Annotated in this window: 49 protein-coding genes, 1 pseudogene and 1 riboswitch (1 of these 51 running past the window's edge); of the genes and pseudogenes, 28 read left to right on the top strand and 22 right to left on the bottom strand. The window is 68.8% G+C overall.

The genetic code is table 11. The features are described 5' to 3' along the window. Positions 1–2650: the 3' portion of an efflux RND transporter permease subunit gene (locus MUU77_RS16250; protein ID WP_245088971.1), read on the top strand. Its footprint begins 527 nt before the window's first position; 2650 of the gene's 3177 nt are visible here — the last part of the coding sequence; the start codon falls outside the window, past its left edge; its stop codon occupies positions 2648–2650. Positions 2651–2734: 84 nt separating this feature from the next. Then, positions 2735–5701 (top strand): ligand-binding sensor domain-containing diguanylate cyclase, encoded by a 2967-nt coding sequence (locus MUU77_RS16245; protein WP_245088968.1) that lies wholly within the window; start codon positions 2735–2737, stop codon positions 5699–5701. A gap of 21 nt (positions 5702–5722) precedes the next feature. Here the strand turns inward: MUU77_RS16245 and leuB are convergent, their stop codons facing one another. From leuB to ilvC, 8 genes are all read right to left on the bottom strand, one after another. After that, entirely contained in the window at positions 5723–6811 is a 1089-nt protein-coding gene (leuB, locus tag MUU77_RS16240; RefSeq protein ID WP_245088965.1) for a 3-isopropylmalate dehydrogenase, read from the bottom strand. Further along, positions 6801–7382: a 3-isopropylmalate dehydratase small subunit gene (gene leuD, locus MUU77_RS16235; protein ID WP_245088962.1), complete on the bottom strand. Its 582-nt coding sequence runs from the start codon at positions 7380–7382 to the stop codon at positions 6801–6803. The genes leuB and leuD overlap by 11 nt, the downstream gene beginning before the upstream one ends. Continuing rightward, positions 7382–8803 carry a 3-isopropylmalate dehydratase large subunit gene (leuC, locus tag MUU77_RS16230; RefSeq protein WP_245088959.1) on the bottom strand — a complete coding sequence of 474 codons (1422 nt, stop codon included), beginning with the start codon at positions 8801–8803 and terminating at the stop codon, positions 7382–7384. The genes leuD and leuC overlap by 1 nt, the downstream gene beginning before the upstream one ends. 132 nt (positions 8804–8935) lie before the next feature. Continuing rightward, positions 8936–10489 (bottom strand): 2-isopropylmalate synthase, encoded by a 1554-nt coding sequence (locus MUU77_RS16225; protein WP_245088956.1) that lies wholly within the window; start codon positions 10487–10489, stop codon positions 8936–8938. Beyond that, positions 10486–11619, bottom strand: a complete 1134-nt coding sequence (locus MUU77_RS16220) for a threonine dehydratase (RefSeq protein WP_245088953.1) — start codon at positions 11617–11619, stop codon at positions 10486–10488. The genes MUU77_RS16225 and MUU77_RS16220 overlap by 4 nt, the downstream gene beginning before the upstream one ends. A 72-nt stretch (positions 11620–11691) precedes the next feature. Next, a complete protein-coding gene (locus MUU77_RS16215; RefSeq protein ID WP_245088950.1) occupies positions 11692–11964 on the bottom strand; it encodes an ACT domain-containing protein in 273 nt (90 codons plus the stop codon). Beyond that, complete coding sequence (gene ilvG, locus MUU77_RS16210) at positions 11948–13696, bottom strand: acetolactate synthase 2 catalytic subunit (protein WP_245088947.1); 1749 nt, start codon at positions 13694–13696, stop codon at positions 11948–11950. Before ilvG ends, MUU77_RS16215 begins: the two co-directional genes overlap by 17 nt. Further along, positions 13693–14700, bottom strand: a complete 1008-nt coding sequence (gene ilvC / locus MUU77_RS16205; protein WP_245088944.1) for a ketol-acid reductoisomerase — start codon at positions 14698–14700, stop codon at positions 13693–13695. Before ilvC ends, ilvG begins: the two co-directional genes overlap by 4 nt. A 367-nt stretch (positions 14701–15067) precedes the next feature. Between ilvC and ilvD the strand changes: the two genes are divergently transcribed. The 8 genes from ilvD (at position 15068) to MUU77_RS16165 (ending at position 25361) form a co-directional block, all read left to right on the top strand. Continuing rightward, the gene (ilvD, locus tag MUU77_RS16200; RefSeq protein ID WP_245088941.1) at positions 15068–16909 is read left to right on the top strand and encodes a dihydroxy-acid dehydratase; all 1842 of its coding nucleotides are present in this window, start codon (positions 15068–15070) and stop codon (positions 16907–16909) included. Positions 16910–16916: 7 nt separating this feature from the next. Then, positions 16917–17765, top strand: coding sequence for a PhnD/SsuA/transferrin family substrate-binding protein (locus tag MUU77_RS16195; RefSeq protein ID WP_245088939.1), 849 nt, complete (start codon positions 16917–16919; stop codon positions 17763–17765). A gap of 73 nt (positions 17766–17838) precedes the next feature. Continuing rightward, positions 17839–19680: a methyl-accepting chemotaxis protein gene (locus tag MUU77_RS16190; RefSeq protein ID WP_245088937.1), complete on the top strand. Its 1842-nt coding sequence runs from the start codon at positions 17839–17841 to the stop codon at positions 19678–19680. Positions 19681–19711: 31 nt separating this feature from the next. Beyond that, positions 19712–19812, top strand: a riboswitch (TPP riboswitch). A 151-nt stretch (positions 19813–19963) separates the two neighbouring features. After that, positions 19964–21850 (top strand): phosphomethylpyrimidine synthase ThiC, encoded by a 1887-nt coding sequence (thiC, locus tag MUU77_RS16185; protein ID WP_245088935.1) that lies wholly within the window; start codon positions 19964–19966, stop codon positions 21848–21850. Between the two features lie 100 nt (positions 21851–21950). Next, complete coding sequence (locus tag MUU77_RS16180) at positions 21951–22550, top strand: DUF4136 domain-containing protein (protein WP_245088933.1); 600 nt, start codon at positions 21951–21953, stop codon at positions 22548–22550. Then, positions 22547–22714, top strand: coding sequence for a hypothetical protein (locus tag MUU77_RS16175; RefSeq protein ID WP_175502053.1), 168 nt, complete (start codon positions 22547–22549; stop codon positions 22712–22714). Before MUU77_RS16180 ends, MUU77_RS16175 begins: the two co-directional genes overlap by 4 nt. A 16-nt stretch (positions 22715–22730) precedes the next feature. Next, complete coding sequence (locus MUU77_RS16170) at positions 22731–23420, top strand: ion channel (RefSeq protein WP_245094591.1); 690 nt, start codon at positions 22731–22733, stop codon at positions 23418–23420. A 60-nt stretch (positions 23421–23480) separates the two neighbouring features. Then, positions 23481–25361: a sulfotransferase gene (locus MUU77_RS16165; protein WP_245088931.1), complete on the top strand. Its 1881-nt coding sequence runs from the start codon at positions 23481–23483 to the stop codon at positions 25359–25361. A gap of 52 nt (positions 25362–25413) precedes the next feature. Here the strand turns inward: MUU77_RS16165 and ppa are convergent, their stop codons facing one another. Then, on the bottom strand, positions 25414–25968 hold the full coding sequence (gene ppa, locus MUU77_RS16160) for an inorganic diphosphatase (protein WP_245088929.1): 555 nt from the start codon (positions 25966–25968) through the stop codon (positions 25414–25416). A 154-nt stretch (positions 25969–26122) separates the two neighbouring features. Here ppa and MUU77_RS16155 point away from each other — a divergent pair, with 154 nt between their 5' ends. Together MUU77_RS16155 and MUU77_RS16150 are read left to right on the top strand one after the other, a co-directional pair. Further along, positions 26123–26908, top strand: a complete 786-nt coding sequence (locus MUU77_RS16155) for a lytic transglycosylase domain-containing protein (protein ID WP_245088927.1) — start codon at positions 26123–26125, stop codon at positions 26906–26908. 104 nt (positions 26909–27012) lie between these two features. Then, positions 27013–27519, top strand: coding sequence for a hypothetical protein (locus MUU77_RS16150; protein ID WP_245088925.1), 507 nt, complete (start codon positions 27013–27015; stop codon positions 27517–27519). A 110-nt stretch (positions 27520–27629) separates the two neighbouring features. On the opposite strand, the gene MUU77_RS16145 is transcribed toward MUU77_RS16150, so the two are convergent. Beyond that, complete coding sequence (locus MUU77_RS16145) at positions 27630–28265, bottom strand: NAD(P)H-binding protein (protein ID WP_245088922.1); 636 nt, start codon at positions 28263–28265, stop codon at positions 27630–27632. A gap of 145 nt (positions 28266–28410) precedes the next feature. Between MUU77_RS16145 and MUU77_RS16140 the strand changes: the two genes are divergently transcribed. From MUU77_RS16140 to MUU77_RS16120, 5 genes are all read left to right on the top strand, one after another. After that, on the top strand, positions 28411–28806 hold the full coding sequence (locus MUU77_RS16140; RefSeq protein WP_245088919.1) for a hypothetical protein: 396 nt from the start codon (positions 28411–28413) through the stop codon (positions 28804–28806). A 205-nt stretch (positions 28807–29011) separates the two neighbouring features. Next, complete coding sequence (locus MUU77_RS16135) at positions 29012–29389, top strand: EF-hand domain-containing protein (protein ID WP_245088916.1); 378 nt, start codon at positions 29012–29014, stop codon at positions 29387–29389. 136 nt (positions 29390–29525) lie between these two features. Continuing rightward, positions 29526–29837, top strand: coding sequence for an EF-hand domain-containing protein (locus MUU77_RS16130; RefSeq protein ID WP_245088914.1), 312 nt, complete (start codon positions 29526–29528; stop codon positions 29835–29837). Between the two features lie 21 nt (positions 29838–29858). Further along, complete coding sequence (locus MUU77_RS16125; protein ID WP_245088912.1) at positions 29859–30164, top strand: hypothetical protein; 306 nt, start codon at positions 29859–29861, stop codon at positions 30162–30164. A gap of 125 nt (positions 30165–30289) precedes the next feature. Further along, positions 30290–31012, top strand: coding sequence for an HAD family hydrolase (locus tag MUU77_RS16120; RefSeq protein ID WP_245088910.1), 723 nt, complete (start codon positions 30290–30292; stop codon positions 31010–31012). A 225-nt stretch (positions 31013–31237) separates the two neighbouring features. Here the strand turns inward: MUU77_RS16120 and MUU77_RS16115 are convergent, their stop codons facing one another. Further along, entirely contained in the window at positions 31238–32092 is an 855-nt protein-coding gene (locus MUU77_RS16115; protein ID WP_245088908.1) for an IclR family transcriptional regulator C-terminal domain-containing protein, read from the bottom strand. Between the two features lie 71 nt (positions 32093–32163). Here MUU77_RS16115 and pobA point away from each other — a divergent pair, with 71 nt between their 5' ends. The 10 genes from pobA to MUU77_RS16065 all read left to right on the top strand — a co-directional run bounded on the left by pobA (position 32164) and on the right by MUU77_RS16065 (position 41255). After that, positions 32164–33345 carry a 4-hydroxybenzoate 3-monooxygenase gene (pobA, locus tag MUU77_RS16110; RefSeq protein WP_245088906.1) on the top strand — a complete coding sequence of 394 codons (1182 nt, stop codon included), beginning with the start codon at positions 32164–32166 and terminating at the stop codon, positions 33343–33345. 11 nt (positions 33346–33356) lie between these two features. Beyond that, on the top strand, positions 33357–34055 hold the full coding sequence (locus MUU77_RS16105; protein ID WP_245088904.1) for a substrate-binding domain-containing protein: 699 nt from the start codon (positions 33357–33359) through the stop codon (positions 34053–34055). An 8-nt stretch (positions 34056–34063) separates the two neighbouring features. Then, positions 34064–35089 carry an amidohydrolase family protein gene (locus MUU77_RS16100; RefSeq protein ID WP_245094589.1) on the top strand — a complete coding sequence of 342 codons (1026 nt, stop codon included), beginning with the start codon at positions 34064–34066 and terminating at the stop codon, positions 35087–35089. Position 35090: 1 nt separating this feature from the next. After that, entirely contained in the window at positions 35091–35786 is a 696-nt protein-coding gene (gene ligK / locus MUU77_RS16095; protein WP_245088902.1) for a 4-carboxy-4-hydroxy-2-oxoadipate aldolase/oxaloacetate decarboxylase, read from the top strand. A 2-nt stretch (positions 35787–35788) separates the two neighbouring features. After that, positions 35789–36742: an amidohydrolase family protein gene (locus tag MUU77_RS16090; RefSeq protein ID WP_245088899.1), complete on the top strand. Its 954-nt coding sequence runs from the start codon at positions 35789–35791 to the stop codon at positions 36740–36742. After that, a complete protein-coding gene (gene ligA, locus MUU77_RS16085; RefSeq protein ID WP_245088897.1) occupies positions 36729–37169 on the top strand; it encodes a protocatechuate 4,5-dioxygenase subunit alpha in 441 nt (146 codons plus the stop codon). The genes MUU77_RS16090 and ligA overlap by 14 nt, the downstream gene beginning before the upstream one ends. 4 nt (positions 37170–37173) lie before the next feature. Then, complete coding sequence (locus MUU77_RS16080; RefSeq protein WP_245088895.1) at positions 37174–38028, top strand: class III extradiol dioxygenase subunit beta; 855 nt, start codon at positions 37174–37176, stop codon at positions 38026–38028. Further along, positions 38025–38984: a Gfo/Idh/MocA family oxidoreductase gene (locus MUU77_RS16075; protein WP_245088893.1), complete on the top strand. Its 960-nt coding sequence runs from the start codon at positions 38025–38027 to the stop codon at positions 38982–38984. The genes MUU77_RS16080 and MUU77_RS16075 overlap by 4 nt, the downstream gene beginning before the upstream one ends. Next, positions 38917–40548, top strand: coding sequence for an aldehyde dehydrogenase (locus tag MUU77_RS16070; protein WP_245088891.1), 1632 nt, complete (start codon positions 38917–38919; stop codon positions 40546–40548). Before MUU77_RS16075 ends, MUU77_RS16070 begins: the two co-directional genes overlap by 68 nt. Before the next feature lie 140 nt (positions 40549–40688). Then, positions 40689–41255, top strand: a complete 567-nt coding sequence (locus MUU77_RS16065; RefSeq protein ID WP_245088889.1) for a hypothetical protein — start codon at positions 40689–40691, stop codon at positions 41253–41255. Between the two features lie 66 nt (positions 41256–41321). On the opposite strand, the gene MUU77_RS16060 is transcribed toward MUU77_RS16065, so the two are convergent. The 10 genes and pseudogenes from MUU77_RS16060 to MUU77_RS16015 form a co-directional block, all read right to left on the bottom strand. Then, positions 41322–42443, bottom strand: a complete 1122-nt coding sequence (locus tag MUU77_RS16060; protein ID WP_245088886.1) for a cupin domain-containing protein — start codon at positions 42441–42443, stop codon at positions 41322–41324. A 114-nt stretch (positions 42444–42557) separates the two neighbouring features. Next, on the bottom strand, positions 42558–43316 hold the full coding sequence (gene kduD / locus MUU77_RS16055; RefSeq protein WP_245088883.1) for a 2-dehydro-3-deoxy-D-gluconate 5-dehydrogenase KduD: 759 nt from the start codon (positions 43314–43316) through the stop codon (positions 42558–42560). A gap of 116 nt (positions 43317–43432) precedes the next feature. Beyond that, positions 43433–44281, bottom strand: a complete 849-nt coding sequence (kduI, locus tag MUU77_RS16050; protein ID WP_245088880.1) for a 5-dehydro-4-deoxy-D-glucuronate isomerase — start codon at positions 44279–44281, stop codon at positions 43433–43435. Positions 44282–44409: 128 nt separating this feature from the next. Beyond that, entirely contained in the window at positions 44410–45465 is a 1056-nt protein-coding gene (locus MUU77_RS16045; protein ID WP_245088877.1) for a LacI family DNA-binding transcriptional regulator, read from the bottom strand. Between the two features lie 50 nt (positions 45466–45515). Further along, positions 45516–47105, bottom strand: a complete 1590-nt coding sequence (locus MUU77_RS16040) for a family 43 glycosylhydrolase (protein WP_245088874.1) — start codon at positions 47103–47105, stop codon at positions 45516–45518. A gap of 10 nt (positions 47106–47115) precedes the next feature. After that, positions 47116–48249: a pectate lyase gene (gene pelA, locus MUU77_RS16035; RefSeq protein WP_245088871.1), complete on the bottom strand. Its 1134-nt coding sequence runs from the start codon at positions 48247–48249 to the stop codon at positions 47116–47118. Continuing rightward, the gene (locus tag MUU77_RS16030; RefSeq protein ID WP_245088869.1) at positions 48249–49532 is read right to left on the bottom strand and encodes a TRAP transporter large permease; all 1284 of its coding nucleotides are present in this window, start codon (positions 49530–49532) and stop codon (positions 48249–48251) included. The genes pelA and MUU77_RS16030 overlap by 1 nt, the downstream gene beginning before the upstream one ends. A gap of 3 nt (positions 49533–49535) precedes the next feature. Next, positions 49536–50054 (bottom strand): TRAP transporter small permease, encoded by a 519-nt coding sequence (locus MUU77_RS16025; RefSeq protein WP_245088867.1) that lies wholly within the window; start codon positions 50052–50054, stop codon positions 49536–49538. Positions 50055–50063: 9 nt separating this feature from the next. Further along, positions 50064–51058, bottom strand: a pseudogene (locus tag MUU77_RS16020) (TRAP transporter substrate-binding protein). Then, positions 51055–51912: a 2-keto-4-pentenoate hydratase gene (locus MUU77_RS16015; protein WP_245088865.1), complete on the bottom strand. Its 858-nt coding sequence runs from the start codon at positions 51910–51912 to the stop codon at positions 51055–51057. Before MUU77_RS16015 ends, MUU77_RS16020 begins: the two are co-directional and overlap by 4 nt. A gap of 151 nt (positions 51913–52063) precedes the next feature. Between MUU77_RS16015 and MUU77_RS16010 the strand changes: the two genes are divergently transcribed. Further along, positions 52064–53422, top strand: coding sequence for a hypothetical protein (locus tag MUU77_RS16010; RefSeq protein ID WP_245088863.1), 1359 nt, complete (start codon positions 52064–52066; stop codon positions 53420–53422). 878 nt (positions 53423–54300) lie between these two features. Here MUU77_RS16010 and MUU77_RS16005 read toward each other — a convergent pair. Then, positions 54301–57081, bottom strand: coding sequence for a TonB-dependent receptor (locus MUU77_RS16005; protein WP_245088861.1), 2781 nt, complete (start codon positions 57079–57081; stop codon positions 54301–54303). Between the last annotated feature and the right edge of the window lie 33 nt (positions 57082–57114).

Here is a 57114-nt window from a genome sequence, read left to right as displayed (position 1 = left end):
CAAGGTGGAACTGGTCGGCCTGCAGGACGAGAAGATCTGGATCGAGCTGTCCAACACCAAGCTGGCCACGCTGGGCATTCCGTTGAGCGCGGTGCAGCAGGCGCTGGAGGAGCAGAACGCGGTGACCCCGGCCGGCTTCTTCGAGACCGCCAGCGACCGCGTGCAACTGCGGGTGAGCGGCGAGTTCACCTCGGTCGACGAGATCCGCGAATTCCCGATCCGTGCCGGTGGGCGCACGGTCAAGCTGGGCGATGTCGCCCGGATCACGCGCGGCTTCGCCGACCCGGCCGCGCCCCGCATGCGCTTCATGGGCCAGCCCGGCATCGGCATCGCGGTGGCGATGAAGGAGGGCGGCGACATCCTCAAGCTGGGGGCGACGCTGGAGGCGGAGTTCCACCGGCTGCAGAAGACCCTGCCGCTGGGCATGGAGCTGCGCAAGGTGTCCGACCAGCCCGCGGCGGTGGAGGCCTCGGTGGGCGAGTTCGTGCGCGTGCTGGCCGAAGCCGTGGTCATCGTGCTGCTGGTCAGCTTCTTCTCGCTGGGCCTGCGCACGGGACTGGTGGTGGCGGTGTCGATCCCGCTGGTGCTGGCGATGACGTTCGCGGTGATGCACTACTTCGGCATCGGCCTGCACAAGATATCGCTGGGCGCGCTGGTGCTGGCGCTGGGCCTGCTGGTCGACGACGCGATCATCGCGGTGGAGATGATGGCCATCAAGATGGAGCAGGGCTTCGACCGCTTGAAGGCGGCCAGTTTCGCCTACGAATCGACGGCGTTCCCCATGCTCACCGGCACGCTGGTGACGGCGGCGGGTTTCCTGCCGATCGCGACGGCCGCCTCCAGCACCGGCGAGTACACGCGGTCGCTGTTCCAGGTGGTGACCATCGCGCTGGTGGTGTCGTGGATCGCGGCGGTGCTTTTCATTCCGTACCTGGGCGACAAGATGCTGCCCGACCTGGGCAACCCGCAACCGCCGAGAGCGGGATCGCTCGCCGCGCGCTGGCACGCCGTCCGCGCCCGGCTGGCGGATCGTTGGCCGCAGTACGCCGGCATGCTCGCACCCAAGGCGCACGACGCGCACGACCACAATCCCTACCACACGCCGTTCTACAACCGCTTCCGCCGCTGGCTGGCGTTCTGCCTGCGGCGTCGCTGGCTGGTGATCGGCGTGACCGCGGCCGCCTTCGTCGCCTCGATCGCGCTGTTCCGCTTCGTGCCGCAGCAGTTCTTCCCGGACTCGGTGCGCCCGGAGCTGATGGTGGACCTGGAGCTGGCCGAAGGCAGTTCGCTGAAGTCCACCGATGCACAGGCGCGCAGGCTGGAGAAACTGCTGGCCACGCGCGAAGGCATCCAGAACTACGTGGCCTACATCGGCACCGGCTCGCCGCGGTTCTACCTGCCGCTGGACCAGCAGCTGCCGCAAGCGCACTTCTCGCAGTTCGTGGTGCTGACCGACGACACCCGGGCGCGCGAGGCCACCCGCCGCTGGCTGATCGAGGAAGTCGCGCCGCAGTTCCCCGAACTGCAGTTCCGCGTGACCCGGCTGGAGAACGGGCCGCCGGTCGGCTACCCGCTGCAGTTCCGCGTGTCCGGCGAGCACACCGACCGGGTACAGGCGATCGCGCGGCAGATGGCGGAAAAGGTGCGCGCCAATCCGCATGTCGCCAACGTCAACCTGGACTGGAGCGAGCCCAGCAAGATCGTGCGCCTGCAGATCGACCAGGACCGTGCGCGTGCGCTCGGCGTCAGCACGGCGCAGGTGTCGCACTTCCTGTCCGGCTCGCTGTCCGGCCTGAGCGTCAGCACCTACCGCGAGGGCAACGAACTGGTGGAGATCCTGTTGCGGGGGCCGGAGGAGGAACGCACGCGACTGGACCTGCTGGGCAGCCTGGCGGTACCCACCAGCAGCGGCGGCAGCGTGCCGCTGTCGCAGATCGCGGACCTGGAGTACGCCTTCGAGGATGGCATCATCTGGCACCGCGACCGCCTGCCGACGGTGACGGTGCGCGCCGACCTCAACAGCGACGAAGTGACCGCGCCGACGGTGGTGGCGCAGATCCTGCCCACCCTGGAGGAGATCCGCTCCGCGCTGCCGCAGGGGTACCTGCTGGAGACGGGCGGTACCGTGGAAGATTCGGCGCGTGGCCAGAAGTCCATCGCCGCCGGCATGCCGCTGTTCCTGCTGGCCGTGACCACGCTGCTGATGCTGCAGCTGCGCAGCTTCTCGCGGATGGCGCTGGTGCTGCTGACCGCGCCGCTGGGGTTGATCGGGGTGACGCTGGCGTTGCTGGTGTTCCGGGTGCCGTTCGGCTTCGTCGCCATGCTGGGCACCATCGCGCTGGCCGGCATGATCATGCGCAATTCGGTGATCCTGGTGGACCAGATCGACCAGGACATCCGGGCCGGCCACGACCGCTGGCACGCCATCATCGATGCGACCGTGCGGCGCTTCCGTCCCATCGTGCTGACCGCGCTCGCCGCCGTGCTGGCGATGATCCCGCTGTCGCGCAGCGCGTTCTTCGGGCCCATGGCCGTCGCCATCATGGGCGGCCTGACGGTGGCCACGGTGCTGACCCTGTTCTTCCTGCCGGCGCTGTATGCGGCCTGGTTCAAGGTCAGGCCGGAGCCGGACGCAAGCGCCCGCGGCTAGTCCCGGCATGCGACGGGGGATTCAAGAAGGCCCCCGCCGCAGCCGATACTGGGAGGGTTGAAGCCCTCCGGACTCCGTGCCCTCGTGCGCCGCCTGTCGATCCCCGGCCTTTGCCTGCTGGCGCTGCTTGCCGCGGTGCCCGCGTGGGCGCTCGACCCTGCGCGCAGGGTGGACGAGTACACGCTCGCGCACTGGACGATGGAGGACGGGCTGCCCCACAACCTGGTGCATACGATCAGCCAGGACGCCGAGGGCTACCTGTGGGCGGGGACCTGGGAAGGCGCCGCGCGTTTCGATGGCCGCCGCTTCACGCCGTACGACGCCGGCACCGTGCAGGGACTGGAGGTGGAAGGCGTGCGCGCCATCGTGCCCGACCCGCGCGGCGGCATGGTGCTGAGCCTGGGCCGGATCGGGCCGGGCCTGGTGCGCGTCCATCAAGGCCGCTGGGAACGCCTGCCCGGCCAGGCCGGCACGCTGCCGGACGTGTCCGTGCTGAGGTTCGGGCCGGACGGTACGTTGTGGATCGGCACGGACCACTCGCTCTTCAGCCTGCAGCGCGATGGCCGCCTGCGCGACGTCGGCGGCACCCATGCCGGGCTGGCGAACGAACGCGTGCAGGCCATCCTGCCGCTGCCGGACGGGCAGGCCCTGGTGGGCAACCGGCATGGCCTGTTCCGGATCGCCGGTGGCCGCGTGCAGGACTGGGGACGCGCGCAGGGCCTGCCGGATACGTCCGTGCTGGCGATCCAGGCCTCGCGCTGGGGCGGTGTGCTGGTGGGCGGCAGCGCCGGCGTGTGGCGGCTGGCGCAGGGACGCGCGCGGCAGATCACCGCCGAACGTGCCGAAGCCATGCTGGAAGACCGCAACGGCAACCTGTGGATCTCCACCCTGGACGGCCTGCGCCGGTACTTCCAGGGGCGTTACGAGACGCTGGGCGAACGCAACGGTCTGATGGGGCGCCTGGCGCCGGCGCTGTTCGAGGATCGCGACGGCCTGTTGTGGGTGGGAACCACCAACGGCCTGTTCCGGCTGTCGGACGGTCCCGTGTTCGGGCTGGGCCGCAGCAGTGGCCTGCGCGACATCTACGTGCGCAGCATCATCGAACGGCCGGGACAGGGGGTCTGGATCGGCCATCCCATGGGGGTCGATGTCTGGGATGGCGGAACGGCCAGGGCGGTGTCGCTGGCGTTCGATGGCAAGTCCGACCCCTCGGTGCTGTCGCTGGCCAATGCGCGCGATGGCGGCCTGTGGGTGGGGACGTACGACCAGGGCGTGATCCACCTGCCGGCTGCGACCGGCACGGTGCACGGCGTTCCCTGGCGCATCGACGAGGCGCGCGGCCTGCCCTCCAACCATGTGCGGGCCCTGCTGGAACGTGCGGACGGTTCCCTGTGGATCGGCAGCAACGAAGGCGTCACCGTCTATCGGGACGGCCGCATCGCACGTCATTACGCCGCGGGCCAGGCGCTGCCGGACGGCAATGTGTACGTGCTCCACGAAAGCGGCATCGGCGAGCTGTGGATCGGCACCAGCAATGGCATGGCGGTGATGCGCCGGGACGGGACGGTGCGGACGTGGAAGCCGAAGACGGGATTCCCGGCGGTGGCGGCGTTCGATTTCCTGTCCGACCCGGACGGCAGCCTGTGGATCGCCACCGATCGCGGCCTGCTGCACTGGCGCGATGGGCGCTTCGTGCAGTTCGACCACCGCCAGGGTTTGCCGAACAATCGCCTGTTCCGGCTGCTGGAGGACGAAAACGGCGACTTCTGGGCGTCCAGCAACCGTGGCGTGTTCCGCGTCTCGCGGCCGGCGCTGACCGCGGTGGAGAACGGCCACCTGGCGCGATTGCCGGTGGAGGCCTTCACCCAGGCCGACGGCCTGCCCAGCAGCCAGGCCAACGGGGCCAGCGCGCCGGCCGGCTGGCGCATGCGCGATGGCAAGCTGTGGTTCGCCACCGCCAACGGCGTGGGCGTGATCGATCCGGACGACGCCCGCCGCCAGCGCGCCAAGGGCATCACCCTGGTGGTGGAGGCCGTCGAGGCCGATGGCCGCGTGCTGGCCGCGCAGCCGCACCACGCCCTGCCCGCCGACACGCGGCGCGTGGTGATCCGGTTCACCGGCCTCAACCAGCGCGCGCCCGAGCGCCTGCGCTACCGCTACCGCATGGTGGGCTTCGACCGCGACTGGATCGAGACCGACAACGGCATCGCCCACGACGCGGTGTACACCAACCTGCCCGCGGGCCAGCTGCGCTTCGAGGTGCAGGCGATGAACGCCCCCGCGGACTGGACGCGCAAGGAGGGCGTGGCGATGCAGACGGTGACCTTCGACAAGGCCGCACCGTGGTGGATGCGCGCCTGGGCGATGGCCGCCTATCTGTTGCTGCTCGGGCTGGCGGGATGGGGCGTGCTGGCGCTGCTGACGCGCCGCCAGCGCCAACGCCAGCGCCGGCTGGAAGCGCTGGTGGAGGCCCGCACGTCCGAACTGAGCGAGAAGAACGCACAACTGGAGCAGGCCGGCCAGGCGCACGCGCACCTGCTGGAGCAACTGGCCTACCAGGCGCGCCACGATCCGCTCACCCGCCTGGCGAACCGCCGCGCCGGCGATGCGTTCCTGGCCGAAGCGCGCGAGGCCAGCCTTCGCGAAGGCCGCCCGCTGTGCGTGGCGCTGCTGGACATCGACCACTTCAAGTCGGTCAACGACCGCTACGGCCATGCCTTCGGCGATGAGGTGCTGTCGCAGGTGGCGGCCGTGGCCGAACGGCTGGCCGGCGGCCACGACGGCGTGCTGATCGCGCGCTACGGCGGTGAGGAATTCCTGGTATGCCAGCAGCTGCCATGGGGCGTCGCGCGTGCGCGGCTGGAAGTGCTGCGCGAGGGCATCGCGCAGGCCGCCATCGACGCGCCCGATGGCAGCCAGCTGCACTGCACCGTCAGCATCGGCATGGCCGACCTGCAGCCCGGACAGACCCTGCGCGACCTGCTGCGCGAGGCCGATGAGCGCCTGTACCGCGCCAAGCAGCAGGGACGCAACCGGATGGTGTCGAACTGAGCACGCCTCCGCGGCGGGGGATCAGTCGCGCAGCTCGGCCACGTAGCAGTGCGCCTGCATCTGCTCGATCACCGCCTGGGCGGCGACCTGCGTGGACACGCCGCGGCCGCCGGTGGCCAGGTCGTTGGTGAACACCTGTGCGTTCAGTGCGGCGTCCACCGCGCGTTCGATGCAGTCGGCCTCTTCGTGCAGGCCCAGCGAATGGCGCAGCAGCAAGGCGCAGCTGAGAATGGTGGCGTACGGGTTGGCGATGCCCTTGCCGGCGATGTCGGGCGCGGAACCGTGGATGGGTTCGTACAGGCCGACCTTGCCGTCGCCCAGCGAGGCCGACGGCAGCAGGCCCAGCGAGCCGGCCAGCATCGAGGCCTCGTCGGTGAGGATGTCGCCGAACATGTTCTCGGTGACGATCACGTCGTACTCCCGCGGCTTGGCCAGCAGGTGCATCGCCATCGAGTCGACCAGCTGGTGCTCCAGCTTCACGTCGGGGAATTCCTCGCGGCCGATGCGCGAGGCCACGTCGCGCCACAGGCGCGAGGTCTCCAGCACGTTCGCCTTGTCCACCGACACCAGGTAGCTGCGGCGTTGGCGGGCCAGCCTGAAGGCGCTGCGCACCACGCGCTCGATCTCGCCGACCGAATAGCTGCACAGGTCGCTGGCGCCGCGCGCATCGCGGGTCTTCTCGCCGAAGTAGATGCCGCCGGTCAGCTCGCGCACCACCACGATGTCCACGCCGGTCAGCAGGTGCGGCTTGATGGGCGAGGCGTTCAGCGCGGCCGGGTGCGGACGCACGGGGCGCAGGTTGGCGAACAGCCCCAGGCCCTTGCGCAGCGCCAGCAGGCCCTGCTCGGGGCGCACCTTCGCGTTGGGGTCGGACCATTTCGGCCCGCCGACCGCGCCCAGCAGCACGGCATCGGCCTGCTGGCAGCCCTGCAGCGTGGCCTGTGGCAGCGGCTCGCCGTGCCGGTCGATGGCGATGCCGCCGATGTCGTATTCGCGGAAGTCGAAGCTGTGGCCGTGGCGGCGCGCCAGCGTGCGCAGCACGGCGACGGCGGCGGCGGTGACTTCGGGACCGATGCCGTCCCCGGGCAGTACGGCGATGTCAGCGTGCATGGCGGGTAGCCTCGTAGGTTTCGATGTCGGTGTGGCGGGCCAGCAGGTAGCCCAGTTCGTCCACGCCTTCCAGCAGGCAGGTCTGCGCGAAGGCGTCCAGCGGGAAGCCGAAGACGGAACCGTCGGGCGCCCGCAGTTCGCGTGCGGCGACGTCGATGGTCAGTTCGTCGTCCGGCCGTTCCATCAACGACTGCACGATCTCCTCCGGCAGCACGATGGGCAGCAGGCCGTTCTTCAGGCTATTGTTGCGGAAGATGTCGGCGATCTCGCTGCTGACGATGGCGCGCAGGCCCAGGTCGGTCAGCGCCCAGGGCGCATGCTCGCGCGAGGAGCCGCAGCCGAAGTTGCGGCCGGCCAGCAGGATGCTGCGGCCCTGGTTCTCCGGCTGGTTGAACGGGAACGCCGGGTTCGGCGACCCGTCGGCCTGCCAGCGCCAGTCGTTGAAGGCGCTGCGACCCAGGCCCGCGCGTTCGGTCGTGGACAGGAAGCGCGCGGGGATGATCTGGTCGGTGTCGATGTTGGTCTGCGCCAACACCACGCTCTTCGAGCGCAGTTCGCGGAACCCGGCCATCACGCCACCTCCTTCTGCGCGCGGAACAGTTCGCGCGGATCGCTGACGTGGCCGTTCACCGCGGCCCACGCTGCCGTCAGCGGCGACGCCAGCAGCGTACGGGCGCCGGGTCCCTGGCGGCCTTCGAAGTTGCGGTTGCTGGTGCTCACGGCCAGTTGGCCGGGCGCGACCAGGTCGCCGTTCATCGCGATGCACATGGAACAGCCCGGTTCACGCCACTCGGCGCCGGCTTCGCGCACGATGCGGTCGATGCCCTCGGCCTCGGCCTGGCGCTTGACGATCTCCGAACCGGGCACCACCAGCATGCGCACGCCCGCGGCGACCCTGCGCCCATCCAGGACCTGCGCCACTTCGCGCATGTCGCGCAGGCGGCCGTTGGTGCACGATCCCACGAACACCACGTCCACCGGCGTCCCCGCCACCGCATGGCCGGCGCTCAGGCGCATGTAGTCCAGGCCCTTCTGGTCGGCGGCATTGGCAGGTGCGGGAATCGGCGCATCCACCGCGATCGCGGTGCCCGGGTGCGTGCCCCAGGTCAGGGTGGGGCGGATGTCGGCGGCATCTACGCGCACTTCCGCGTCGAACACCGCGCCCTCGTCGCTGCGCAGCGTCTTCCAGTAGGCGACGGCGGTGTCAAACGCCTCGCCCTTGGGCCCGCGCGGCGTCTTCGCCACCCAGTCGAACGTGGTCTGGTCCGGCGCCACCATGCCGGCGCGCGCGCCGGCTTCGATGGACATGTTGCACAGGGTCATGCGCTGCTCCATGTCCAGCGCCTCGATGGCGCTGCCGCGGAACTCGAGCACGTGGCCGGTGCCGCCGTTGACGCCGATCACGCCGATCACGTGCAGCACGATGTCCTTGGCGCCCACGCCGGGGGCGAGCACGCCATCGACGGTGATGGCCATCGTCCTGGGACGGCGCTGCAGCAGGCACTGCGTGGCCAGCACGTGGCCGACCTCGCTGGTGCCGATGCCGAACGCCAGCGACCCGAACGCGCCGTGCGTGCTGGTGTGGCTGTCGCCGCAGACGATGGTCATGCCCGGCAGGGTGAAGCCCTGCTCGGGCGCGATGACGTGGACGATGCCGCGGTTCGGCGAGGCCATGTCGAACAGCTCGATGCCGTACTCGGCGCAGTTGCGCGCCAGCGTGTCGACCTGCGTCTCCGCGGCCTGCGTGTAGTACGGCAGCCTGCCGTCGGGCCCGGCGGGCAAGGTGGGCGTGGAATGGTCCATCGTCGCCTTGGTGCGGTCCGGGCGCCGCGGCGCCAGGCCGCGCGCCCTCAGCTCGGTGAAGGCCTGCGGCGAGGTGACCTCGTGGATCAGGTGCAGATCGATGTACAGCACGGCGGGGGCCGCGTCGGTCTCGGGGACCACGACGTGGGCGTCCCACAGTTTGTCGAAGAGTGTGCGTGGCGCGGTCATGCGGGGTTCCGGTGGTGCATCGGGGATGGAGAAGTGAGGGGTGAGTGGAGAGGAGTGAGGAGTGAGTGGTGAGGAGTGAGGGAGGGCAGTGCTTCTACTCACTCCTCACTCCTCTCCACTCACTCCTGCCTCTCAAGCCGCAGCCGCTTCCTGCTTCTCGGCGCGACGCTGCCGCAGCAGGCGGTTGGCGACATCCAGCCATGCCAGCGCGCTGGCCTCGATGATGTCCTTGCTGGTCCCGGTGCCCTCGTAGTCCTCGCCATCGCAGCGCACCGACAGGCTGGCTTCGCCGCGCGCGTCCGCACCGATGCCGACGCTGTGCACCTGGTAGCTCTCCAGCTGCAGTTGCACGCCGGTGGCGGCGGCCAGCGCGCTGAACAATGCATCGACCGGCCCGTTGCCCTGCGCCGTTTCCGACACGCGGTTGCCGTCCGGATCCGACAGTTCCACCAGCGCATTGGCGCGGCTGCCGACATCGCTGATGGTCATCGACGCCAGGCGGTAGCCGTCGCTGACCGCCGCGTCCTGCATCAGCGCCTGCAGGTCGGCATCGCCGACCACACGCTGCTTCTCGCACAGCGCCTTGAACTGTTCGAACACCAGCTTCAGCTCGTCCTCTTCCAGCCAGTAGCCCAGCGCGCGCAGGCGCTGCTCCACCGCGGCGCGGCCGCTGTGGCGGCCCAGCACCATCTGCGACGACGGCCAGCCCACGTCCTGCGGCTGCATGATCTCGTAGGTGCCGCGGTGGCGCAGCATGCCGTGCTGGTGGATGCCGGATTCGTGGGCGAACGCGTTGGCGCCGACGATCGCCTTGTTGCGCTGGACGGGCATGCCGACCAGGCGCGACAGCAGCTGCGAGGTCGGCACGATCCGGCGCGTGTCGATGCGCGTGTCCAGGTTGTAGAAGGCGTTGCGTACCTTCAGCGCCATCACCAGTTCCTCGATGGCGCAGTTGCCGGCGCGCTCGCCGATGCCGTTGATCGAGCCTTCCACCTGGCGCGCGCCGCCTTCGATGGCGGCCAGCGAATTGGCCACCGCCAGGCCCAGGTCGTTGTGGCAGTGCGCGCTGAATATCACCTTGTCGGCGCCCGCCACATTGGCGATCGCGCGCTCGAACATGCCGCGGATCTCTTCCGGCGTGGTGAAGCCCACCGTGTCCGGCAGGTTGATGGTGGTCGCGCCGGCCGCGATGGCGGCGGCGATCGCCTGATGCAGGAAATCCTCCTCGGTGCGGGTGGCGTCCTCGGCGGAGAACTCGATCTCGTCGATGTGGCCCCGGGCCAGGCGTACGTGCCTGTCGATGGACTCCAGCACCTGCTCGCGGCTCATGCGCAGCTTGTGTTCGCGGTGCAGCGGGCTGGTGGACAGGAACAGGTGCAGGCGCGGCTTCGCAGCGGCGGCCACGGTGCGCAGCGAGGTCTCGATGTCCGCCGCCAGGCAGCGCGACAGCACCACCAGCGTGGTCTCGCGCAGCTCGCGCGCGATCATCGCGTGCGCTTCGCGGTCGGACTGCGAACTGGCCGGGAAGCCGGTTTCGATGGCATCCACGCCCAGCTCGGCCAGGCCCCGCGCCATGACCAGCTTCTGTTGCGGCGTCATGCTGCAGCCGGGGGATTGCTCGCCATCGCGCAGGGTGGTGTCGAAGATGCGGATATGCGTGGGGGACGGATGGGTGGGCGTGTTCACCAGATGGGTTCCTCGTGTACTTCTGTTTCCATGGCGGGGGCCTCGTATCGGCGCGCACCGGTCTTTGCGGGGGATGGGTGGACGGCCGCGCGCGGTGCGCGGCCGCGGGCAAGCGAGGGCTCGCCCTCGGCGTTGCGGCGGCGTGGCTTGCGCGGCGGACGCGGGCGCACGTCGGACAGCAGCTGCGCCAGCACGGTGGCGTCGATGTTGCCGCCGGACACCACCGCGCACTTGCGCCTGCCGGCCACGCGGCGACCCGCCGCCAGCGCCAGCGCACCGGCGCCCTCGGCGATCAGGTGTTCTTCCAGCGCCAGCCGCACCAGGGTCTCGCGCAGTTCGGCTTCGCGCACGGTCACCACGTCGTCCAGCAGCTGCGTGCACAGGCGCCGGGTGATGAAGCCGGGCACCTTCACCCGTACGCCGTCGGCCAGCGAAGCCACCGGGTTGACCGGCGTGAGGTCGCCCTTCATCGCGCGGATCATCGAATCCACGCCCTCGACCTGGGCCCCGACCACGCGCACGCCCTGCGACTTCAGCGCCAGCGCCACGCCGGAGGCCAGGCCGCCGCCGCCGATGGGCACGATGACGACATCGGGCGTGTAGGGAGCGATCTCGATGCCCACCGTGCCCTGGCCGGCGATCACGTCCGGATCGTCGAAGGCGGACAGGAAGCGGTAGCCGTTCTGTTCGGCCAGTTCCCTGGCGAAGGCGAAGGCTTCGTCGTAGCTGTCGCCGTGCTGGCGCACGGTGGCACCCCAGTGCGCCACCCCGGCGATCTTGGTCGCCGGTGCGCCGTGCGGCATCACGGTGATGGCCTGCACGCCCAGCCGGTAAGCGGCCCAGGCCAGGCCCTGCGCATGGTTGCCCGCCGATGCCGCGATCACCGGGCGGCGGTCGCCGCGCTCGCGCGCGGCCAGCAATGCATTCAGCGCGCCCCGCACCTTGTACGAACCGGTGCGCTGCAGGTTTTCCAGTTTCAGCATCACGCCGAAGCGTTCGGCGTGATGCATCGGGGTGGGCGGCAGGTAACGGCGCAGCCGCGCCTGCGCCGCCAGCACGTCGGCCACGGTGACGGCGACGTCGCCTACGTCGGGGTCGGTACCGGCGGGGGCGCGGCCGGCATCAGGCATCGCGGCACGCGAACGGCTGATGTCGAAGAAGACGCCTCCGGACCACGGCGTCCGCGTTGGCGGGCGTGGCATTCATGCGGCGCGGTCCTGGTGGCGGCGGTCCCTGCTCAGTTCCTGCACCGCGCTGAAGGACAGTTCCTCCACATCGTAGATCTTCAGCAGTTGCTGGCGCAGCGTCTCCGGCGCGCGGGTGCTGTCGATCACCAGCGCCAGCGCCCAATAGCCTTCGCCGTCGTGGGTGGCATGGACCGCGTGGGGCGGAAAGCCGCGGCGCTCGATCATGCCCAGGACGCGCAGCAACGCGCCTTCGGCAGGTTTGAGCCTGAGTTCAAGCCGGTAACGCATTCTTCTTCTCCGGGCCGTCGGCCGCGACGGCAGGCTCGGCGGATGGTTTTGCGGGATTGGCGTCCAGCATCGAGCTGTTGGCGTGGTTCGGCGGCACCAGCGGCCAGACGTTGGCCTTGATGTCGATGGTGACGTGCAGCAGCGCCGGGCCCGGCTGGGCCAGCAGGTCGGCCAGGCCGTCCTCGACTTCGTCGCGCCGGCTGATGTGGCGGGCCGGTATGCCGAACACGCGCGCCAGCGCGGCGAAGTCGGGATTGTCCGACAGGTCGATCTCGCTGTAGCGCTCGGCGAAGAACAGCTCCTGCCACTGCCGCACCATGCCCAGCGCGCTGTTGTCGATCAGCACGATCTTCACCGGCAGCTTGCAGCGGGCGATGGTCGCCAGCTCCTGCACGTTCATCATGAAGCCGCCATCGCCATTGACCAGCACCACGGTGCGGTCGGGGCAGGCGAACTGCGCGCCCATCGCCGCCGGCAGGCCGAAGCCCATCGTGCCCAGCGCGCCGCTGGTCAGGTGGTTGCGCGGATGGGCGAACCCGCAATGCTGCGCCACCCACATCTGGTGCTGGCCCACGTCGCAGGCGATGATCGCGTCGTCCGGCGCCACTTCGCTCAGCCGCTTCAGCAGGCCGGGCGCGTAGATGTCGCTGCCGGGCGCGTCGTAGCGGAAGCCGAAACGCTCGCGGTTGCCCACGCAGCGCTTGCGCCACTCGTCGCAGGTGCTGCGTGCCGCGGTCAGCGCCTTCAGGCTGGTGGCGACGTCGCCGGGAACCGCGATGTCGGCGGTGCGCAGCTTGCCGATCTCGTAGGCGTCGGCATCCACGTGCAACACGCGGGCGAACGGCGCGAACTCGGCCAGCTTGCCGGTGGCGCGGTCGTCGAAGCGCGCGCCCACCACGATCAGCAGGTCGCACTCCTGCACCGCCATGTTGGCCGCGCGCGTGCCGTGCATGCCCAGCATGCCCAGGTAATGCGGGTGGCCGGCGGGCAGGGCGCCCAGGCCGCGCAGGGTCAGCACGGTGGGGATCTTCGTCGCGTCGACGAACTGGCGGAAGGCGTCCACCGCGTCGGCGATGCCGATGCCGCCGCCGCCGTAGATCACCGGCTTCTCGGCACCGGCGATCGCGGCCAACGCCTCGGCCAGCTTGGCATCTTCCGGCGCGGGAACCGGATCGACGCCGGCCGGCACGTGGGCCGGCAAGTGCGAGGCGTCGGCCATCTGCACGTCCTTCGGCAGGTCGATCAGCACCGGGCCGGGACGCCCTTCGCGCGCGATGCGGAAGGCCTCGCGCACCATGGTCGGCAGGTCGTCCACGCGCCGGGCGACGAAGCTGTGCTTCACGATCGGCAGGGTCAGGCCGAACACGTCCAGTTCCTGGAACGCATCGGTGCCCATCAGGGTGGTGGCGACCTGGCCGGTCAGGCAGACCATCGGCACCGAGTCGAGCATCGCGTCGGCGATGCCGGTCACCAGGTTGGACGCACCGGGACCGGAGGTGGCCACGCACACGCCGACCTTGCCGCTGGCGCGCGCATACCCGTTCGCCGCCAGCGCCGCGCCCTGCTCGTGGCGCACCAGGATGTGCTTCAGGTTGGAATCCACCAGCGCGTCGTAGAACGGCATGATGGTGCCGCCCGGGTAGCCGAACAGCGTGTCCACGCCCTCGGCTTCCAGGGCGTGGGCCAGCCAGCGGGCGCCATTGCGTGGGGCAGTGGCCGCGGCGGCGTTCATGCGGCGGCCTGCTCGTCTGTATCCGGTTGCGCGGCGTTGGCCTGCAGCCACACCATCTTCGCGCGCAGTTCCTTGCCGACCTTCTCGATGGGGTGGTCCTTGTCGGCCTGCTGGAACTTCTTGTAGTTCGGCAGGCCTGCGTCGTACTCGGCCTGCCAGTTGCGGGTGAAGGTGCCGTTCTGGATGTCGGTCAGCACGTCCTTCATGCGCGCCTTCACCGACGCGTCGATGACGCGCGGGCCGCTGACGAAGTCGCCGTACTGCGCGGTCTCGGAGATGAATTCCAGCATGCGGGTGATGCCGCCTTCGTAGAACAGGTCGACGATCAGCTTCAGCTCGTGCAGCACTTCGTAATAGGCAATTTCCGGCTGGTAGCCGGCTTCCACCAGCGTCTCGAAGCCGGCCTGCACCAGCGACGAGGCGCCGCCGCACAGCACGGCCTGTTCACCGAACAGGTCGGTCTCGGTCTCTTCCTTGAACGTGGTCTTGATGATGTTGGCGCGCGCGCCGCCCAGGCCGCCGGCGTAGGCCAGCGCGAACTGCTCGGCCTTGCCGCTCTTGTCCTGGTAGACGGCGTAGATGCAGGGCACGCCGCGGCCGATCTCGTATTCGCGGCGCACCAGCGCGCCCGGGCCCTTCGGCGCCACCAGCACCACGTCCAGGTCGGCGCGCGGCTCGATCATGCCGAAGTGCACGTTCAGGCCGTGCGCGAACAGCAGCACGGCGCCCTGCTTCATGTTCGGCGCCAGCACCTCGTTGTAGAGCTTCTTCTGCACCATGTCCGGCGTCAGCACCGCCACCAGGTCGGCGTCCTTCACCGCATCGGCCACCGCCTTCACCGCGAAGCCGTCGGCCTGCGCCTTCGCTTCGGTCGGGCCGCCCGGGCGCAGGCCCACCGTGACGTCGAAGCCGGAATCGCGCAGGTTCAGCGCGTGCGCGCGGCCCTGGCTGCCGTAGCCGACGACGGTGATCTTGGGTTGCGGGAGAGCGTTGGCGGTGGTCATGGCGCGGGTTTTCCTGAGGGTTGATGGGGTATCGAAGGGGCTTAAACAAAAAACCCCGCACTTCTCAGTGCGGGGTTTTGCGAATCTGGCGTTTCTGCTGCTTACACGCCGGTCCGTCCCGCACTTGTGGGCGAGGTAATAAGGACGAGTACGAGGAAGGACGCCGCAGAGGCTGCGGTGAGGCCGGTCGTCGTGGGTGTGTGGCGCTGCAACATGCGGCAAGGGAAACATGCCGCTCCAAAGCGTGTCAAGCGCTTTTGCGCCGATTGCGACGATCGGATGATTTCAGTCGATATGGTTGCAACTGAAACCGTGAAAAGCCAGCAGAATCAAGGCTTCCCACGTCATCGCCGCACCGTTGGTTTTCATGCCCGAGTACCGTTCCAGGACCTCCACCCACGGCCGCAACATGGCCGGCGCCCGCGCGCTGTGGCGCGCCACCGGCATGAAGGACGAGGACTTCCACAAGCCCATCGTGGCGGTGGCCAACTCCTTCACCCAGTTCGTCCCGGGCCATGTGCACCTCAAGGACCTCGGGCAGCTGGTGGCGCGCGAGATCGAACGGGTCGGCGGCGTCGCCAAGGAATTCGACACCATCGCCGTGGACGACGGCATCGCGATGGGCCACGACGGTATGCTGTACTCGCTGCCGTCGCGCGAGGTGATCGCCGACTCGGTGGAGTACATGGTCAACGCGCACTGCGCCGATGCGCTGGTGTGCATCTCCAACTGCGACAAGATCACCCCCGGCATGCTGATGGCCGCGCTGCGGCTGAACATCCCGACGGTGTTCGTCTCCGGCGGGCCGATGGAAGCCGGCAAGACGCGCCTGGCCGACCACAAGCTCGACCTCGTCGATGCGATGGTGATGGCGGCCGACCCGAACGTGTCCGACGAGGAGGTCGCCGCGGTCGAGCGCAGCGCCTGTCCCACCTGCGGTTCGTGCAGCGGCATGTTCACCGCCAACTCGATGAACTGCCTGACCGAGGCGCTGGGGCTGTCGCTGCCGGGTAATGGCACCGTGGTCGCCACGCATGCGGACCGCGAGCAGTTGTTCAAGCGCGCCGGCGTGCTGGCGGTGGAGCTGTGCCACCGCTGGTACGGCGGCGAGGATGCGACGGCGCTGCCGCGCGGCATCGCCACGCTGGAAGCGTTCGAGAACGCGATGACGCTGGACATCGCGATGGGCGGTTCCACCAATACCATCCTGCACCTGCTGGCCGCGGCGCAGGAGGCCGAGGTGCCCTTCGACATGCGCGACATCGACCGCCTGTCGCGCCGCGTGCCGCAGCTGTGCAAGGTGGCGCCCAACACGCAGAAGTACCACATCGAGGACGTGCACCGCGCCGGCGGCATCATGGCCATCCTCGGCGAGCTCGCACGCGGCGGCCTGCTGCATACCGATGTCGCCACCGTGCATGCGAAGTCGCTGGGGGAGGCGATCGCGAAGTGGGACGTGGCCGGCAACCCCGATGACGCGGTCGCCACGTTCTACAAGGCGGGCCCCGCCGGCATCCCCACCCAGGTCGCCTTCAGCCAGGCCACGCGCTGGCCGTCGCTGGACACCGACCGCGCGGAAGGCTGCATCCGCAGCGTCGAGCACGCGTTCTCGCAGGAGGGTGGCCTGGCCGTGCTGTACGGCAACATCGCTGTCGATGGCTGTGTGGTGAAGACGGCCGGCGTGGACGAGTCGATCCACGTGTTCGAAGGCACTGCGCGCGTGTTCGAAAGCCAGGACGCGGCCGTGGCCGGCATCCTGGGCGATGAAGTGAAGGCGGGCGACGTGGTGGTGATCCGCTACGAAGGCCCGAAAGGCGGGCCCGGCATGCAGGAGATGCTGTACCCGACCAGCTACCTGAAATCGAAAGGACTGGGCAAGCAGTGCGCGCTGCTGACGGATGGCCGCTTCTCCGGCGGCACCTCCGGCCTGTCGATCGGGCATGCGTCGCCGGAAGCGGCGGCGGGCGGCGCGATCGGCCTGGTGCGCGACGGCGACCGCATCCGCATCGATATTCCGCAACGTGCCATCTCGCTGCTGGTCGCCGACGACGAACTGGCGGTGCGTCGCGCCGAGCAGGACGCGAAGGGCTGGAAGCCGGCCCAGCCGCGCGCGCGCAGGGTCAGCACGGCGCTCAAGGCCTATGCCCTGCTCGCGACCAGCGCCGACAAGGGCGCGGTACGCGACAGGCAGCTGCTGGATGGTGTCTGATAGCGGGATGATCCGCGCCTTTCTTTTCGTTGTCCTTTCGCTGCTGTCCGTTCCGCCCGCGTGGGCCCAGAAAACGCCGCCACGCGCCTGGGTGATCGCCACCTATGCGTATCCGCAGCGCGACCGCGCCGCCGCGATCCAGCCGCTGGCGGACTATCTGGGCCTGCGCGCCCGGCATCCCGTGCAGATCCGCCTGTTCGACTCGCCCACGGCGCTGGTCGATGCGCTGCGGCATGGCGAGGCCGATGTCGCCGTGCCCAATCTGCATGGGTATCTGCAGGCGCGGCGTGCGAGCGAGCCGCTGACGACGCTGCCCGTGCCGCAGGTGCCGGCGCTGCAGGCCGACCGCTACCGCGCCGTGCTGGTCGGCCGGCAGGGGCTGGAGGCGCCGGGCGAACTGGAACGGCAGGCGCGGACGTTGCGTCTGGCCCTGGTCGGCCGCGATTCGGCCTCGGGCGGCTTCGTGCCGGTGCGCGAACTGCGCCGGCGCGGCCTGGCGCCGGATGCAGGCTTCGCCCACGTTGCGTACGCCGGCTCGCATGCGGCGGCCCTGGAGGCCGTGGCGAGCGGTCGCGCCGACGTGGCCGCGCTCGCGGCCGATGTCTACGACGCCGCCCGCCCGGCCGGCGTGGTCGAACTGTGGCGTTCCGATCCCATCCCGCCCGGCCCGCTGCTGTGTCGTCCCGCGGCCGACGTGCCGTGCCAGCAGTTCACGGCCTGGCTGCTGGAGGCGCACGACCAGGCCCCGGCCGTGATGGCGGCGCTGCGGGCGGGCTGGCCGGAGTTTGGAGATGCCACGGTCTTCGTCGTGGCGGACCCTGTGCGGCTGTCCCAGGTTGTCCTGGAAGACCCCTGAGTTCCGGGTACCGCTGAACAGGCGTCTCAATCCGTCTCTCCCCCGGCCGCTATCGGGTAGGGAGGAGAGCGTGATGTCAGCGACGGAACAAATGCAGGCGACCACCGCAAACGGCGGCATCGCCCTGCCGGATGCGCCGGTGGGGCTGATGCGGCTGGATGCATCAGCGCGCGTGGTGGCCGCCAACCGCGCCGCCTGGGACCTGTTGGCGCTGGCGCCGGAGCAGGTGCTGGGCCAGCCCTGCGACATCCTCTGGGGATTGCCGCCGTCGGCCCTGCACGATGAGGAGGGCACCTGGCATGCGCCCGGGGGCGACCCCGCGCGCCGCATCCGCTACCAGGCCGACCGCGACGGAGAAGGCTGGCTGCTCTCCCTGCCGCACCCCGAGACGGCCGCGATGCTGCGCGATGTGGCGCGACTGGCGCAAGGCGAAGACCCCGCCGTCGTCGCGTCGCCCGCATTGCAGGTGCTCGCACAGCGCATGGCCGACGCGGCGCGTGAGCGCGTGCTGCTCGAGCGCATCGGGGAACGGCTCGGAAGCTGCGATCTGGACCTGACGTTGCCGCCGGACCAGGCGCCGCATCCCCTGTCGCGCCAGATCGCCGCCGGCTTCGGCAACCTGGCCGAGGCGATCCGGCAAGCCGTCTCGCTGTCGGTACAGGTGGCAGCGGAAGTGCCCCACCTGGTGGGCGAGAACAGCGAGCTGCTGGACCAGTCGCAGGCCCAGGTCGCCGCACTCGATACCGTGCTGGATGCGACGCGACGCCTGCTGCAAGGGCTGCAGGGCGCGGGCGAGGAACTGCAGGCGGTCATCCAGGTCGCGGCCAGTGCCGACGCCAGCGCGCGCCACGGCATGGAGGCCGCACGCCAACTGGGCGAGGCCATGCGGGAAGTGGAGCGGCGCTCCGCACGGGCGGGCGAGGTCATCGAAGTGATCGATGCCGTCGCCTTCCAGACCAACATCCTCTCGATCAACGCGAGCATCGAAGCGGCGCGCGCGGGCCCCGCCGGACGCGGCTTCGCCGTGGTCGCGACGGAAATCCGCCGGCTGGCCGAGCAGGCCGCGACGGCGGCGCGCGACGTGCGCGTGATCCTCGACGAAAGCGGCCGCGCGCTGGGCGAGAGCGCCGCCTCGGCCGAGGCCACCGGCCAGGTGCTGGGCGGCATCGGCGACCTGCTGGCGCGTGCGAGCAAGGCGATGGACTCGGTGGTCGAACGGGTGTCGGCCCAGGATGGGGAGATCACCTCCATCGATGCCGCCGTCGAGCGCGTCGCCGCATTGAGCCGAAGCAACCTGGAGCATGCGGGCCATGTCGCCGCGCGCGGCAAGGCCCTGGCGCAGGGCGCGGATACCCTGCGCGACTGCGTGGGCCTGTTCCGCCTGCCGGCCGATCCGCTCGGCCACCGCCGCCATGCGCGCGTGCGCGACCTGGCGCAGGCGGCGGCTGCGCAGGTGGGCGGGGCGCTGGAGCAGGCCCTGCATGACGGGCGCATCGATGAGGACGCCCTGTTCTCGCGCGACTACGCGCCCATCCCGGGCGTGACGCCCGCCAAGTTCACCACGCCCTTCGACCGGCTGTGCGATGAGGTGCTGCCCGCGCTGCAGGAGCCGGTCGCCGCACGCCATCCGTGGATCGTGTTCGCCATCTGCGCCAATCCCGACGGCTACGTGCCCACCCACAACCTGCGCTTCAGCCAGCCCCTGACCGGCGATCCGGCGCAGGATCTGGTCGGCAACCGCACCAAGCGCCTGTTCACCGACCGGGTGGGCCGCACGGTCGGCGCGCACACCGACCCCTACCGGCTGCAGGTCTATCGGCGGGATACCGGTCAGATCATGTTCGACCTGTCCGTGCCCGTGTACGTGGCCGGGCGGCACTGGGGCGGATTCCGCGTGGGCTATACCCTGGAATGACGTCGCGGCCCGGCGGTTTGTGGTCTAATTCGCCCCGAAGCGGGGGTATCGCCGGCCGGGCCGGTGATTGAGACAGACCCTTCGAACCTGATCCGGTTGAGACCGGCGTAGGGAAGCTTCGCAGGCTGCGCCGTGTTGCCGTGTCGTCCCCTCCGTGGGCCCGCCATCCGTCCGCCGCCGCGCCGCCGCTTCGTCCCCGTGATGCGAATCCTCGCGTCTCGCTCTGCGAATCCCTCGCAAGAGCCCGCACATCCCGTGCGGGGATTCAGAAAGGACGATGCCGATGAATGCCATTCCCAAGTCCGCCGCCGATCTGCTGCAACAGACCGGGCAACTCTCCGAATCGGTGACGCGTCCGATTCCCGGTTCACGGAAGATCTTCGTGCAGGGCTCCCGCGCGGACCTGCAGGTGCCCATGCGCGAGATCGCGCTGACGCAGACCCCCACCATCTTCGGCGGCGAGGAAAATCCGCCCGTCACCGTGTACGACACCTCGGGCCCGTACACCGATCCGGCCGCGACCATCGACCTGGCCGCCGGCCTGCCCGCGCTGCGCGCGAAGTGGATCGAGGAGCGCGGGGACACCGAACAGTTGCCGGCCCTCAGCTCGGAGTTCGGCCGTTCCCGCGAAACCGACCCGAAGCTGGACAGCGTGCGCTTCCCCGGCCGTATCCTGCCGCGGCGCGCGAAGGCCGGCGCCAACGTCAGCCAGATGCACTACGCCAGGCGCGGTATCGTCACGCCCGAAATGGAATACGTCGCCATCCGCGAGAACCAGCGGCTGGAGGCGGTGCGCGATGCGATGCTGCTGAAGCAGCACCCGGGCGAAGCCTTCGGCGCCAGCATCCAGACGTCCATCACCCCGGAGTTCGTCCGCGACGAGATCGCCCGCGGGCGCGCCATCCTGCCCAACAACATCAACCACCCGGAAAGCGAGCCGATGATCATCGGCCGCAACTTCCTGACCAAGATCAACGCCAACATCGGCAACAGCGCAGTGTCCTCGGGTATCGCCGAGGAAGTGGAGAAGCTGGTGTGGGCGATCCGCTGGGGCGGCGACACGGTGATGGACCTGTCCACGGGCAAGCACATCCACGAGACGCGCGAGTGGATCATCCGCAACTCGCCGGTGCCCATCGGCACGGTGCCAATCTACCAGGCCCTGGAGAAGGTCGATGGCCGGGCCGAGGCGCTGACGTGGGAGATCTTCCGCGACACGCTGATCGAGCAGGCCGAGCAGGGCGTGGACTACTTCACCATCCATGCCGGCGTGCTGCTGCGCCACGTGCCGCTGACGGCCAAGCGCGTGACCGGCATCGTCTCGCGCGGCGGCTCGATCATGGCCAAGTGGTGCCTGGCGCACCACCGGGAGAACTTCCTCTACACGCACTTCGAGGACATCTGCGAGATCATGAAGGCCTACGACGTGGCCTTCAGCCTCGGCGACGGCCTGCGCCCGGGCTGCATCGCCGACGCCAACGACGCGGCGCAGTTCGGCGAGCTGGAGGCGCTGGGCGAGCTGACGAAGATCGCGTGGAAGCACGACGTGCAGTGCATGATCGAAGGCCCCGGCCATGTCCCGATGCAGCTGATCAAGGAGAACATGGACAAGCAGCTACGCGAGTGCGGCGAGGCGCCGTTCTACACGCTCGGCCCGCTGACCACCGACATCGCGCCCGGGTACGACCACATCACCAGCGCCATCGGCGCGGCGATGATCGGCTGGTACGGCACCGCGATGCTCTGCTACGTGACGCCGAAGGAGCACCTGGGCCTGCCCAACCGCCAGGACGTGCGCGACGGCATCATGGCCTACAAGATCGCCGCGCACGCGGCCGACCTGGCCAAGGGCCATCCCGGTGCGCAGGTGCGCGACAACGCGCTCAGCAAGGCGCGCTTCGAGTTCCGCTGGGAGGACCAGTTCCACCTGGGCCTGGATCCGGAGAAGGCCAAGGAATTCCACGACGAGACCCTGCCCAAGGAGGCGCACAAGCTGGCGCACTTCTGCAGCATGTGCGGGCCGCACTTCTGCAGCATGAAGATCACCCAGGACGTGCGCGACTACGCGGCCGAGCACGGGGTGGACGAGGCCAGGGCACTGGAGGCCGGCATGGCCGAGAAGTCGGCCGAGTTCCTGGCCCAGGGGGCGCAGGTGTATCGTCAGGGCTGAACGCGGACGCGGGCCCTGCGACGGATAGGCCCGCATCCCCGTACTTGTGGACACGGCCCGCCGCAGGGGTGGGCCCGTGCCGAACCTACGGAGACCTGCCATGCCTGCGATCATCCGCCTCGCCCGCTACAGCCTGCTGCTGGCGGTCATATTGCTGGTGGCGGCCTGCGCCACCGGCCCTCGCATCACCAGTGATGTCGACCCGTCCGCCGACTTCGCCCGGTACCGCACGTTCGCGTTCTACTCGCCGCTGGCGATCGAGAGCCAGGGCTACGCCACCCTCACCAGCGGGCGCATCAAGGATGCGGCGCGCCGGCAGATGGAGGCGCGCGGCTACGTGTACGACGAGAAGTCCCCGGACCTGTGGGTCAACCTGAACGCCTACATGCAGGAAAAGACCGACGTCTACAGCACCCCCGAAGTGGACTACGACTACTACTACAGCTACCGCGCACGGCGGTACTTCGCCGTGCCGTACTGGCGCGACCGCACCGATGTGTACAAGTACACCGAGGGCACCCTCAACGTGGACCTGGTGGATGCCAGGCAGAACCGGCTGGTCTGGACCGGCGTCGCCGTGGGCCGCGTGGGACGCACCAAACCCGAGGAGCGCGGCGCGAAGATCGATGCGGCCATCGCGGACATCTTCATGCGCTACCCGTATCGCGCGGGTGCCGGCACGCCGGCGGTGTCGCCGTGAAGGGCAGCGGCAGCGGCATCGCCAAGGCGGGCATCGGCTTCGGTACCGCCCTGGCGATCACCATCTCCTGGAGCGCCAACAAGTCGCTGCTGTGGGCGGTGATCCATGGCGTGCTGTCCTGGGTCTACGTGGTGTATTACGCGCTGGTCTACCACTTCAAGTGATGCGCGCCGCATGACGATGCCGATCGCCTGGCTGCGCTGGCTGGTGACGCTGCGCCGCCATCCCTCCGCCTTCCTGCTCATCGTGCAACTGGCGGGCATCCTGCTGTACCCGGTGATGGAGGATACCCAGGCCGGCCGCGCGCTGTTCGGCGCGTTCGGCATCCTGGTGCTGTCGCTGGCGCTGTGGGTGGTCAACCGCAGCGCGGCGGTCAACTGGATCGCGTGGTCGCTGGCGGTGCCTTCGGTGCTGCTGTCGCTGGCGGCGGCGCTGTTCGACCAACCCTCCCTGGGCATCTACGCCCACCTGCTGGAAAGCGGCCTGTACTTCTACACGGCCGGCAGCCTGATCGCCTACATGCTGCAGGACCATGCCGTCACCAGCGACGAACTGTTCGCCGCCGGCGCCACCTTCACGCTGCTGGCGTGGGCGTTCGCGTTCGCCTTCTCGGTGTGCCAGCAGTTGTATCCGGGCAGCTTCACCGCCGCGGTCGACCCGACCTCCGCACGCAGCTGGATGGAGCTGCTGTTCCTGAGTTTCAGCCTGCTGTCGGGCGTGGGCCTGAGCGACGTGGTGCCGATCCTGCCGCAGGCGCGCGCACTGGTGATGCTGGAGCAGTTCGCAGGGGTCATGTACATCGCGGTGGTGGTGTCGCGGCTGATCGGACTGACCATCCTCAGGGTCAAGCCAGCGCCGCCTCGCGACTGAGCCGGTGCCGGTATCATTCCGGGGCGGCCGTCATGCCGCTTCGATCCCGGACACCCTCCCATGAAATTGCAGGTCCCGTTCATCCAGCTTCCCATCACGTTCGATGCCGCCGCCTTGCTGGCCGAGGTGTCCGCGATCGAGGAGAGCGCATGGCGGGGGCGGACGGCGCGGGACGACGGCAACAGCGCGCTGACGCTGATCACGACGGAGGGCGACCCCGCCAGCGATGCGCTTTCCGGCCGCATGCGGCCCACACCCTGGCTGGACCGTTGCCCTTATCTGGGCCAGGTGCTCGAGGCAGTCGGGGCTACGTGGGGGCGCGCGCGCCTCATGCGGCTCAACGGCCAGGCGGAGGTGAAGGCGCACGTCGACATCAATTACTACTGGCGCGAGCGCATGCGCGTGCACATCCCCATCGTCACCACGCCGGGCGTGCGCTTCCAGTGCGGGGATGCCGAGATCAACATGGCCGCGGGCGAATGCTGGATCTTCGATACGTGGCGCCGGCACCGGGTACTCAACGAGGGCAGCGCCCAGCGCATCCATCTGGTCGCAGACACTGTGGGCGGCGAGCGCTTCTGGGACCTGTTGTCCGAAGGCCGTGCGCCGGGCCAGGCGTATCACGGCCAGTGGCGTCCACGCCTGCATCCTCCGGTGCCCGGCAAGCGGGCGCAGCTCGACTTCGAACGGGTCAATGCACCCGCCGTCATGTCGCCTTGGGAAGTGCGCGAGCATCTGGTGTTCCTGCTGGGAGAATGCGTGGCGGACCCCCGGCTTGGCGCCATCCAGGCCGCGCTGCTGCGCTTCTCGCGCCGGTGGCAGGCGCTGTGGGCGTGCCACGGCGAGGATGCCGCCGGTCGCCCCCGCTACCAGGCGTTGCTGGACGCGACCCGGCGCGAACTGCTTGGCCTCGGTGCCGACCGCATCGACCTGCGCAACGACGTGGGGTTCTGGCACGCGCTGAATTCGCATGTCTTCAACATGGCGCTGGCCGACGAGAGCCGGCCGGCGCAGACCGATGTCCATGGCCAGCCCGATGTGCATGCGGGTGCCGTGGCGGTGCCGGAGCCCGTCGCGCCCGAACGCACCGGGGCCTCGCCTTCGCGTGCCGCGCCGGCGCTGGAGCGCCCGGTCTTCATCGTCAGCCCGCCCCGATCCGGGTCCACGCTGCTGTTCGAAACACTCGCGGGCGCGCCGCAGGTCTACACGATCGGCGACGAAAGCCATCAGCTGATCGAAGGCGTGAATGGCCTGGCCCCGGCGCAGAGGAACTATCACTCCAACCAGCTGGGCCGGGACGATGCCACCCTGGCCATCGTGCAGGAGCTGCAGGGTCGGTTCCGAAGCGCGCTGCGCGACCGGGAGGGCAGCGCGCCCGATGGCGCCACCGCGGTGCGCATGCTCGAAAAGACCCCCAAGAACGCGCTGCGCATCCCGTTCCTCAAGGCGGTGTTCCCGGATGCGAAGTTCATCTACCTGCACCGCGACCCGCGCCAGGTCTGGGGCAGCATGATCGATGGATGGATGTCGGGCCGGTTCCGGATGTATACGCTGCCCGGCTGGCAGGGGCCGACCTGGTCGTTCCTGCTGACGCCGGGCTGGCAGGCCCTGAGCGGGCAACCGCTCGGCGAGATCGTCGCCCGGCAATGGGAAACCGCCACGCGCATCATGCTGGACGATCTGCAGGCGTTGCCTGCGGAGGACTGGTCCGCCGTGGATTACGGACGGTTTCTTGCCGATCCTCAGCGCGAAGCGCGCCGCCTCAGCGCATGGGCCGGCTGGTCGTGGGACCGTGAACTGGGTACGCAGCTCCCCTTGTCGCGTTACACCCTGTCGCAGCCCGACCCCGACAAATGGCGCCGGCATGCGGCCGAGATCGAGCCCCGCCTGGTCCAATGGCGGGCCACGATCGAGCGTGCTGCCCGCGCAGCCGGTCTCTGAGCACAAAAAAGGCCGCCCCGGGGCGGCCTTTCGCGCGTGATCGCATCGACGATCAGAACTTGTGCTTCTCGGCTTCCGGCTGCGCGGCCTGGCGGGCGATGGCGTCCACAAGCACGGCCTTGGCTTCGGCGGCGTTGCCCCAGCCGTCCAGCTTGACCCACTTGCCCTTCTCCAGGTCCTTGTAGTGCTCGAAGAAGTGGCCGATGCGCTCCAGCCAGTGCGGGCTGACCTGGTCGATGTCGTTGATGTGGCTGTAGCCGGCGAACACCTTGTCCACCGGCACGGCCAGCAGCTTCTCGTCACTGCCGGCTTCGTCGCTCATGCGCAGCACGCCCACGGGGCGGCAGCGGATCACCGAGCCGGGGATCAGCGGCAGCGGCAGCACCACCAGCACGTCGGCGGGGTCGCCGTCGCCGCAAAGCGTATGCGGCACGTAGCCGTAGTTGCAGGGGTAGCGCATGGGCGTGGAGAGGATGCGGTCGACGAAGATCGCGCCGCTGGCCTTGTCCACTTCGTACTTCACCGGCTCGGCGTCCTTCGGGATCTCGATGATGACGTTGATTTCGTCCGGCGGGTTCTTGCCGGCGGTGACCAGATCCAGGCCCATTGCGTGCTCCGAAGGGGTGCGGTGAGAGAGGCCGGGCATTTTACGCGCTTGGCTGCTGCGGCGCAGCAGGACCGGGCATGGGCTGGCCGGCCGTCGGCGCCCGGCACGTGATTCAGGCTGTCTTACAGCTTCGGGGCCCTAGAATCCGCCGCCCATGCACGCTCTCCGACGCGCCGCCGGTTTCCTCCTGACGGTGCTGGCCCTGGCCAGCGCCGAGGCCGGCGCGCGCACGGTGTATCGCTGCGTGCAGGGCGGTACGGTCAGCCTGGCCACGGCCCCGGAGCCGGGTTCGAAGTGCACGGCCAAGCAGATCGACGACAACGCCGTCAGCACGCCCAACCTGTGGGGCTCGATGGGCGTGTTCAGCGGCACGCTCTACGAGCGCGAGCAGGACGGCCAGAAGGTGTACTCCACCCGCAACCTGCCCGGGTCCACGCCCTACCTGAAATTCACCGTGCAGACCCCGCCCGGGGAGCCGGCGCACCCGGGACTGGGCCGGGTCGGCAAGCCGCGGCTGGACCGCTATCCGTCCGAGTTCAGGGCCGCCGCGCGCCAGACCGGCGTGGACGATGCCTGGCTGCGTGCCGTGGCGCACGCCGAAAGCGATTTCGATGCCAAGGCGCTGTCGCCGAAGGGCGCGATGGGCGTGATGCAGCTGATGCCGGAGGTGGCGAAGGAGTACGGCGTCGCCGACCCGTATTCCTCCGCCGAGTCGATCAACGCCGGCGCACGCCACCTGCGCGGGCTGATGCGGCGTTACAAGGGCGACCTGACCCTGGTCGCCGCCGCCTACAACGCCGGGATCGGCACGGTGTCGCGCTATGGCGGCGTGCCGCCGTACGCGGAAACGCAGGAATACGTGTCCAAGGTCACCGCCTTGTACGAGCTCTACCTGCGTGCGCTGGGCCGCAAGCAGGCGCCGGAACGGCCCGCGCTGTAAGCCTGGGAGGCGCTGGGCAGGGCGCATGTCTTCACCCGGTGTGCGCGCCTCCCGGCCTAGCGTGTGCCTTGGCCCGGCCGAACCTGCCGGGCGGGACGAATGTCATGAAGAACCGTCGCGTGTTCAGCGCTCCCTCGGTGGTGGTCGCCGAAGCCGCCCTGCGGCAGGCCCTGGCGGCCGGCATCGAACCCGAGCATGCCTCCCTGGTGGGTCGATCGGAGATCGAGATGGCCCAGGTGCCCGATGACGAGAAGGAAGGCGCGCCCACCGACTTCAAGCCTGCGGCGCTGCGCGGGCTGGTCGGCGGCGCCCTGTTGGGGCTGGTGCTGGGGCTGATCGCCATGTGGGTGCCCGCCATCGGCTTCCATGCGGCCGGTGTGGTGGTGTGCGTGGTGGTCGGTGGCTGCGTGGGCATGTGGGCGGCCTCGCTGGCCGGTTCCGCGGTGCCCAGCGAGGTCCGTCGCGATTACAGCCGACAGATCGAAGCGGGGCAGGTGTTGCTGGTGATCGAGGACGCGGACGAGGCTCGCCTCGAGCGCGCGTCCGTGGCGGTGCTGGCCACCCCCGGCGTCCGACGCCTGGAGATACTGCCCCACGGCCTGCTGCAATAGCCTGTCGGCGCCGCACGGTCCGCCCTCCATCGCGTGCGCGGCGCCGCCCAGGGGCAGGGCGTGCTGGCGCGGGCGACGCTGTGGCCCGCCGCACGCGCGCATACCGCCCTTCAGCCGAGCAGCTGTTCCGAAGGCACGACCTGGCGCCCCGGGTGCGCCCCCAGCGCCGCATCCAGCAGGGCCGCTGCCACGTGCTCCGGCGGTACCACGCGGTAGCGGCGCGGCAGCGCGGGCCCGAGGGCTCCCAACAGCCGCTGCGCCCAGCGTTCGCCCGCTCGGTGCCGCGTGCGGCGGCCCCCCAGCAGCCCCGGCCGCAGGAAGGTGAGTGACTCGAATCCGATCCGCTCCAGCGCCTGCTCCAGTTCGCCCTTGGTGCGCGAATAGAACACGGGCGACGCCGGATCCGCGCCCAGCGCCGATACCAGGGCGAAGGCACGCGCGCCATGCGCATGGGCGTGGCGTGCGATCGCCAGGCAGTAGTCGTGGTCCACGCGGCGGAAGGCCTCCTGCGAGCCCGCATCGCGGATCGTCGTGCCCAGCGCGCAGGCCACCGCGTCCACCCGCCACCATGCGGCATCGCCGGGCAACGCATCGAAATCGACCACCGGGTTGAGCAGCTTCGGATGGGGCGGCAGTGGACGCCGCGTCGGCGCCACCACGCCGGCGATGGCGGTCGAAGAAAGCGCGATTTCCAGCGTCGCCCGGCCCACCAGTCCGGTCGCACCGGCCAGCAACACACGTTTCATGGACGGTCCCTGCACCTCAGCCGGTGCCATGATGCCAGCCGGACCGCCGAAACCATCGGTTACCCTGTGACGGCAGGCGCCGCCGTGGCGCCCTGGAACCGCCGTCCATGCCCTGCCGCCAGCAACCCGTCACGGTCATCGCGCGATGAACCTCCCGCTCCACTACGGCGTGCTGGGCGCGCTCGAGGCCGGCCTGATCGCGCTGCTCATCGGCGTGCTGTGTTTCTGGGTGTGGAATGCGATCTGTCGCAGGACGAACGCCGCGATGGGCCACGCCATCGGCTGGGCCTGCGTATCGGCGGTGGTGCTCGGTGCCGGGCTGGACCTCTGGAACATGTTCTACCTGGGCATTTCGCGGCTGGAATCGCCGCTGTATGCGCGCCTGGCCCTGAAGGGCATCCACGATCCGGATGGCCTGGGTGCACGGGTGACGCTGGAAGTCGCCGGTGCGCTGGCCGGTGTCGTGCTTGGTTGGCAATGGTTCAGGAAAAAAACGGCGGACGGAACCACGCGCAGCGGTGCCGAAAAAACGGATCCGTAACGCCGAATCCTGCGCGACGTCACGCATTCCATGCGAGGCCCACACCGCGATCACGGGCCCCTAACACCGGGCTAGCCGAAGCCGGTGCGGTCGTGGTTAAGCGTGCGTGCACGTTCATTTCGCGCCGCAAATTTCGTTCAGAAGCGGGGTTGCAAGGTGGGGCCGTGCGCAATCGGACGCACTCCCTACGGAACGGAGCACACACATGAAGAACAACACCCGCAAGCCGCTGATCGCCTTGGCCGCCCTGAGCGCTGCGCTGGCCATGCCGCTGGCATGGGCCCAGGAGAAGACCGAGGACGCTGCCGCGCAGCAGCAGACCCAGCAGAGCGAACCGACCGCCGAGCAGGCGACCGGCTCGGCCGTGCAGAATCCGACCCAGAGCACGCAGTCCGCCGCCCAGGGCAAGCAGGGCTGGGCCGACGTCGACACCGACGGCGATGGCGCCATCAGCAAGCAGGAAGCCGCCGCCAACGCCGGCCTCAGCCAGGTGTTCGACCAGGCCGACGCCAACGCCGACGGCTCGCTGAGCGCCGACGAGTACAAGGCGTTCGTCAGCAAGAACTACGGCGAGCAGAAGTAAGCATCGCCGCCCGGCGGCGTGACGGTGCATCCGGCACTCCACGCCCGTTGAAGAGGCGGCCGCGCGCCGCCTCTTCCATTTCAGGTACGACACCGACGACACCGACGGCACCGCGGTGCCGGGTCCAGGAGAGCCCATGACGCACACGACACCCCGCATCATCGTTCTGGCGGCCGCATGCGCGATGGCCGCCGTCGCGGCACTGCCGCTCGCGCAGGCGCAGGAGGCCTCCCGGAGCGCCGACGAGGTTGGGGCCCCGCATCCCGCACCCGCGCCTTCCTCGCCAAAACCGTTCGAAGAACTCGATGCGAACGGGGACGGGGCGATCAGCAAGGACGAAGCCGCGATCGATCCTCCCCTGGCGCAGGCGTTCGGCACGCTGGATGCCGATGCCGACGGCCGTCTGACCCCGACCGAATACGCCGCATACGCGCAAGGCCAGTCCTGAATCCCCTGCTAGGAGAACACCATGAAGACGTCGACCACCTCCCGTTGGCTGGACAAACCGCTGCTCATGCTGGGCACCGCGCTGGTGGGTGCGGGCCTGTTGACCGCCTGCGGCCCGAAGCCCGAAGACACGCCGCCGGCCGAGGCCCCCGCGCCGGTCGAGACCGCGCCGCCCACCGATGACATGACGCCTCCGGCACCCACGCCGACAGACCCGGCCGCCCCCGCGACCGATCCCACCCTTCCGCCGCCGGCCAACCCGAACGCGCCGGAGACCACGCCACCGCCGACCGACGACGCCACCCCACCGCCCGCCAGCGGCGGCTGACGCTCGGCTGCGCATCGAGGCTTCGAAAACGAACGGCCGCCCACGGGCGGCCGTTCCTCTGCCGGCACCGCGGAGCGGCGGCTGCTATCCTGCGCGCCCCTCCAGCGACACGGCAGGCATTCGGAATGGCGCGCATCCAATGGGTCGGCTTCGACGGCGATGACACGCTGTGGCGCAGCCAGGAGTTCTACGACCGCGCGCAGGACGATTTCGAGGCGATCGTAGGGCGTTATGTGGATCTGGCGGCGGTGGGGCTGCGCGCCAAACTGCTCGCTACCGAACGCGCGAACCTGGCCCTGTTCGGCTACGGCGTGAAAGGCATGGTCCTGTCGATGGTGGAAGCGGCCATCGATCTGACGGAGGGGCGCATCGAGGCACGCGACATCCAGACCGTCGTGGACATGGGCAAGGATCTGCTGGCCCATCCGGTGGAGCTGTTGCCCGGCATCGCCGAGGCGGTGGATCAGGTGGCGGCGAACTACCACGTCGTACTGATCACCAAGGGCGATCTGTTTCATCAAGAGCGAAAGGTCGCGCAATGTGGCCTGACCGCCTTCCAGCGGATCGAGATCGTGTCCGAGAAGGACGTTTCCACCTACCGACGCCTGTTGCAGGAGTTCCAGGTATCGGCCGACCGGTTCGCGATGGTGGGCAATTCGCTCAAGTCCGACATCGCACCGGTGGTCGAACTGGGAGGGTGGGGCGTTTACATGCCCTACCACGCCACCTGGGAGCACGAAGTGCTGAAGGGCTTCGACGGCGCAGGGCGGGTCGTGGAAGTGGAGGGCGCGCACGGAATCGTCGGGGCCATCGAGCGCATGGCCGCGATGGCGGCGGCAGCGGGATAGAAGCCGGCCCTTCAAGCGATCGAAGGGGAGGTTGCGCCACGCCGTGCCGCTTCCATCGGCAGCCCGTGGCGGCGGGCCATCAGCGGGGGCAAGGCGGCGCATCCGGACCGATAGCGGGCGTGGCAGGCCCATGGCGAGACGAACGCGATCCCGGGAAATGGCCGAGCCACTGTCCCGATGGGCACGTCATCGCGCCCCAGGACACCGCGGGTAACCGTCACCCACTTACAGCAGGCTGCGCAACTGGCTGGCTGCGTCGCGCAGAGGCAGGAAGAACGCCCGGTGCAGTGCGTCGGGGTCGAAGCGCTGCGGGGACACGACCACGTTGATGGCGGCCACGACTTCGCCGCGGGCGTCGCGAACAGGCACGGCGAGTGCGGCTACGCCCGACTCATGTTCCTCGTAGGCGATGCAGAAATCCTGCTTCCGCACCTGGCCGACGACGGCGCGCAAGGCCGATGGATTCGTGATCGTCTGCGGCGTCAGGCGTCGCAGTTGCTGTTCCTTGAGCCAGGTCGCGAACGCCTGGCGCGGCAGTCCGGCGAGCAGGACGTGGCCGGTCGAGGTGGCGTGGGCGGGAAGCCGGGCGCCCAGGTGCAGGCCGTGCGCCAGCATGCGGCGTCCGCCGCCGGGCGAGGCCTGACCCTCGTTTCCGCTGCGGGCAACGATCACGGCCACGTCGCCGTCCAGCACCGCGGCGGAAAAGGCTTCCTGCTTCTGCGCGGCGAGTTGGTCCAGCACCGGCTGCACCGCACGCGGGACCCGCGCCGAGGCCAGATAGGTGCCGGAAAAGCGCAGTACCTTGGGCGCCAGCCAATACCAGCCGTCGGCCGATTCCAGGTAGCCCAGGTGCGCGAGCGTCAGCAGGTGGCGCCGTGCCGCCGCCCGGGTAATGCCGGCGCGTTGCGCGGTGAGCGTCGAATTGAGGCGCTGGCGTTCGGTATCGAAGGCCTCCAGGACCGCCAGGCCCTTGGCCAGGCCCTCGATCAGATCGACCTTGGCTATGTGCATGTGCAGCACGCCCTTTGTGCGCATATCGCGCGTGATGCGCGAATATCGCACAAATTCCGGCGCCGGCATATTCCGGCGCCACCGGCGTTGCGGATAGCGTGAAACCCCGCAACGCAGGCGGATCAGGCTTTCCCGGAACGATGAAGAACGCGCGCACCAAAGTCGCCATTATCGGCGCGGGTCCCTCCGGCCTGCTGCTCGGCCAGTTGCTGAGCCGTGCCGGCATCGACAATGTCGTCCTCGAACGGCAGAGCGCCGACTACGTGCTCGGACGCATCCGTGCCGGCGTGCTGGAGCAGACCACCGCGGACCTGCTGGACGAAGCGGGCGTCGGCGACCGCATGCACCGCGAAGGCTTGCCGCATACCGGTTTCGAACTGCTCTACGACAATGCGCGCCATCGCATCGACATGTCGGCGCTGACCGGCGGCAAGCAGGTCGTCGTGTACGGTCAGACCGAAGTCACCCGCGACCTGATGCAGGCGCGCGCGGCCGGTGGCGCGACGACCGTTTACGAGGCGGCCGACGTGCGGGTGGAGGATTTCGACTCGCCGCACCCGGTGGTGAGCTGGTCCAGCGGCGGCCGGCGCCACGAGATGCAGTGCGATTTCATCGCCGGTTGCGACGGGTTCCACGGCATCTGCCGGAAGAGCGTGCCCCGGCACGCCATCCGCGAATACGAAAAGGTGTACCCGTTCGGCTGGCTGGGACTGCTCGCGGACGTGCAGCCGATGTCCGACGAGCTTGTCTATGCCAACAGCCCGCGTGGTTTTGCGCTGTGCTCGATGCGAAGCAACACGCGAAGCCGCTACTACCTGCAGTGCCCGCTGAGCGACAAGGTGGAAGACTGGTCCGACGAGGCCTTCTGGGACGAACTGCGCTTGCGCCTGGATGGGGAGGCGCGTGAGCGGCTGGTTACCGGCCCATCGCTGGAGAAGAGCATCGCGCCGCTCCGCAGCTTCGTCGCCGAACCGCTGCGCTTCGGCAGGCTGTTCCTGGCCGGCGACGCGGCGCACATCGTGCCGCCCACCGGCGCCAAGGGGCTCAACCTCGCCGCGACCGACGTGAAGTACCTCGCTTCGGCGTTGATCGAGCATTTCATCGAGCATAGCGATGCCGGCATCGAATCCTACTCCGCGCGTTGCCTGCGCCGGGTCTGGAAGGCGGAGCGCTTCTCCTGGTGGTTCACATCGCTGATGCACGACTTCCCGGAATACGGCGAAATCGGCCGCAAGCTGCAATACGCAGAGCTGGACTACCTGGTGAGTTCGGAGGCGGCCTCGCGCGCGCTCGCCGAAAACTACGTCGGCCTGCCGTTGTAGGTCCTCAGCCCATGTCGAACGCTCCCACGATGCTGACCGGCATCTCCTCGATGGCGACCAGCCAGATCCTGGCCGAACTGGCCGCGCTGTACGAGCGCGAACGGCCCGCCCGTGTGGCCATCGCATCGGTCGGCGGCGTGGATGCGGCCGGGCGGGTCGCGGCGGGGGAGCGGCTGGACGTGGTATGGCTGGCGTCGGACGCGATCGACAGGCTGGACGCCGGCGGTCATGTGGTGGCCGGCAGTCGTGTCGACCTGATGCGGTCGGACATCTGGGTCGCCGTGCGCACGGGCGCACCGCGCCCGGACATCCGCAGCGAGCAATCGGTGCGCGCTGCCGTGCGCAACGCAAGGACACTGGGCTATTCGACAGGGCCCAGCGGCGTCCATCTCGCCAGGCTGTTCGAACGCTGGGGCATTGCCGGCGAAATCGCGCCCCGCATCGTGCAGGCGCCGCCAGGGGTGCCCGTCGGCGCGCTGATCGCCACCGGCGAGATCGAAATCGGCTTCCAGCAGCGCAGCGAGCTGGTCCGCATCAGCGGTGTCGACGCGATCGGTCCGCTGCCCGAAGCGATCCAGAAGACCACGATTTTCTCCGGCGCCATCTGTGCGACAAGCACGCAGCCCGAGGCCGCGCGGGCGCTGCTGGCGTTCATGGCCTCGCCGGCCGCCGCCGACGCCAAGCGAAGCCGCGGCATGGAACCCGCATGAACGACACCCTGATCATCGACATCCACGGACACTACACGACCGCACCGAAAGCGCTCGAGCAGTGGCGGAACAGGCATATCGCGGGCCTGAAGGACCCCTCGCAAGCGCCGAAAGCGACGGAGCTGGTGATCGGCGACGACGACATCCGCGAATCGATCGAAGCCAACCAGCTGCAGAAGATGCGCGAGCGTGGCTCGGACATCACCGTCTTCTCGCCGCGCGCGAGTTTCATGGCCCACCACATCGGCGATTTCCAGACCAGTTCGACGTGGGCCGCGATCTGCAACGAACTGTGCTTCCGCGTGAGCCGACTGTTCCCGGACAGCTTCATCCCGGCCGCCATGTTGCCGCAGTCGCCGGGCGTCGCTCCGGCGACCTGCATCCCGGAGCTCGACAGGTGCGTGCGCGAGTACGGATGCGTCGCGATCAATCTCAACCCCGATCCGTCGGGCGGACACTGGGACTCGCCCCCGCTTTCGGACCGGCAGTGGTATCCGATCTACGAAAGGATGGTCGAGTACGACATCCCGGCCATGATCCACGTCAGCACCAGCTGCAATCCGTGTTTCCACACGACGGGCGCGCACTACCTCAACGCCGACACCACGGCGTTCATGCAGTGCCTGACGTCCGACCTGTTCAAGGACTTCCCCACGCTGAAGTTCGTGATCCCGCATGGTGGCGGGGCCGTGCCGTATCACTGGGGCCGCTTCCGCGGCCTGGCGCAGGAGCTGAAGAAGCCGCTGCTGGGCGAGCACCTGCTGAAGAACATCTTCTTCGACACCTGCGTCTACCACCAGCCTGGCATCGACCTGCTGACCCGGGTGATTCCGGTGGAGAACGTGCTGTTCGCCAGCGAGATGATCGGCGCCGTGCGCGGCATCGATCCCGAGACCGGTTTCCATTACGACGATACCCGGCGCTACATCGAGGCATCGTCGCTGTCGCCGGCGCAGAAGCGGCAGATCTTCGAAGGCAATGCGCGGCGCGTGTATCCGCGCCTGGACGCCGCGCTCAAGGCGAAGGGGAAGTGACATGACCGCAACCCACACCCGACTCGGCGTGGTCAAGCGCACCATCGTCCGCGCCGACGCCGCCGCCGTCGCGAAACTCGGTGAGCTCGGTGTGGCCACCGTGCACGAAGCCATGGGCCGGCTCGGCCTGATGAAGCCCCATATGCGGCCGATCTACGCCGGTGCGCACCTGTGCGGCACTGCGGTCACCGTGCTGCTGCATCCAGGCGACAACTGGATGATGCATGTCGCCGCCGAACAGATCCGGCCCGGCGACGTGGTGGTGGCCGCGATCACCGCGGACTGCACGGATGGCTACTTCGGCGACCTGCTGGCCACTTCGTTCCGCGCGCGCGGCGCCGTGGGACTGGTGATCGACGCCGGCGTGCGCGACGTGAAGGACCTCGCCGCCATGCAGTTCCCGGTGTTCTCCAAGGCGATCAGCGCCAAGGGCACGATCAAGGCGACGTTGGGTTCGGTCAACATTCCGGTGGTGTGCGCCGGGGCGCTGGTCAATCCCGGCGACGTGGTGGTGGCCGACGACGATGGTGTCGTGGTCGTGCCGGCCGCACTCGCCCAGGCCACGGCGGATGCCGCGGCGGCGCGTGAAGCCAACGAAGCACGCAAGCGCGAGCTGCTGGCCTCGGGCGTGCTGGGCCTGGACATGTACGGGATGCGCGACGCGCTCGCCGCCGCCGGCCTGGAGTACCTGGATTGAACATGAGCACCCTGGACAGGCCCGTGGGCGGCGGCTTCACCAAGACGCCGGGATGGCTGGACTGGTACGAGGGTCCGTCGAAGCCGCTGCTGTCGTTGCCGCCGGGCGCCGTGGATGCGCATTGCCATGTGTTCGGCCCCGGCGCCGATTTCCCCTATGCGCCCGAGCGCAAGTACACCCCCTGCGACGCGGGCAAGGCGGACCTGTTCGCACTGCGCGACCATCTCGGGTTCTCGCGCAACGTGATCGTGCAGGCGACCTGCCACGGCGCCGACAACCGCGCCATGGTCGATGCCTGCCTGGCCTCGGACGGCAAGGCGCGTGGCGTGGCGACGGTGAAGCGCAGCATCACCGATGCCGAACTCCAGCAGCTGCATGCGGCCGGCGTGCGCGGCGTGCGCTTCAATTTCGTCAAGCGGCTGGTCGACTTCACGCCGAAAGACGAGTTGCTGGAGATCGCCGGCCGCATCGCCCGGCTCGGCTGGCATGTCGTGGTGTATTTCGAGGCCGCCGACCTGCCGGAGCTGTGGGACTTCTTCGGCGCGCTGCCGACGACCGTCGTGGTCGACCACATGGGCCGTCCGGACGTGGACAAGCCCGTGGACGGGCCCGAATTCGGACTGTTCGTGAGCTTCATGCGCCAGCACCCCCATGTCTGGTGCAAGGTGACCTGCCCGGAGCGGTTGTCGGTGACCGGCCCGCGCGCCCTGGACGGCGAACGGCGGCCCTACCGCGACGTCGTGCCGTTCGCGCGGCGCATCGTCGAGACGTTTCCGGACCGCGTGCTGTGGGGCACCGACTGGCCGCATCCCAACCTCAAGGACCACATGCCCGACGACGGCCTGCTGGTGGACGTCATCCCGCAGATCGCGCCGACTCCCGAGCTGCGGCACAAGCTGCTGGTGGCCAACCCGATGCGCCTGTACTGGCCGGAGGAGCGAGATGCCGCTCGATAAGCCCTACCTGGACATCCCCGGCACCACGCTCTTCGACATGGACCAGTCGCGCAAGGGCTACTGGCTCAACCAGTTCTGCATGTCGCTGATGAAGGCCGGCAACCGCGAACGCTTCCTCGCCGATCCGCGCGCCTATCTGGACGAATGGCCGATGACCCCGGCGCAGAAGCAGGCGGTGCTCGCCCGCGACCTCAATCGCTGCATCGCCGAGGGCGGCAACATCTACTTCCTCGCCAAGATCGGCGCCACCTACGGCAAGAGCTTCCAGCAAATGGCCGGCAGCATGACCGGCATGAGCGAACAGGAATACCGCGACATGATGTTGCGCGGCGGCCGCAGCGTGGAAGGCAACCGTCATCTCGGCGAAGACGGCTCGGCGCAACCGCAGCACCAGCCGCAGGGCAGTGCGGCCAAACCCGGATTCTGAAGCCATGGCCCGCATCACCGCATCGGTCTATACCAGCCACGTTCCCGCGATCGGCGCCGCGCTCGACCACGGCAAGACGCAGGAGCCGTACTGGCAGCAGGTCTTCGCCGGCTACGACTTCGGCAAACGCTGGATCGCCGAAAACCCGCCCGACGTGATCTTCCTGGTCTACAACGACCACGCCACCGCCTTCAGCCTGGACCTGATCCCGACATTCGCGATCGGCACGGCCGCCGAATTCCCCATTGCCGACGAAGGTTGGGGGCCGCGACCGGTGCCGAAGGTCCTGGGCCATCCGGAACTCGCCGCGCATATCGCGCAGAGCGTGATCGAGGACGAGTTCGATCTGACCATCGTCAACCGGCTCGAAGTCGACCACGGGCTGACCGTGCCGCTGTCGCTGATGTACGGACAGCCCGAGGCGTGGCCGTGCCCGGTGATCCCGTTCGCGGTGAACGTGGTGCAGTACCCGGCACCCTCGGGCCGGCGCTGCTTCGCGCTCGGCCAGGCGATCCGCCGGGCCGTCGAGAGCTTCGACCGCCCGCTGAAGGTGCAGATCTGGGGCACGGGCGGCATGAGCCACCAGTTGCAGGGGCCGCGTGCCGGGTTGATCAACGCCCAGTGGGACAACCGCTTCCTGGACCGGCTGATCGCCCAGCCCGCGGCGCTGGCACGGGTGCCGCACATCGAATACGTGCGCGAAGCCGGCAGCGAAGGCATCGAACTGGTGATGTGGCTGATTGCACGGGGCGCGATGGCCGACGTCGCCGGCGGTCCCGCGCCGAAGCTCGCCCACCGCTTCTATCACGTGCCCGCCTCGAACACGGCGGTGGGCCATCTGATCCTGGAGAACCCATGAGCAACCCACGCACGCTGCGCGTCGCCCTGGCCGGCGCGGGCGCCTTCGGCATCAAGCATCTGGACGGCATCCGCAACATCGACGGCGTCGAAGTGGTCTCGCTGATCGGCCGCGACTTGGACAAGACGCGCGAGGTCGCCCGGCAGTACGGCATCGGGCACGTCACCACCGAGCTGTCCGAGTCCCTTGCACTGCCCGAAGTCGATGCGGTCATCCTGTGCACGCCCACGCAGATGCACGCCAGCCAGACGCTGGCCTGCCTGAAGGCGGGCAAGCACGTGCAGGTGGAGATCCCGTTGTGCGACGTGCTGGCCGATGGCGAGGACGTCGTACAGGCCGCGCAGGCCAGCGGCCTGGTGGCGATGTGCGGCCACACGCGGCGCTTCAATCCCAGCCACCAGTGGGTGCACCGCCGCATCGTCGCCGGCCAGTTCAATGTCCAGCAGATGGACGTGCAGACCTACTTCTTCCGCCGCACCAACATGAACGCGCTGGGCCAGCCACGCAGCTGGACCGACCATCTGCTGTGGCACCATGCCGCGCACACGGTCGATCTGTTCGCCTACCAGGCGCAGAGCCCGATCGTGCAGGCCAACGCGCTGCAGGGCCCGATCCACCCGGAGCTCGGTATCGCGATGGACATGAGCATCCAGCTGAAGGCCGCCAACGGTGCGATCTGCACCCTGAGTCTTTCGTTCAACAACGACGGCCCGCTGGGCACGTTCTTCCGCTACATCGGCGACACGGGCACGTATATCGCCCGCTATGACGACCTGGTGGACGGCAAGGAGGAAAAGATCGACGTGAGTCGCGTCGATGTTTCGATGAACGGCATCGAGCTGCAGGACCGGGAATTCTTCGCGGCGATCCGCGAAGGGCGCGAACCGAATGCAAGCGTGGCCCGGGTCCTGCCGTGCTACCGCGTGCTCGATCAGCTCGACAAGCAACTGGGCTGACAGGATTCGTCCCCGGTTTCATCCTGCTCGGGAACAGCGTTGGCAGCCACGAATCGATGTTCTCCGACCCGGCCGGGTCGGCCAGAAAGATCCACGACGCCGGGAGGCACTGATGGCCACGATATCCATGCTGATCAACGGAGCGTCTGTGCAGGCGCGCAACGGCGCGACGTTTGTACGCGCCAATCCCCTGGACGGCAGCGTCGCCACCACGGCGCCCGCGGCCACGCCGCAAGACGCGGTCGCGGCCGTCGAAGCGGCGGCCGCGGCTTTCCCGGGCTGGTCGCAGACCCTTCCTGGTGAAAGGCGCGCGCTGCTGCTGAAGGCGGCGCACGCACTCGAGGCGCGCGCCGACCGGTTCGCGACGGCCATGGCGGCCGAAACCGGCACCTCAAGCATATGGGCGGGCTTCAATGTGCATCTGGCCGCGGAACTACTGGTCGAGGCGGCGGCGATGACCACCCAGATCAACGGTGAACTCATCCCTTCCAACATTCCGGGAAACGTGGCGATGGCCACCCGCCAGCCGGCAGGGGTCGTGCTGGGCATCGCGCCCTGGAACGCGCCGGTCATCCTTGGCGTCCGTGCGATCGCACTGCCATTGGCCTGCGGGAATACCGTGGTCCTCAAGGGCAGCGAGATGTGCCCGGAAACCCACGGTCTCATCATCCAGGCGTTGCAGGAAGCGGGGCTGCCTGCCGGCGTGGTGAATTTCGTCACCAATGCGCCCGCCGATGCGGGTGCGGTGGTCGAGGCCATGGTGGCCCATCCGGCGGTGCGACGCGTGAACTTCACCGGCTCCACGCGCATCGGTCGCATCATTGCCGGCTACTGCGCGCAGCACCTGAAGCCTTCGGTACTGGAACTCGGCGGCAAGGCACCGCAGCTGGTGCTGGACGATGCGGACCTGGACGCCGCGGTCGACGGGACGGCGTTCGCCGCTTTCGTCAATTCGGGCCAGGTCTGCATGTCGGCCGAGCGCATCATCGTCGACGCCAAGGTGGCGGATGCCTTCGTCGAGAAGCTCGCCGCCAAGGTGCGGTCGCTGCCATTGGGCGATCCGCGCAAGGGGCCGGCCGTACTGGGCTCGGTGGTGGACATGACCACCGTGCAGCGCGTGAACGGACTGATCGACGATGCCCTGGCCAAGGGCGCGGTCCTCGTTTGCGGCGGCAAGGCTGACAATACCTTGATGCCGGCGACCCTGCTCGACCGGGTCACGCCGGAAATGCACATCTACCACGAGGAAACCTTCGCGCCGGTCAAGGCGATCGTGCGCGTGCCGGATGAAGAAGCGGCCATCGCCTGCGCCAACGACAACGAGTTCGGACTGGCGGCGGCCGTGTTCACGGCCGACACCGCGCGGGGTTGGCGCGTGGCCCAGCGCATCCAGTCGGGCATTTGCCATGTCAATGGTCCGTCGGTGCACGATGAGGCGCAGATGCCCTTCGGCGGTGTGAAAGCCAGTGGCTGGGGGCACTTCGGCGGCAAAGCCGGCGTCGAGGCCTTCACCGACCTGCGATGGATCACCGTCCAGACGACGCCCCGCCACTACCCGTTCTAGTCGCGTCCGATGCCGGGGGCGCAAGCAGCCCCGGGCGATCTCCAGATTCGCGGCCGGCGGCCGGGGTGCTCGCAGGGCGGGTACTCCCGGCATTGCCGTTCAACCCTGGACATCGCGCCTGTGCGCGGAGCGGGCGGGTGGTGGACACCGCAAGCCAGCTGCCCGACGTGGCGGCGGCCATCGCGCACTATCGGTGGCCCGAGCCGCACCGCACACCGCTGCCCGGGTTGCGGCACAATGGCCGGGTGACGCGCGCGCTGCCCCTGCTGATCCTGTTGCTGGCCGGCCTGGCTTCCACCGCCGTCCCCGCGCACGCGCAGGGGGCCGACAGCCCCTACACGCCCGCCACCGGCAACGCCGATATCGACCGCCACCTGGCCGACATCAACGAGTATGCGGCGCGCTATCCCGCCGCCTTCGCCGACGAGATGACGCGCTACTACGCCGTGCCGCGCGCCTATGTGGAAGCGATGCAGCAGCAGCCCGACTGGACCGCCGGCGACATCTTCATGGCCTGCGCGCTGGCGCAGATCGTGGGCCAGCCCTGCCGTGCGGTGGTGCGCGAATGGTCGCGCGACCATGAAGGCGGCTGGAAAGCGGTGGCCGGCCGCCTGCAGGCCGCGCCCGGCAGTCCCCAGTACCGCCGCCTGCGCAGTGCGCTGGAAGCCACCTATCGGCGTTGGGACCGGCCGGCGCCTGAGAGCTAGGAGTGAGTGGAGAGGAGTGAGGAGTGAGTGGGAGCCTGCCGTTGCTCACTCCTCACTCCTCTCCCCTCACTCCTGCTTCCTCCCGTACATGATCAGCAGCACCAGATCCTCCTCGCCGTCCTGGCGGATGGCGTGGGTGCTGCCCGGACGGGTCAGCATGGCGTCGCCCGCACCGACCTGCTGGACCTTCCCATCCAGTTCGTAGCGGCCGCGGCCGCTCAGCACGTAGTAGATTTCGTCCTTGTGGTGCTGGTGCAGGCCGATGCCGGCGCCCTTGTGCAGCACGCGCTTGCGGAATTCGAAGCCGAGCGCGGGCGCGTGGCGGAAGAACGGGTAGGCCGTGGTGGTCCCGGCGCCCCCATGCGGGCCGGGCTGCTGCACGGCGATTTCGCGCTCGTGCACGACCAGCGACGGATTCGGCTGCGCCTTGCGGTCGGCCAGCGCGGTGTCGGGGGCACCACAGTCCGTATCGCGGATCACGTGCGCCGTGAGCGCCGGATCGATCTGCTTCCAGCCTCCCACCACCAGGCAGGCCACCATCACCGCGCCGCGCTGCTGGAAGTGGGTGTCGTCCTGCTGGCCCTGTTCCGGCACATGCATGAAGTACGCCTTGCTGGCTTCGTCGCCGGTCGCGCGCAGCCAGTCCATGCTCAGCGTCGTGAGGTCGATCAGGCCGATGCCTTCGCGCTGCGCCAGGTCGCGGACCGCTTGCGCGTACAGACCGTGCGTGTCCAGCAGTTGGCCGTGGTCGAACTTCCGCCGCGCCACCGGCGTCACGAGGATGGGCGTGGCGCCCTTCTCGCGCGCGAGCGCCACGTAGCGCATCAGCCATTCGGGGAACGCGCGTTGCGGCTCGTTGTAGCGGGTAGGGTCCTCGATCTTCTGATCGTTGTGGCCGAACTGGACCAGCAGCACGTCTCCCGCACGCATCGCCTTCGCCATGCCGTCGAACCAGCCTTCGGCGATGAAGCTGCGCGAGCTGCGCCCGCTCTGCGCGTGGTTGCGGACCACGTACGCGTCTTCAGCCAGAAAGCCCTGCAACTGCTGGCCCCAGCCCTCGCGGGGCGCGCGTTCCGCGCCGTAGGCGCTGGCGGTGGAATCGCCGGCGATGAAGACCTGGCGTGGGGGTGCGGCGATGGCCGGCACGCACCAGGCCAAGAGCATCACGATGGAAAGCCGGAGCAGCATCCAGGATCTCCTCAGGCTGTTCCTTGCGGGAGTCGACGTCGGTCGCGATGCCGACGTCACGATGCGTCATCGCGACCGACGTCGCTCCCATCACAGCCTTTGCGAAGGCGCGCGTCAGCGCGCCAGCCAGCCGCCGTCGACGGGGATGACGGCGCCATTGACATAGTCCGACGCGCGCGAGGCCAGGAACACCGCCGTGCCGCCCAGATCGGACGGCTCGCCCCAGCGGCCGGCCGGGATGCGGTCCAGGATGGCCTTGTTGCGCGCCTCATCGGCGCGCAGCTGCGCGGTGTTGTCGGTGGCCATGTAGCCGGGCGCGATGGCGTTGATGTTCACGCCCTTGGCGCCCCATTCGTTGGCCAGCAGGCGGGTGATGCCGGCGATGCCGCTCTTCGAGGCCGTGTACGACGGCACGCGGATGCCGCCCTGGAACGACAGCATGGAGGCGATGTTGATGATCTTGCCGCTGCCCTGCGCGATGAAGTGGCGACCGGCGGCCTGCGACATGAAGAATGCCGACTTGATGTTGACGTTCATCACGTCGTCCCAGTCTTTCTCGCTGAAGTCGACCGCATCGGCACGACGGATCAGACCGGCGTTGTTCACCAGGATATCCAGCCCGCCCAGTCCCTCGACGGTTTCCCTCACCAGGCGTTCGACCGGATCGATGCTGATCAGGTTCGCCTCCAGGTTGAGGAAGCGGCGGCCGAGCGCGCGCACCTTATCGCCGGTTTCCGCCGCTTCGACGATGCCGGCCGCGGCGATGTCGGCGCCGGCTTCGGCCAGCGCCACGGCGATGCCCTGGCCCAGGCCGGTATTGGCGCCGGTGACCAGCGCGATCTTGCCTTCGAGACTGAACGGGTTGCTTGCCATCGTGGATTCCCTCGGTGTGGTGCGCGGCAGGTAGAGCGGAGCCTGCTCCGCTGCGCGGGGTGCATCGGCTTATGATGGTGGTGCGGCCGGGCAAGCCCGGCTGTGCACAACGTCGGTTACTTCAGCTGGCAGATGTCCAGCACGTGCATGTCGGTGTAGTCCAGGTTCTCGCCGCCCATCGCCCAGATGAAGGCGTAGTTGCTGGTGCCCGAGCCCATGTGGATCGACCATGGCGGCGAAACCACGGCTTCGTCGTTCTGCACGACGATGTGGCGCTGCGCGTCCGGTTCGCCCATGAAGTGGTAGACGCGGTCGTTCTCGCCCAGGTCGAAATAGAAATAGACCTCGCTGCGGCGGTCGTGCAGGTGCGGCGGCATGGTGTTCCATACGCTGCCGGTCTTCAGCACGGTCAGGCCGAGCAGCAGCTGCGAGGACTGGCAGGTCGCCGGCACGATGAACTGGTAGATCGTGCGCTCGTTGCTGGTTTCCAGCGCGCCGCGCTCCAGCGCCACGGCATCCTTGATCGAGAGCTGCCTGGTCTCGAAGCGCGCGTGCGCCGGGGTGGAGGTCAGGTAGAACTTGGCGGGGTTCGACGCGTCGTCGGATTCGAACGCCACGTCCGCGCTGCCCATCGCCACGTACAGGCCGTCCTTCGGCCCCAGGGCATACGTCGCCCCGTCCACGGTGACCTTGCCGGCGCCGCCGCCCACGTTGATCACGCCCAGCTCGCGGCGCTCGAGGAAGGGCTTGCCGGCCGCCGAAGCCGGTTCGGTCTGCCGCGGCAGGTCGATCTTTTTCGCCACCGGCGCGGCGCCGCCGATCACGAAGCGCTCGTTGTGCGAATAGTTCAGCTGCACCGTGTCGGCCACGAACAGGTTGCCGATCAGGTAGCGGTCGCGCAGCTGGTCGTTGCTGGCGCCGTCCATCATGTCCGGGTGGGTGGCGTGGTAGGTCTTGCAGAACATGGGCGGGGCTCCGTCGGATACGGACGCCCTGGAGCGGGCGTCGGGGCTGAGTCGTGGGGCGATTCTACGGACTTTGGTAACCGGTGTCATTTTGCGGTGCGGCACCGGCGTGAGCCTTTCGGGCCCGGTTATTCGGGCGGCTGCGAGGAGTCGCGGATGATCAGGTGCGGCCGGATGCTGGCGGCGGCCAGCATCGGCGTGCCCTCGGGCTGGATCAGCATGGCGGCGGCGGTGCGGCCGGTGTCGCGGGTGTTGCGGCGCACCGAGGTCAGCGAGGGCCACAGGCGCGAGGCCAGCGGGCTGTCGTCGAAGCCCACCACCGACAGCTGGCGCGGGATGTTGATGCCCGCACGCATGGCGACCTTGTACACGCCGGCGGCCATTTCGTCGTTGCCGGTGAAGATGGCGGTGGGGCGGTTCTTGCCGGACAGCAGCTTCTCGGCCGCCACCACGCCGGATTCGAAGGTGTAGCCGGCTTCGATGATGCGCGACTTCGGAATCTCCAGTCCCCGCCTGGCGAGCGCCTGGACGAAGCCGTCCGTGCGCTCGATCGAGGAGCGGTAGGCGCTGGGGCCGGTGATCAGCGCGATGTCGGTATGGCCCAGCGACAGCAGGTACTCGGCCGCCTCGGCCGCGCCATCGCGGTCGTGGGTGACGACCATGCGCGAGGGCTCGTCCATCGAGACCGAGGCGATGCGCGTGTAGCGGCAGCCGATTTCGGCCAGCATGTCGGCCAGCGCCTGGTCTTCGGACGCGCGCGGCACCAGCATCACGCCGTGCAGCTTCTGCTGCTGCACGAAGCGGCGCACGCCGTCGATGTAGCCTGGGCTGCGGCTGTCGCAGGGATGCACCACCAGTTCGAAACCGGAATCGCGCAGCGCGTCCAGCGCCCCGTACTGCATGTTCACGATGTACTGCGCGGTGGGGTTGTCGTAGACCATGCCGATCAGGAACGAACGACGGAACGCCAGGCCGCGCGCCATCGGATCGGGCACGTAGCCGACTTCCCGCATCAGCGCCTCGACCTTCTCGCGCGTGTCCTTACGCACCAGCGGCGAATGGTTGATGATCCGCGACACCGTTTTCTTCGAGACGCCGGAGAGCCGTGCGATGTCGTTGATGGTCGCGGCCTTGCCACCGGTGGGCAGGCTGGCAGGGCTTTCGGGCTTCTTGCGCGCGGGCATGGGGCGGTGCGGGTCCGTTCGTCGGTCGGTGGGATTCTAGCGGCTGGGGGTCAGTCCAGCGCGCGGTAGCGGAAATTACGGAAGTGCACCTTGCCCGGACCGGCGGCATACAGGGACGGCTTCAGGGCCAGGAAGCCCCCGGCGACATTGTGGTGATAGCCGGAAACCTCCATCTGGACCGGGTACTTGGTCCAGTGCGTGCCGTCCTTGCTGGTATGGAGCGTGAGGACGTGGCGGTCGTGCTTGACCCGCAGCCACAGCCTGCCGCCGTTCGCGCTGGGGGGCAGTCTGCCCGGACGTTCCAGGCCGTAGCGGTGCATGACGAACTGTTCCCCATTGCTGCCCACGCCCGCATACAGGCGGTCGTTGTAGAACAGCACCGCGCCGCCCTGGGCGCCCGGTTCGATCTCCATCTCGACCTCGAACTGGTAGGCCAGGTCGCCGGCGATGACGCCCAGCGGCGAACTGTCGCGCGGCGAAGTGCCCTTGCCCTGCAGCGTCATCACGCCATCGCCGAAGGTGAGTCGACGCGACTCGTCCGGCGCCGGATCGTAGAAGGCCCATTGCGGCCCCAGCCTGCCGCCGCGGAAGTCGTCCGACAGCGCCATCCCGTGCGGTGTCAGCGCTTGCCCCGCCGGCTTGCGCAGGGGACGGCTCAGGTCACCGCCCTTGGCCACGAACCAACCGTCGTCCGTCCATTCGATGGGGTCGAGCAGGGCCTGCCGGCCCAGCGTCCAGAAATCGTTTTCGTAGCCGTGGTACATCATCCACCACTGGCCGGCGGCGTCCTCCACCAGCGTGGCGTGGCCGCGCGACCACCAGTACTGGTCGCGCGAGGCGGTGCGCACCACCGGATTGTTGGGCGCGTTCTCCCACGGCCCATGGATCGAGCGCGAACGCGCGACGATCACCATGTGCCCGGTAGGGGGGCCCGCCGTGCCGCCGACCGCGGTGACCATGTAGTACCAGCCCTTGCGGAAGGCGATCTTCGGCCCTTCCTGCGCATAGGCTTCCACGTCCCACGATTCGGGATAGCGCCAGCCGTCGTAGACGTGCTTCACCTCGCCCGCGGTGCTCAGGCCGTCGTTGGCCAGCTGCACGTAATCGCCCGCGCTGAGGAACAGGTAGCGCTTGCCGTCTTCACCCACCGCGTGGCCGGGGTCGATATGGCCCGGCAGGCCGATGTCGATGGGCTCGCTCCAGGGGCCACGGATGTCATCGGCCCAGACGACGAAGTTGCTGCGTCGCGGCGATTCGGTGCCGCCCACGCGTGCGGGGAAGTAGATGTAGTAGCGGCCCTGGTGCTTGACCAGGTCGGGCGCCCAGATCGAACCGACGTTCCGGGTGATCGCATGGCCGATGGGCTGCCAGTTGACCAGGTCGCGCGAATGCCACAGCGGCAGCCCCGGATACGCGGTGAACGAGGACAGCGTGAGGTAGTAGTCATCGCCATCCTTCAGCACCGACGGGTCCGGGCGGTCGCCCGCAAGTACGGGATTGAGGAAGCTGCCATCGCCCAGGTCCGCCTGGCGCTGGTGCTCGATGCCGCGCTTCCAGGCCGGTTCGCGCTGGCCCTCACTCGCCAGCAACGTCAGCGGGACGAACACGCATACGGCGGCCAGCAGGGATTTCATTGCCATCGGGGGTCCTCTACTTCGACGACGCGTGGTGCGAGGTCCATTGCGGGTATTCGGTGGACAGCAGCCGCTCCGGCCAGTGGCCGTACCACTCGTAGCCGGTGCGGCGCTCGCGGGGGATGTCCTGGTAGCGTGCGACGCGCTGGCTGTCGCGCGTCGCCAGGACCACGCTGTTGTCGTTCACGTCGTAGAAGCGCGCCCACAGGCCGCTGGCGGACGGGTCGGCGACCAGGCGACGGTCCTGGACGCTGCTGTGGTACTGGAACTGCTCGGCAGGGGCGTCGAACGTTTCGATGCGCCAACCCGTGATCTCCATGCGGCGCAGCCATGCGACCGCGCCGTCGACCGCTTTCACCACCTCGGGCGAAGGATCGGGGATGGACATCAGGTAGCGGACCACTCCGACGGTCTCCTGGCCGGTGATCGAGGGAAGCTCGAACGCGCGTCCCTGCGCGGGGTGCAGGGTCCTGGCGTCGTACTGGCCCGCCCAGCCGGCCAGCGTGTCGCCCTGGCGCACCTGCAGGCGCAGCAGGCAGGCATCGCCGGCATCCACGGCGGCCTTCACCCGTGCGCGCAACGGGGCATCGATGAAAGCGTAGCGACGGCGGTCGGTGAGCACCTTGCGCAACGTGCCCAGGACGCCGGCCGTCACGTCGTCGGCGAGGGTGATGTGCGGATGGTAGGACTGCGTGGCCGGCACCGTATGCGGCCAGCCCCCGCACGAGGGGATCTGCTGCGCCAACGTGAATTGCAGGCCCTTCAGGCTGCCGTCGCGATACCGCACGTCGCCGGTGATCGCATACGCCGTGGCCAGGTAGTCGAGCTGGGTGTAGATGTTGCGGTTGTCGAAGCTGCCGCCGGACTTGCGCGCTTCCGCATCGAAACGCGCTTTCTCGGCATCGTCCAGGATCCGCGCCGGATCCTGGTTTTCGATCCAGCCACCGTCCACGCGCTGGTAGCGCAGGATGTTGTCGGCGATCTTCGCAACGTCTTCCGGCAGGTAGCGCGGGTAGGCATCGCCGTGCACGTTGCGCCAGTGATGGATGGCATCCTCGAAACCGGCGAGCGAGGGTGCCGGTATGGTTTCGGCGCCCGCAACCGGCGCCAACAGGCAGGCCAGGCCGGCCACGAGGAGGCGCGCGTGCATCATCCCTTCAACGCCTTCGGCAGCCACAGCGAGAGCTCGGGGAACAGCGCCACCACCAGCAGCACCGCCAGCCCCGCCAGCCAGAACGGCCAGATCGTGCGCATGCTCTGGGCGATGGTGATCTTGCCGATGGCGGTGCCGATGAACAGCACCGAGCCCACCGGCGGCGTCACCAGGCCGATGCCGCCGGTCAGCACCAGCACCAGCCCGAAGTGGATCGGATCGATGCCGTAGGCCCTCGCCACCGGCAGGAAGATCGGCGTGCAGATCAGGATCATCGGCGCCAGGTCCATGAACGTGCCCAGCACCAGCAGCACCAGCACGATCAGCAGCAGCACGGTGTACTTGCTGTGGGCGATGGACTGCAGCGCCTCCACGGCCGCGGCGGGCACCTGCAGGTAGGCCAGCAGCCAGCCGAACACGGCGGCGGTGGCGATCACGAACAGGATGACGCCGGTGGTGCGCGCGGCATGCGTCACGGTGGCGAAGAATTCCTTCAGCGACAGCTGGCGGTACAGCACGCTGGTGACCAGCAGGGCGTAGACCACGGCGATGGCCGCGCTCTCCACGGCGGTGAAGATGCCGGCACGGATGCCGAAGAAGATCAGGCCCACCAGTCCCAGGCCGGGCAGGGCGGAGACCAGACGCAGCAGCACCGCGCGCATGCCGGGGAAGGGCTCGGTGCCGTAGCCGCGCCTGCGGGCCACGGCCCAACCGGTGAACATCAGCACGACGGTCATCAGCAGGGCGGGCGTGATGCCCGCGGCGAACAGGTCGGCGATGGACAGGCCACCGCCGGCCGCGGCCGAGAACAGGATCAGGTTGTGCGAGGGCGGCACCAGCAGCGCCACCAGTGCGGCGGTGATGCTGACGTTGACAGCGAAATCGCGGTCGTAGCCGCGCTTGACCATCTGCGGGATCATGGTGCCGCCGACGGCCGACACGTCGGCGATGGCCGAGCCGGACACGCCGCCGAAGAACAGCGACGACAGGATGCTGACCTGGCCCAGGCCGCCGCGCAGGCGACCCACGAGCGATGCCGCTAGGGCGATCAGGCGCTCGGAAATGCCACCGCGCAGCATGATCTCGCCGGCGAAGATGAAAAGCGGAATGGCGATCAGCGATGCCGACCCGGTGCCCGAGGAAATCTGCTGCACCAGCACGATGCTGGGCAGGTCCAGGTACAGCAGCGTGGCCAGCGACGCGGCCGCCAATGCGTAGGCGACCGGCACGCCGATCAGCAGCAGGATCGCGAAGAGGGAGAAGAGCAGGGTGATCGCCATGGGTCAGCGGGCCTCGTGGGTCGGCGGCGCGCGCAGCACCAGGAGCAGGCGGTACAGCGCGAACACCACCATCAGCACGCCGCCCAGGGAGAGCGGCAGGTAGCCGATGCTCTGCGGCATCGGCGCACCGGCGATGCGGATGTCCAGTCCGTCGAACAGCAGCACCGCGCCCCAGTACGCCATCACCGCGCCGATGGCAGCGATCACCAGCGGCGACGCGGCATGCAGCAGCTTACTCAAGCGGGGACCCGCCGCATCGGCCAACAGGAAGAAGCCGAAGTGCCGGTTCGTATGCACGCCGGCTGCAGCGCCCAGGCTCATGGCCGTGGTCAGCAGCAGCACGGTCACCGGTTCGGTCCAGCTGGGCGAGTCGTTGATCACGTAGCGGGCGATGACCTGCCAGCCCTGTACCGCCACCAGGCCCAGCAGGGCCGCGGCCGCGACGGCGATGGCGGCGTTGGACAGCACGTCCATGCCGCGCTGCAGCGACGTGGCGGGAGGGAGTGTGGCTTCTTCTGACATCGTCGATCCTCAGGCCAGGTCGCGGATGCGGCGGTACAGCGCGTCGATCGCCGGGTCCTTGCGGTATTCGGACAGCAGCGGCTGCGAGGCGCGCGCGAACGCGGAAAGGTCGGCTTCGTTGTGCTCCACGCCCGCGGCGAAGACCGCTTCCCGCGCCTTCGCTTCGGATGCGTCCCACAGCGCGCGCATCACGCCCACCGACTGGCGGGCCGTCTCGACCAGCCGTTCGCGGTCGCGCGGCTCCAGCGAATCCAGCGTGCGTTGCGACACCAGCAGCACATCGGGTGCGTAGGAATGGTTGGTCTGCGACCAGTAGCGCGCGGCTTCGAAGTGACGGCTGGAATGGAAGCTGCGGATGTTGTTCTCGGCCCCGTCGATCATCCGCGTCTCCAGCCCGGAGAACACTTCGCCCAGCGACAGGGGGTGGGATTGGCGCCGAACAGGCGCAGCATGCGGATGAAGATGTCCGAGACCGGCACGCGGATCTTCAGTCCGTGCAGGTCGGCGGGCGCCCGGATCGCATGCTGGGTGTTGTAGAAGCAGCGGGCGCCGGAATCGTAGATCGCCAGGCCCACCAGTCCGCGCCGGGAAAAGCCTTCCAGCACCGCCTGGCCGACGCCTTCGTCCATCGCGCGGCGCATGTGCGGTACCGAATCGAAGACGTAGGGCAGGCACAGGGCCTGGGTCAGGGGGAAGGCATTGTTCAGTGCGCCCGCGTACACGCGGGTCATGTCGATGGCGCCGAAGCGCGCCATGTCGATGGCCTCGGACTCGCGGCCCAGCTGGCCGGAGTGGTACTGGCGCAGCCTCACCCGGCCGTCCGTCTCGCGCGCCATCGTCTCGCCGATCCAGCACACCGCCTCGACGGTGGGATAGTCCTTCACGTGCACGTCGGTGGCGGTCAGCACGCGGCGTCCATCGTCGGCGAGGGCGCGGCCGCCCGCCAGCGGCAGCGTGGCCGCGGCCCCGACACCGGCGGCCAGGAAGCGACGACGGTTCATCATGCGCGCCAGTCTCCTTCGTCCCTCGGGGCGGCCGCCGCGGCCACCGCCTCGATGCTGCCATGTCCGTCGAACTCGATGCGCGCCCGCTGTCCCGGCAGGATGTCGTGGATGCCGGTGGCGTTGCCGGTGGCGACCAGATCGCCGGCTTTCAGCGGCCGACCGCGGCGCGCCGAGCGCGACAGCGCGAACGCGAACGCCGCGCGCAGGCCGCCGGGCAGCGTGGCGGCCCCGCCCTGGCCGACCTGGCATCCGTCGATCGAGGTGGTGCAGGTCAGCGAAAGGTCGCTGCGGTCGGCCCAGCCGGGGATCTCGTTCCCCATCAGCAGGCCGTTGTTGTTGCCGAAGTCCGAGACGACCACGCGTGGCCCGAGCTGATTGATCGTGGCCAGCGGGCTGCTGGCCACTTCCATGCCGGTGAACAGGGTCGACGGTACGGCGGCGGCTTCGTCCGGCGTCCAGTCGGTCTTGTCGGCAGGCACGTCGGCCTCCAGGCGCAGCACGTATTCGGCTTCCACCGCGCCGAACCCGCCCTCGAACACCTCGAACGTGGGCTGGCCACCGGTGGTCAACTGCAGCTGGCGCGCGAAGATCGGCCCGAGCAGGCGCTCGTCGCCGGACACGTCGCGCCGTTCCGGGGCGATGAAGCCCACCTTCCATCCGACCACGCGGTCGGGCCACTGCGCAATGGCCAGATCCTGCACGCGGTACGCCGTCGCCAGGTCATCGGGGACATCGCCGGGAAACCCGGACAACGCACGGCCCTGGCGGCGCGCGCGGACGAAACCGTCCGCGATTCCAGCCAGTGCGGGCGCCGCGGAACGCGCGTCGGCGAGGGCGTTTGGGTCGTTACTCACGTGGGTTCTCCCCGCTGCGATTTGTTGCACTGCCGAGTGACAGTGCAGATGGATGGCCTGTATATGGTAAACCGGTGTCATTGACAATGTGCACTGCCGCAAAACCCATCCCGATGCCACGATGCGTCGATCCACTCCTGGGAGGGAGCCAATGCTTCATATCCGTTTTCCTTCGCGGACGCGGGCCCGCGGGCTGAGCCGCGGCCTGGCCGCGTTGCTGGCGCTGGCCATCGCGCCCGTGCCGGCCCTGGCCGCCGAAAGTCGCCCGACCGCATTCCCCGGCGCCCAGGGCGCGGCAGCGCACACGCCCGGTGGGCGTGGCGGCAAGATCGTGCGCGTCACCACGCTGGCGGCCGACGGCCCCGGTTCGTTCAAGGAAGCGGTCACGGCCAAGGGGCCTCGCATCGTGGTATTCGAAGTGGGCGGCGTGATCGACCTGGGCATGAAGGAACTGCGCATCGATGAGCCGTTCCTGACCATCGCCGGCCAGACCGCGCCGCATCCCGGGGTGACGATCATCAAGGGCGGCCTGACCGTCGCCACCCACGACGTGGTCATCCGCCACCTGCGCATCCGGCCGGGCGATGGCGGCCTGCCCAAGCGCTCCGGCGACATCGACGCCATCACCACCGTGCGCGGCGCGCACGACGTGATCGTGGATCACTGCTCGCTCACCTGGGCCACCGACGAGAACCTGAGCGCGTCCAGCACGCGCTTCCACGGCGAGGACGAGGCCGAATGGATGGCCAATGCCTCGCGCCGGATCACCTACAGCAACAACATCGTCGCCGAAGGCCTGGCCGATTCGATCCACGCCAAGGGCGAACACTCCAAGGGCTCGCTGATCCACGACCACGTCAACGACGTGCTGATCGTCGGCAACCTGTACGCGCACAACTACGAGCGCAGCCCGCTGTTCAAGGGCGGCGCGCGCGGGCAGGTGATCAACAACCTGATCTACAACCCCGGACAGCGCGCGATCCACTACAACCTGATCGCAGAGGAGTGGCGGGGCCACCCCTATTCGAAAGGCGAGATGGTGGTGCGCGGCAATGTCATGCGCGCCGGCAGGTCGACCGAGCCGCTGGCGTTCCTGATGGTCGGCGGCTCCGGCGACCTCGACCTGTACGCGCAGGACAACCTGGTGGTGGATCGCATCGGCAACCCGAGCATCCAGAAAACCGGCAGCTACACGACCGCGCCGGTGAGGCTCAACCGCGTGAAAGTCGCCCCCGCGCTGCCGTTCGGCGTCACCCTGTTGCCGTCCGCCCAGGTGCAGGACGCCGTGATCGAGAACGTGGGTGCCACGCCCTGGAACCGCGACCTGATCGACCGCCGCATCGTGGCCGATGTCATCGAGGGGCGGGGCGAGATCATCGACAGCCAGGAACAGGTGGGTGGCTACCCGCAGTACCAGGAAGCCCGCAAACCTTTCGTCGAGAGCGAATGGAACCTGGACGTGATGGAGCCGAAGTCGGGCAGCTATCCGCGCGGTGAACCGCTGCGGTGACACCCTGCGGCGTCTGAGGTTCCGGCTTCACCCGGGCACGCCCCCCCCATTGGCCGGGGCGCATCCACTCTGCGTCGCGTCCACGCTCGGCGCCGGTTGTCGCCACCTCGTGGGCAGGTAGCTTCCTGCCCGGCGCGCACCTGTCGAGGCTGGGCAGATGTTCGTGGCCTTCCGCGCGGGTGGCCGAACGTGTCACGTGCTGTCGGCGCGGAGCGGTGGGACGGCGGCGATCCGTCGCGCGTCTGCGCGGAATCCGTGCGCAAACCGCACTGCGATCCGCAGGCTGCGACGGAAGTGGGTCCCGGTACCCAGCTGCTTGCCGCGACAAGACGGTGGCCGATCTGCTGCAATCTTCTCTCGTCAGGTTGCCGAGCGCGGATACCGGCATGGGGCGTCGGCGCGATGCGTGGCTCCGCCATGGCGTCCCGTACGCGCCCCGGCCACGTCCCGGCGACAGGGAATGCGCATGACAGGCGTACGGTCGCACAGACGGACAAGGGCAGGGGGTTCCCGCTCGAGTGCCCGGCATGCATGCGGCGGCGTCGACACCTCGCGCCTGGCGTCCAAGGGACGGCGTAGCCCGGAGGGGCAACCGGCAGCGGCGTACGGCACACGCATCAGGCCCCTCATTCGCATGCCGCGCGCTCCCTCTTGCCCTGGGTCGGCAAGCTTCCCTCGTCTGCATCGATGCTGCAGGGGTGACGGATCGCTTCTCGACTCCTCCCGCCCGCATCTCCACAGCCGCAGCGCGCGTGCAGTTCGGGCGTGACACCACGTTTGGCCACGCCAGCGCTCCACGCCCGAAAAAAATGAAGCCCGGCCGGGAGAGGCGGCCGGGCTTCGGGTGCGCCCCGACAGGGGCGCGGTACATCGTGACCTCAGAACTTGTAGCGCAGGCCCAGCAGGTACTGGCGGCCGGTCTCGCTGTAGTCCAGCGGGAGCTGGCCGTTGGCGTTCTGTACCCACGACTCCTGCGGCTCGTCGGTCAGGTTGATGCCTTCCAGGCTGAGTTCCAGCTTGTCGTTGATCTTGTAACGGACCGACGCATCGACGGTGGTGGTGCCAGTCTGGCCATGCACGTCGAAACCGGACTCCGTGGCAGGCACCTGCAGCAGGAAGTCGTCGCGATTCGTCGCCGAGACGCGGCCCGAGAACCGCTCGCCCTCGTAGTACAGCGTGGCGTTCCACGAATGCTTGGACAGCCCGGTCAGGTCGGTCTTGAACGAGTTGGCACCGGTCGAGGTCAGGTACTGGATCTGCGAATCGACGTAGGTGTAGTTCAGCTGCACGCCCAGATTGGCGAACTTGCCGGGCAGGAAGGTGAAGGGCTGCGTGTAGTTGGCCTCAAAGCCGGTCAGCTCGCCACCCGGGGTGTTGAGCGGCACGCTGAACACGAAGTCGTCGTTCACGCCGGCCCCGGTGCCGTCCAGCAGGCTGGCAGGCAGGCCGCTGGCGGAGTAGGGCTGCACCACGCGGGTGGTCTGGATGAAGCTCTCGATGTCCTTGTAGAACAGGCCCAGGCCCAGCATCGCGCCTTCGTCGAAGTACCACTCGAAGCCCAGGTCCACCGTCTTGGCGCGGATCGGATCCAGATTCGGATTGCCGCCGCTGACCGTGCGCGCGCCGCCACTGACATTGACGGTGACGCCGGGCGTCAGGCTGCCCAGGCCCGGGCGCGTCATCACCTTGGCGGCACCCAGCCGGATCAGGAAGTCCGGCGTGATCTCGGCCACCAGGTTCATCGAGGGCAGCGTGTCGCTGTACTCGCGCGAGACCGTCGTGGCGACCGGCATGCCGCTGGCGGTGGCGATGCCCGTCGACGACTGCTTGGTGCGCACATACCGGACACCGACGTTGCCGGATACCGGAATCGCACCGAGATCGGCCGAGAACTCGCCCATCAGATAGACGCCTCGGTCCTCTTCCTCGACGCTGCGGGTGTTCACCGCACGCTCGCTGAGCGCGAACGGGCCGGTGTTGCTGTAGATGTCGTAGAAGTCGGCGATACCCTGGTAGTCCGGAATCACCCACGTGCCGGGGGAACCGCTCACGCCGCTCAGGCTGGCCTGGTCGGTCAGGTCCGCCGGCACGATGCGGGTGCCGTCGGTGAACATCGGCACGCCGGTCAGACCCTCGGTGGAGCGGCGCAGTTCACGTGTGGAGAAGCTGTAGTCCTTCGCCTGCACGCCACCCTTCAGGCGGAAGCCCGGGCTGATGTTCCAGTTGAAATCCAGCTGGGCGACATCGAAATCGTTCTCGACGTACTGCGGGCGGATGCGGATCTCGGCCAGCGTCCAGCCGTTCGGGTCGGTCGGGTCGATGCCATAGTCGATCACCGGGCTGTACGGGTTGCCGCGGTAGTCGTAGCTGTAGTTGTCGACGTTCAGCTTGTCCATGATGATGGTCGTCTGGATCGGATTCTCATGCTCCGATTTCGACGTACCCAGCTTGCCCGAGATCTTGAAGTTGTCGGTGAACTCGTGCTCGCCTTCCAGGCCCAGCTGGGTGAAGACCGTATTCCACTCGTCGTGACGGCTCTCCGAGCGGATGTCGACGTCGTCGAACAGGCCGTAGACCAGGGCGCCGTTCTCCACTACGCCGTCGCGCACGATGGTCTGCGGCTTGCCGTTCTGGGAGGCGCCGCGGCTGAAGGAGATCGCCTCGATGTACTTCTCGTCGCGCACGGCATCGATCTTGGAGTACAGCGCGTCCAGCGCGAACTGGGTGCGATCGGTCGGGTTGAACTGGAACGACGCCGTCACGCCCGTGCGTTTCTGGTCGTGTTCCATCAGCGTGTAGCGCGGGAAGCGCGGGTGGAAGGTGTCGGCGGACAGGGCCGGCGTGTACGGGGAGGCAGGATTGAAGCCGTTGTTGCTGGTGCCGCGGGCCCAGCGTCCGCTGCCGCTGCCTTCTTCCAGCGCCCGCCGTTCCGAGTAGGCCACCGACAGCAGCGCGCCGAACTTGCCGTCGGCCCACGTATTGGCGATCAGCCCGGCCACGCGCGGATCGGTCGTGTCGCCCATGTCGGCATAGCTGGCCTGGCCGCTGGCCACCAGCGTGAAGCCGTCATAGTCGAACGGACGCGCGGTGCGAAGGTCGACGGTGGCGCCGAGCGAACCCTCTTCGACATCCGCCTGCGCCGTCTTGCGCACGATCAGTTGCGAGAACAGATCCGAGGCGAACACGTTGAAGTCGAAGCCGCGGCCACGGTTGGAGCCGCCGTTCTGGTCGGTCGATCCGACCGTGGTCAGCGCCTCCATGCCGTTGATGCGCACGCGGGTGAAGTCCGGCCCCAGGCCGCGCACCGAGATGTTGCGGCCCTCGCCGGCATCACGGGTGATCACCACGCCCGGAATGCGCTGCAGCGACTCGGCCAGGTTGAGGTCGGGGAACTTGCCGATGTCCTCGGCGACGATGGCATCGACCACGCCGGCCTCGCCGCGCTTGATGTCCAGCGCCCGCTCCACGCTGGCGCGGTAGCCGGTGACGCTGACGGTATCGAGCGTGTCGACGGTGTTTTCCGCCGGCGTGGCCTGACCGGAGTCGGTGGTCTGCGCCGCTTCCTGGGCGTATGCCGCTGCGCTCATCTGCAGCGCCAGACCGATGGAAACGGCAAGCAAGGTAACCGGTGTCTTCCGGTTCTGATGACTGACTGGCATGTTCTCCCCTCCTCAAGGGACCATGGCCGCGTG

The organism is Pseudoxanthomonas sp. F37 (genome assembly GCF_022965755.1).
GTDB lineage: Bacteria > Pseudomonadota > Gammaproteobacteria > Xanthomonadales > Xanthomonadaceae > Pseudoxanthomonas_A.
The sequence above is the reverse complement of the archived record's forward strand: the minus strand, read 5'-3'. Positions and strand labels throughout refer to the sequence as shown.

Excerpts from the sequence above, each read along its gene's own strand:
- kduI (WP_245088880.1), bottom strand. The coding sequence starts at position 44,281 with ATGTTCTGCAAGACCTACCACGCCACCCACCCGGACATGATGGACGGC.
- MUU77_RS16030 (WP_245088869.1), bottom strand. The coding sequence starts at position 49,532 with ATGGCGATCACCCTGCTCTTCTCCCTCTTCGCGATCCTGCTGCTGATC.
- leuB (WP_245088965.1), bottom strand. The coding sequence starts at position 6,811 with ATGCACGCTGACATCGCCGTACTGCCCGGGGACGGCATCGGTCCCGAA.
- ilvG (WP_245088947.1), bottom strand. The coding sequence starts at position 13,696 with ATGAACGCCGCCGCGGCCACTGCCCCACGCAATGGCGCCCGCTGGCTG.
- MUU77_RS16130 (WP_245088914.1), top strand. The coding sequence starts at position 29,526 with ATGACGCACACGACACCCCGCATCATCGTTCTGGCGGCCGCATGCGCG.
- MUU77_RS16150 (WP_245088925.1), top strand. The coding sequence starts at position 27,013 with ATGAAGAACCGTCGCGTGTTCAGCGCTCCCTCGGTGGTGGTCGCCGAA.
- ppa (WP_245088929.1), bottom strand. The coding sequence starts at position 25,968 with ATGGGCCTGGATCTGGTCACCGCCGGCAAGAACCCGCCGGACGAAATC.
- MUU77_RS16220 (WP_245088953.1), bottom strand. The coding sequence starts at position 11,619 with ATGCCTGATGCCGGCCGCGCCCCCGCCGGTACCGACCCCGACGTAGGC.
- MUU77_RS16025 (WP_245088867.1), bottom strand. The coding sequence starts at position 50,054 with ATGTCAGAAGAAGCCACACTCCCTCCCGCCACGTCGCTGCAGCGCGGC.
- MUU77_RS16155 (WP_245088927.1), top strand. The coding sequence starts at position 26,123 with ATGCACGCTCTCCGACGCGCCGCCGGTTTCCTCCTGACGGTGCTGGCC.
- MUU77_RS16125 (WP_245088912.1), top strand. The coding sequence starts at position 29,859 with ATGAAGACGTCGACCACCTCCCGTTGGCTGGACAAACCGCTGCTCATG.
- MUU77_RS16135 (WP_245088916.1), top strand. The coding sequence starts at position 29,012 with ATGAAGAACAACACCCGCAAGCCGCTGATCGCCTTGGCCGCCCTGAGC.
- MUU77_RS16045 (WP_245088877.1), bottom strand. The coding sequence starts at position 45,465 with ATGCCCGCGCGCAAGAAGCCCGAAAGCCCTGCCAGCCTGCCCACCGGT.
- MUU77_RS16195 (WP_245088939.1), top strand. The coding sequence starts at position 16,917 with ATGATCCGCGCCTTTCTTTTCGTTGTCCTTTCGCTGCTGTCCGTTCCG.
- MUU77_RS16115 (WP_245088908.1), bottom strand. The coding sequence starts at position 32,092 with ATGCCGGCGCCGGAATTTGTGCGATATTCGCGCATCACGCGCGATATG.
- MUU77_RS16090 (WP_245088899.1), top strand. The coding sequence starts at position 35,789 with ATGAGCACCCTGGACAGGCCCGTGGGCGGCGGCTTCACCAAGACGCCG.
- MUU77_RS16165 (WP_245088931.1), top strand. The coding sequence starts at position 23,481 with ATGAAATTGCAGGTCCCGTTCATCCAGCTTCCCATCACGTTCGATGCC.
- MUU77_RS16170 (WP_245094591.1), top strand. The coding sequence starts at position 22,731 with ATGCCGATCGCCTGGCTGCGCTGGCTGGTGACGCTGCGCCGCCATCCC.
- thiC (WP_245088935.1), top strand. The coding sequence starts at position 19,964 with ATGAATGCCATTCCCAAGTCCGCCGCCGATCTGCTGCAACAGACCGGG.
- MUU77_RS16005 (WP_245088861.1), bottom strand. The coding sequence starts at position 57,081 with ATGCCAGTCAGTCATCAGAACCGGAAGACACCGGTTACCTTGCTTGCC.
- MUU77_RS16060 (WP_245088886.1), bottom strand. The coding sequence starts at position 42,443 with ATGCTGCTCCGGCTTTCCATCGTGATGCTCTTGGCCTGGTGCGTGCCG.
- leuC (WP_245088959.1), bottom strand. The coding sequence starts at position 8,803 with ATGACCGCGCCACGCACACTCTTCGACAAACTGTGGGACGCCCACGTC.
- ilvD (WP_245088941.1), top strand. The coding sequence starts at position 15,068 with ATGCCCGAGTACCGTTCCAGGACCTCCACCCACGGCCGCAACATGGCC.
- MUU77_RS16140 (WP_245088919.1), top strand. The coding sequence starts at position 28,411 with ATGAACCTCCCGCTCCACTACGGCGTGCTGGGCGCGCTCGAGGCCGGC.
- leuD (WP_245088962.1), bottom strand. The coding sequence starts at position 7,382 with ATGGCCGGGTTCCGCGAACTGCGCTCGAAGAGCGTGGTGTTGGCGCAG.
- ligK (WP_245088902.1), top strand. The coding sequence starts at position 35,091 with ATGACCGCAACCCACACCCGACTCGGCGTGGTCAAGCGCACCATCGTC.
- MUU77_RS16215 (WP_245088950.1), bottom strand. The coding sequence starts at position 11,964 with ATGCGTTACCGGCTTGAACTCAGGCTCAAACCTGCCGAAGGCGCGTTG.
- kduD (WP_245088883.1), bottom strand. The coding sequence starts at position 43,316 with ATGGCAAGCAACCCGTTCAGTCTCGAAGGCAAGATCGCGCTGGTCACC.
- MUU77_RS16120 (WP_245088910.1), top strand. The coding sequence starts at position 30,290 with ATGGCGCGCATCCAATGGGTCGGCTTCGACGGCGATGACACGCTGTGG.
- MUU77_RS16145 (WP_245088922.1), bottom strand. The coding sequence starts at position 28,265 with ATGAAACGTGTGTTGCTGGCCGGTGCGACCGGACTGGTGGGCCGGGCG.
- pobA (WP_245088906.1), top strand. The coding sequence starts at position 32,164 with ATGAAGAACGCGCGCACCAAAGTCGCCATTATCGGCGCGGGTCCCTCC.
- MUU77_RS16105 (WP_245088904.1), top strand. The coding sequence starts at position 33,357 with ATGTCGAACGCTCCCACGATGCTGACCGGCATCTCCTCGATGGCGACC.
- MUU77_RS16040 (WP_245088874.1), bottom strand. The coding sequence starts at position 47,105 with ATGGCAATGAAATCCCTGCTGGCCGCCGTATGCGTGTTCGTCCCGCTG.
- ligA (WP_245088897.1), top strand. The coding sequence starts at position 36,729 with ATGCCGCTCGATAAGCCCTACCTGGACATCCCCGGCACCACGCTCTTC.
- MUU77_RS16010 (WP_245088863.1), top strand. The coding sequence starts at position 52,064 with ATGCTTCATATCCGTTTTCCTTCGCGGACGCGGGCCCGCGGGCTGAGC.
- MUU77_RS16190 (WP_245088937.1), top strand. The coding sequence starts at position 17,839 with ATGTCAGCGACGGAACAAATGCAGGCGACCACCGCAAACGGCGGCATC.
- MUU77_RS16070 (WP_245088891.1), top strand. The coding sequence starts at position 38,917 with ATGCAAGCGTGGCCCGGGTCCTGCCGTGCTACCGCGTGCTCGATCAGC.
- pelA (WP_245088871.1), bottom strand. The coding sequence starts at position 48,249 with ATGCACGCGCGCCTCCTCGTGGCCGGCCTGGCCTGCCTGTTGGCGCCG.
- MUU77_RS16080 (WP_245088895.1), top strand. The coding sequence starts at position 37,174 with ATGGCCCGCATCACCGCATCGGTCTATACCAGCCACGTTCCCGCGATC.
- MUU77_RS16180 (WP_245088933.1), top strand. The coding sequence starts at position 21,951 with ATGCCTGCGATCATCCGCCTCGCCCGCTACAGCCTGCTGCTGGCGGTC.
- ilvC (WP_245088944.1), bottom strand. The coding sequence starts at position 14,700 with ATGACCACCGCCAACGCTCTCCCGCAACCCAAGATCACCGTCGTCGGC.
- MUU77_RS16075 (WP_245088893.1), top strand. The coding sequence starts at position 38,025 with ATGAGCAACCCACGCACGCTGCGCGTCGCCCTGGCCGGCGCGGGCGCC.